Source organism: Chitinophaga sp. OAE865 (assembly GCF_040546735.1).
In the GTDB taxonomy this organism is placed as follows: domain Bacteria; phylum Bacteroidota; class Bacteroidia; order Chitinophagales; family Chitinophagaceae; genus Chitinophaga; species Chitinophaga polysaccharea_A.
In genome coordinates, this window is the sequence record NZ_JBEPOF010000001.1 from 7800643 (window position 1) to 7856648 (window position 56006).

The window sequence follows — 56006 nt, forward strand, 5'->3', positions numbered from 1 at the left end:
AATGTGTTTACGAAGACGGGTCAGATAAACGTCCATCACACGTGAAGCGAAAAAATCTTCCTGTCCCCAGATAACAGACAGGATATCATCTTTCTTTAGTTTTTTGTTTGAATTTTCGCATAGAAAGCGAAGCAACTCCGCTTCTTTTGGGGCCATACGAACATGGGAGTCGGCATCTTTATGCCTGATATGATATTGTGAATAGTCGAAGATCAGGTTGCTGATGGTGTATACAACACGGCGTTCGCTTTTCAGGAGGCGGCTGCGTTTCAGGTATACCTCCACCCTGCAGATCATTTCCTGCATATTGAAAGGCTTGGTGATATAATCATCTGCCCCTGCTTCAAAGCCCTGCAGCCTGTCCTGCTCCAGGTAACGGGAAGAAGTGAAGATGATGGGAATGTTTTCATCCATAGAACGGATATCGCCGGCAAGGGTAAACCCGTCTTTTTTGGGCATTACCACATCCAGTATGCACAGGTCAAATACATGTTTCTGGAATTTTTCCCAACCTTCCTGGCCGTTTTCGCAGAAGTTGACATTATAACCGGCGCGCTCGAGGTGTCTTTTTACCACCTTGGCAAAAAATACATCGTCCTCTACCAAAAGAATGCTTGATTGCATGTAACGTTGGTTTTAAGCGAATGAATAGATTTTAGTTGTACATGTACCTTTATATATAAGTGTAGCTGGTACCTTTATCCAAAAATAAATAACATAATCATAATGCAGGCCATCCATCCTATTCACTTCTGAGTGTATCATTCATTTCAACCATTCGGTTACATGGTATACCCCAAAGCCCATTATTTTCTGTTTGCACTCTTCTTACTAATAACCTGTTTATTCGCTTAACGGGTAATCCTAATTGATAATATTTTTAGGATTTCCTTCGAGGAAGGCTTTAACGTTCTCTACAGAGGTATGCATCAGTCTTTTCCGGGCTGCCTGTGTGGCCCAGGCAATATGCGGGGTAATAATGGTATTTGGCGCATTTATCAGAGGATTTGCGGCTGGCGGCGGTTCTGCGGACAATACATCCAGTGCTGCGCCGGCAATAATTCCTTTCTCCAGGGCATGGGCCAGGTCGGCCTCCCTGATCAGCGGGCCCCGGCTGGTATTTATCAGGAAAGCATTCTTCTTCATGGTACCCAGTAAGCCGGCGTTTACAAACTCTTTGTTGGCAGGGTTCAGCGGGCAATGCAGCGAAACAATATCCGCCTCCCGGAAACAGGTGGCCAGGTCTACAAAATCAACACCTGGCATAGCGTCTCTTTCAGGATGCTTATGATTGGCAATCACCTTCATCCCAAATGCCAGCGCAATACGGGCCACGGCCTGTCCTATCTGTCCCAGCCCCACAATCCCCAGCGTACTGCCGGCCAGCTCTGTAAGCGGTGTTTTCCAGTAACTGAAATCAATACTGCTGCTCCACTCCCCTGCCCTTACGCTCTCTGCATGCAAACCGGTATGGTGACATAATTCAAGGATCAGCGCAAAAGTCAGCTGGGCTACAGATGTTGTACTGTAAGCCGGCACATTTGTTACCGGGATGTTCTTTTTTCTTGCTTCCAGGATATCCACTATATTGAAGCCTGTAGCAGTTACGCCAATATACTCCAGTTGCTGCAGCTGCCGGATGGTTTCCCCGCTTACAATCGCTTTATTGGTCAGTATAATATGCGCATCCTTTGACCTTGCCGCTACTTCGTGCTCAGGCGTGCGGTCGTAGAATGTTACATTGCCTAATGCCTGTAACCCGCTCCAGTCGAGGTCCCCGGGGTTCAGGGTATGTCCGTCCAGTACTACGATGTTTTTCATGGTCTTCGTTTTATGAAACAAGATACATCATACATGAAATAATCATTAACTCCGCTCGCATCTCTTTTCGCATACAAAAAATCAGGTCACCTTTGCAGCGCCATAATAGCACGATACTCCAGCTAATTTAAGAAGCCGCCATTCCAGCAGATAAAACGCTGTTATGGTGGCTTCGCCTATTAAAGGAAAAGCCGGTCCCTGTTAAGGATACCGGCTTTTGTATGATTTAAGGATGCAACTATTCCTGCATCATCTCCATAATTACTTTTACTACATCTTCTGTATTGGGCTTGGAGAAATAATCCCCGTCGGAGCCGTATGCCGGCCTGTGCGCCTGTGCGCTCATAGTGCGCGGAGCAACGTCCAGCCAGCGGTAGCCGCCCTGCTTTTCAATTACTTCCTGGAACATATAGGCAGTACCGCCTCCAGGCACATCCTCATCTACAAAGAGGATCCGGTTTGTTTTCTGCAACGACTTCACAATACTGTGATGAATATCGAAAGGCAGTAAGGTTTGCACATCAATGAGCTCACAGGAGATACCTGTTTCTGTTAATGTTACCATTGCTTCTTCCACGATACGGGTCATTGAGCCGTAAGTAACGATGGTCACATCTGTTCCTTCATGCAATATTTCCGGAATGCCCAATGGCACTGTATACGTTTCAAGGTTAGCCGGCAATTTTTCTTTCAGGCGGTAACCGTTTAGAGATTCAATTACCAGTGCGGGCTCATTGGCCTGCAGCAGGGTGTTATACATACCGGCTGCCTGTACCATGTTACGCGGCACGCATACATGCATACCTCGAAGGGAATTGATGATCATGCCCATTGGCGATCCGCTGTGCCAGATGCCTTCCAGGCGATGGCCACGGGTGCGTACTATCAGCGGGCAATACATAATTCCTTTGGTGCGGTACTGCAGGGAAGCCACATCGTCGCTGAGTGGTTGCAGCCCGTACAACAGGTAATCAAGGTACTGGATTTCAGCAATGGGGCGCAGGCCGCGTAATGCGAGCCCTATACCTTGTCCTATGATGGTTAACTCGCGGATACCGGTATCGGCTATACGTGTTTTACCATGTTTCTGCTGTAATCCGGCAAAGCCCTGGTTTACGTCGCCAATTTTTCCCACGTCTTCACCGAAAGCAAATACGCGTTCATTATTGGTGAACAGCTGATCAAAATATTTATTCAGTATTTCGTACCCGTTTACGGTAATGCTGTTTGTGTCATATGCTGCAGGTACTACCGGTACATTCAGTGCAGAGTTAACGCCGGTAGCGTGAAGCAGCGTATTATACACTTCTTTTTCTGCTGCCAGGTAAGCATCATAATATTGTTGTAATGCCTGCACAGCGGGCGCTGATTTCAGGTGCCGGTGTTTCAGCAGGATCATAGCGCCAGCCTTCAGGATATCGCGGCGAAGCGGCTCACGGTTGTTCTGAAGATCGCGGATATACGTATTCACCGTATTGGCATCTGCGCCTGCAATGTCTGCAACAGGTGCAGCCAGTGTTACAAACAACTGCACCTGTTCTTTGATCGGTGTAATATATTTTTCCCAGGCTGCTTTACGGGCTTCCTGCGCTTTTACTTTTGCTTCTGCTTCAACGGCCAGCAGGGTTTCTTCATCGCACAAAGCATTTTCGATGATCCAGGAGCGCATCTTCACATTACAGTCGAACTCCCGCTCCCAGGCAAGACGTTCCTTGCTTTTATACCGTTCGTGTGAGCCGCTGGTAGAGTGGCCCTGGGGCTGTGTGATCTCTTCCACATGAAACAGCGCAGGAGTATGCGTTTCACGGATCTTCCGGATAGCCGCTTCAAATACTTCACACATGCCGGCATAATCCCAGCCTTTTACATTGTATATATCAAAGCCGTTGGATTCTTCGGTTTTACGGAAGCCTTCCAATGCTGCGCTGATAGATCCTTTGGTGGTCTGATATTTACGGGGTACGGAAATACCATAACCATCATCCCAAACAAAAACGGCGAGTGGAACCTGCAAAACACCAGCGGCATTCATGGTTTCCCAGAAATGTCCTTCCGACGTAGAGGCGTCACCGATAGTAGCGAAACAGATTTCGTTACCGTTGTTGGAGAGATGTTTATATTGATGTAAGGTTTCCACCTCACGAAACATTTTAGAGGCAAAGGCGAGGCCCAGTGCGCGGGGCATCTGCGCGGCTGTGGGGGCCATATCAGCTGCAGAGTTTTTCATTTGGGCCAGAGGAAGCCAGTTGCCATCCTGATCAAGATTAGGTGTGGCATAATGAGAGTTCATCTGTCGTCCGCCTGAAAATGGATCATTTTTCAGATCAGGATCTGCATATAACTGCGAGAAGAATTGTTCGGGAGTGGCAATACCAGTGGCAAATGCAACAGTTTGATCGCGGTAATAACCGGAACGGAAGTCCCCTGGCTGAAAGTATTTTGACATTGCTATCTGCGCCACTTCTTTTCCATCTCCAAAAATGCCAAACTTTGCTTTACCTGTAAGCACTTCCTTACGGGCCAGCAGACTAACTTCCCTGCTTTCGCAGGCCAACCTGTAATCATTAAGCACTTCCTTGCGGAACTCTTCGAATGACAACCGGCTTTCTAAATTCATAGCTAGTTCGTTATTTTCTATCATGCCTCATGGTTAAAGTACAAAAGTAAGGTTAATTATACAGTTGAAAAATGCTGTAGATCTTTCATTTAAAATAATCTGATTTTTTTTAATAAGATTTTAATAAATTGTAAGGTTTATAATGCTTTTTGGCTGTAAATTTGTTCTAACCAAGAAAGATATCAATATTTTTTAACCGGTCTCTTTAAAACCATCATATGAAAATGAAAAAATTTATCTTATCCCTGTTTGCTAGCATGCTGCTGACCACTGCTTTGTGGGCTCAAACCGCTACTACACAGAATCCAGCAGATACCAAAGTAAAATTTGCCAAAGAAACGGTTGATTTTGGTAAAACTGAGTTAAACAAGCCAGTTACCGTTGATTTTGAATTCACTAACATTTCCAAAGAACCGGTGCTGATTGAAGCAGCCCGCGCCAGTTGTGGTTGCACTACTCCAAAATGGACACAGGAACCTATTTTACCTGGTAAAAAAGGAAAAGTAACCGCGAGTTACAGTGCAAATGGTTTAGGTCAGCAGAATAAAACCATCTGGGTAAAGTTCAGAGGCGTGGATCAGGACAAAGAACTGCACCTGACAGGTACAGTTGGTTCCAACAATAAATAATTACCACACTTTAAACATACTAAGACCTTACAGCATAATGCTGTAAGGTTTTTTTGTTGCCCATCGTATCCCCTATCTTTGCACAGCAAAAGATCAAAACAATTTTATGCCTACCATTAGCCAGAGAGGTGAGCAAATGCCGCCTTCTCCCATCAGAAAGCTTGTACCATTCGCCGAAGCAGCCAAGAAAAAAGGGGTGAAAGTATACCACCTGAACATCGGCCAACCAGACATCGAAACCCCTAAACCCGTACTGGATGCGGTACGCCATTCCGAATTCAGGATCCTGGAATACAGTCACAGCGCAGGTTTTGAGAGTTACCGCCGTAAGCTGGTTACTTATTACAGCCGTTTTGATATTGCGGTGAACCATAACCAGATCATTGTTACCACCGGCGGTTCGGAAGCCATCATATTTGCCTTTATGGCCTGCCTGGATCCGGGCGACGAGGTGATTGTTCCGGAACCTTTTTACGCCAACTATAATGGTTTTGCCGTAGAAGCGGAAATAAAGATCAAAACCATTACTTCCAGTATTGAAACCGGCTTTGCACTACCGGCGATGGCTGATTTTGAAAAGGCCATTACCCCACGTACCAAAGCTATCATGATCTGTAATCCCAATAACCCCACCGGTTATCTTTACAGCCGGGAAGAACTGGAAGTATTGAAACAGCTTTGCCTGAAATACAACCTGTTCCTCTTCTCCGACGAGGCTTACCGGGAGTTTTGCTATACAGGAGAACATTTTTCGGCGATGAACCTGGAGGGTATGGAAAACAATGTGATCCTGTTGGATACCATTTCCAAAAGATACAGTGCATGCGGAGGCCGCATTGGGGCCTTTGTTACCAAAAACCAGCCGGTACTGGATGCCGTAATGAAATTTGCCCAGGCGCGCCTGAGCCCTCCTACTTTTGCGCAAATAGCCGGGGAAGCTGCGGTGGATCTGCCAACCGATTATTTTGATGGTATTAAGGCGGAATATCTTAGCCGCCGCGACATCCTGGTAAAAATGCTGAATGAGATCCCCGGGGTATTTTGTCCTAATCCGGGTGGTGCTTTCTATGCCATGGCCAGGCTGCCAATTGACGATTCAGACAAATTCTGCCAATGGATACTGGAATCTTTCTCATATGAAGGGCAAACGGTAATGATGTCGCCGGCAACCGGCTTTTATGCTACGCCAGGATCAGGGAAGAATGAAGTGCGGCTGGCTTATGTATTAAATACAACAGACATTCGTCACGCAATGGTCTGCCTGGAAAAGGCTTTGGAAATATATCCGGGTAGAATTTCCAAATAATTTTGCTCAAATAATTAAAGATAAAATCCGGGCAGTAAGTCTTTAAGTACATTATAATAAATTCTATATATGTTTTTTTAAGAAAAAAGCAATTATTTAACACTCACTACTTGGATTTTTGATATTTTGTTTCGTATATTTGATGTAGAAATAACAACAACGACAAAAATTATTTAATTATAAAAATATTTACAGATACGATAGATCGCAAAATCTAAACTTGTTTAAGAAAAATTTAACCTGCATTATTTCTTATAACGTTTATTTGGTCCGACCTTTGAATTATAAAAGCAAGAAGATTTATCAGTCTTCTGTAAAACTCAAAGATTAACTAAAACGTTTTAGCAAAATATCGTATTTTTGTATCAGTTTTTCATAACGTGGAATTTATAAAGGCAAACGGCTCTGATCACAGAGCCGTATTTTTTTGCCCTATCCCCTCGTTCAACGTTGAAAAATCAGTTGTATTTATAAATATTCTTAAAATATTCCCTTTCGCGTTTACCTTTTTTCTATAATATTGTTATGTAATAAAACGGGCGGGGTTACCAGCGCTTTGGCAATGGTAGTATCCGTTTGTTTTCATAACGTGGAATTTTAAAATGCAAACGGTCCCGATTCCTCGGGACCGTCTTTCATTTAAGCAGATATATGGCGGCCTTTTCAGGCCGGTATGTTAAGCTTTGTTTGCTTTGATCATCTCAAAGAAATCATCGAACAGGTAGCGGCTATCGAAAGGCCCGGGAGTTGATTCCGGGTGATACTGTACACTGAACGCAGGTTTATTCCTGATACGGATTCCTTCTACGGAGTGATCATTCAGGTTTACATGGGTTACTTCCACGTTCTCGCTGGCTGCAACCGCTTTTGCATCTACTGCAAAACCATGGTTCTGGGTAGTGATCTCACACAAACCTGTTTTCAGGTTCTTCACCGGGTGGTTTAAACCGCGGTGGCCGTGGTGCATTTTGTAAGTAGGTATATCATTGGCGAGTGCCAGCAGCTGATGCCCGAGGCAGATACCAAACATTGGTCTTTCTGCAGCCAGGATCTTCTTTACAGTATCAACGGCATAAGTCAGCGGAGCCGGATCACCAGGGCCGTTAGAGATAAAGTAAGCATGTGGCTTAAATTCCTCGCAAACTTCAAAAGTTGTGTCCGTTGGGAATACCTGCAGGTAGGCACCCTTTTCTGACAGGCATTTCAGCATATTCCTTTTCACTCCGTTATCGAGTACAGCAATACGGATCTCCGCAGCCGGATCACCCACATTGTAAGCTTCAGGGGTGGTCACGTCCTTACAGAGGGCAAGTCCTTCCATGGAAGGAACCTTTGCCAGTTCCGCTTTCAGCTGATCAATATCCAGGATGGAGGAAGAAATAATGCAATTCATAGCACCCTTGCTGCGAATGTGGGAAACGAGCGCACGGGTATCTACATCATAAATGGCTACCAGGTCATTATCGGTCAGGAACGTTTCCAGTGACCCATCGGCCATTTTCCTGGAATAGTTGTGCGCGATATTTTTAGCGATCAAACCGTTGATCTTTACACTGCTGCTCTCTACGTCATCCTTCTTGGTGCCGTAGTTCCCGATGTAGCAGTTGTTCATTATAAGTACCTGTCCTTTATAAGAAGGGTCCGTAAACACTTCCTGGTAACCCGTCATACCGGTATTGAAAGCTAATTCACCGGCGGCTGTGCCAATTTTTCCAAAAGCTTTTCCCTGAAAAACCGTACCGTCTTCTAACAGCAGTATGGCAGGTTGGATGGTTCTTGTCTGAGGCATTTCTGGTATCTGTCTTGTTTTATATTTTAAAAAAAACCTTCAAGGGTACAAAATGCCCTGAAGGTTCGGATAAAAAACCGTGCAAAGTTATGAAATGCAACAGTTAAATACAGATTTTTTTTACCGGAAAGGAAATGTTATTTAATTTTCACGGATTTGAGCACCCGTTGTGCCACCTGGCGGCCCACGGGATCGTCTTCACGGTAATTGATCTGGATCTGCCAGCGGTTGCTTCCCTTGATCATTACCAGGTTACAAAATGCCAGGCGGATACCGCCTTTATACAGGTAATTCCCCTCCTCCAGCACTCCCTGCATACCGGAAATGAGCACTGGTACAGATTTACAGTCCATTTCTGTAGCCGTTTCCTTTAGCTGCATACTTTTATGCGAAGCTGCTACTGCTTCTTCCAGGCTGTTGGCCACATTACTGATATAACTGAACATATTTACAGCAATGCGAATGCCTCCTCCATCTTCATTGCTATAGGTTTTCGCATATTCTATCACTTTTGCGTCCTCTTCCTCCAGCGGCTGATCATGTACCCACAGTTTTACAGGCGTGCTGATTTCCAGGGCCTGGCGCCCTATAGTGGCAGTATGCCAGGTGCTGTACAAACTGGATGGCGATACCTTAGGATACAGGAAAGTAAACATCGCCCTTTTTCCAAACAAGCTACCTGTAACAGCAACCAATATAAAAACAAGGGAAAAGAAAAGAATGATCTTTCCCTTATTGGCTGTTTGCAACTGGTGCTTTATCCAATACAGCGGGCCTGTGTTTGTTTTTTCTTTCAGGGAGACGCCAACTGAGTGGCAGTACTCCGGGAATGTAGCCATTGGATGCTGCTTTTGCCAGCTGGTAAAGCTATGCGGGAGCTTCTTGCCACAGGTATCACAAAAAGTAAGGTATTCAGATGTAAGCGGGTTAGGATGACCACAATTATCACAATGCAGGTATTTCATAGGGATACTCATTAAAGCTGGTGTAATATTACGAAATATATGCATTTATTAGTGCATAAAAAAGGACAAAGCCAGGCTTTGTCCTTTTCGTATCGTTTGATATAAGATTACTCAGCAGATTTTTCTTCTGTAGCAGTATCAGCAGCTTTAGTTTCAGTTGCTTCTTCTGCTTTCTTCTTAGCACCACCGGCACGACGGGTTTTCTTAGCAGCAGCTTTTTCTTCTGTTTTACCGTAGATTTCGTTAAAGTCTACCAGTTCAATCAGAGCAACTTCTGCGTTATCGCCCACACGTTTACCCAGTTTAATGATACGGGTGTAACCACCAGGACGGGTAGCTATTTTTTCGCTGATCGTTCCGAACAGTTCCTTGATAGCTTCTTTATCCTGCAGGTAGCTGAACACAATTCTACGGTTGTGGGTAGAATCGGTTTTGCCTCTTGTCAGCAGCGGCTCAACATACACACGGAGAGCTTTCGCTTTAGCGAGTGTAGTGGTGATACGTTTGTGGCTGATCAGTTCGCAAGCCAGATTGGACATCAGGGCTTTACGATGAGAAGCCGTTCTGCTTAATTTGTTTAATTTAACTCCGTGACGCATGACATTTTTGTTTTAACCCTTACACCGTGTCAGGAATTGTAAGGTACTTGTTAATTATAAAGTAGTTAAGCCAAAGCGATGCGGGTGCAACGGCTTTGGCTTAACAGATAAAATACTATTCTTCTTCAAGTTTCAGTTTAGACAGATCCATACCAAAGTGCAGACCTCTTTCGCCTAATACCTGTTCAATTTCGCTGAGTGATTTCTGGCCGAAGTTTCTGAACTTCATCAGTTCTTCCTGTTCGTATTGTACCAGTTCGCTGAGGGAATTGATTTTGGCAGCTTTCAGACAGTTGAAAGCACGTACGCTCAGATCAAGATCTTCGAGTGGTGTTTTCAGTATCTTACGCAGTTGCAGTGTTTGTTCATCTACAACATCTTCTTTTTCAGTGTCTTTGGTATCAAAGCTGATGTTTTCATCAGTGATGATCATCAGGTGCTGAATCAGGATGCGGGATGCTTGTTTTACAGCTTCTTCCGGGTGGATGGTACCGTCTGTGATCACCTCCATAACGAGTTTCTCATAGTCAGTTTTTTGTTCCACACGGGTGTTTTCTATACTGTACTTTACGTTTTTGATAGGCGTAAAGATAGAGTCGATCGCAATGTAGCCAAATACTGCATCTTTGGGTTTATTTTCCTCAGCTGGAACATAACCACGGCCTTTACCGATAGTCAGTTCGATATCCAGCTTGGCAGAAGGGTCCAGGGTGCAGATCAACAGTTCCGGATTCATAATCTGGAAAGCGCTGGTGGCTTTTTCAATCATATCAGCGCGGAACTCTGTTTTACCTTTAATGGACAGTGTGATCTTTTCGTTCGTTACATCACTCTCAGAAATCCTCTTGAAGCGAACTTGTTTCAGGTTCAGGATGATTTCAGTAACGTCTTCAGTAACACCTTTCAGTGTAGCGAACTCGTGATCGGCTCCTTCAATTTTAATACCCACAATGGCATAGCCCTCCAAAGAAGACAACAGTACGCGACGTAACGCATTACCGACAGTCACAGCATAACCTGGTTCTAATGGACGGAATTCGAATTGAGCTTCAAAGTCGGTAGACTTCTGCAATACGATCTTATCAGGTTTCTGGAAATTTAAAATTGCCATTGATATGATAGATTTATTTGTTAAATATGAGGTTAGTCCATGACCTTTTGGCCATGGACTAATTATTTATTACTTAGAGTACAATTCTACGATCAGTTGTTCCTTGATGTTTTCCGGAACGCTCTCTCTCTCAGGATAAGCAATGAATACACCTTTCATTTCTTTCTCGTTCCAATCCAACCAGCTGAATTTAGGATTTTTTCCACGGATAACGCTGGTCAGTGCAGAATTGTTTGCGGTTTTATTCTTCAGGCTGATAACGTCTCCTGGTTTCAGTTGGAAAGAAGGAGTGTTAACAACGATACCGTTAACAGTAACGTGTTTGTGAGAAACCAGCTGACGGGCAGCAGGACGTGAAGGAGCGATACCCAGACGGAAAACGGTGTTATCCAGACGGGCTTCGAGTAATTTGATCAATACTTCACCGGCAACACCTTTTCTGCGGGTAGCTTCATCAAACAGGTTACGGAACTGGCGCTCCAGCAAACCATAAGTGTATTTTGCTTTCTGTTTTTCTCTCAGCTGCAGTGCGTATTCGCCTAATTGTTTGCGTTTACGGTTAGCACCATGCTGACCCGGAGGGTTACTGTTCTTACTTAAATACTTGCCATTACCGAGAATGGGCTCACCAAAAATTCTGGAAATTTTGGTTTTTGGTCCTGTGTACCTTGCCATGTTTTAAATATACTTTAGATTTTTTAGTTAATGATGCATGCTCTTCAAAAAATCTGAAAACCTGATCATGCACCCATTTATTAATTATATTACAAAGTCCAGATACCAAACTTCTAATGAAATCTGGTATCTGGATGCTGTAAATATATATTACTATACTCTTCTCTTCTTAGGAGGACGGCAACCGTTGTGAGGTAAAGGCGTAACGTCTTTAATCATGTTCACTTCGATACCGGAGTTAGCGATAGCGCGGATAGCACTTTCACGACCAGCACCAGGGCCTTTTACAAATACATCTGCTCTTTTCAGACCTGAGTCCATTGCAACTTTAGCAGCATCCTGTGCAGCCAGCTGAGCAGCGTACGGAGTGTTCTTCTTAGAACCTCTGAAACCCATCTTACCAGCAGAAGACCAGGAAATAACCTGACCATGCTTGTTGGTGATGCTCACAATGATGTTGTTAAAGCTAGCAGAGATATGAACATCTCCGTAGTTATCTACCTTTACTACTCTCTTTTTATTAGCAGCAGTTTTTGTATTATTTGCTTTTGCCATAATGATTTAAATTCCAAATATGAAATTCCGCATCCCAAATTACACGACTCAAGGTCATTGAAACCCCTCAGATTCGGACTTGGGATCTCAACCTGGGATTTTATTTATTATTTCTTAGTTGCTTTTTTCTTACCAGCCACTGTCTTACGTTTACCTTTACGGGTACGGCTGTTGGTACGTGTACGCTGACCTCTTACCGGTAAGCCTTTCCTGTGACGTAAACCGCGGTAGCAAGCGATATCCAGCAAACGCTTGATATTCATTTGCACTTCGGAACGCAGTTGACCCTCTACCTTAAACTCACCGTTAATAATGTTACGGATGGCAGCCTGCTCATCATCATTCCATTCACGCACTTTTTTGTTTACATCAATTTCCGCCTTGTTCAGGATATATTGGGCGGTAGAACGGCCTATACCAAAGATATAGGTGAGGCCAATTTCTCCTCTTTTATTTTTAGGAAGATCTATACCGGCTATACGTGCCATATTTCTATTTTAGATTTTATGATTCTGATTAAAAAATCAAATTCCGTTAGGGGAACCGATTAACCCTGGCGTTGTTTAAAACGAGGATTCTTTTTGTTGATCACCAACAAAACACCTTTTCTACGAACTATTTTACAATCCGCACTTCTTTTTTTGATTGCAGCTCTTACCTTCATGATTAATACTTTATAAAAGGTTATGATATTTGTTAAATTATTGTTCCGGTCTCCTCTACGCTTTCCCGCTTATTTGTATCTGAAAATTATACGGCCTCTTGACAAATCGTATGGGCTCATCTCCACGCCAACCTTATCTCCTGGCAGAATGCGTATATAGTGCATTCTCATTTTTCCAGAAATGGTGGCCAGGATCTCATGCCCGTTTTCCAATTTTACACGGAACATAGCGTTCGACAAGGCTTCTAATATAATTCCATCCTGTTTAATGAGTGCCTGTTTTGCCATAAAAATTTTTAGGACTGCAAAGATAGCATTTATCTTTTGAAATAGAAAAATTTACCCGGATTATTATTATAATTGCCATTTTTTTTGCCAAAACCTGTCGTTTTACCCCTAAAAACCCCTGCTATATTAGATAATTCCAAAGCCAATTACTAGTAATTTGAATTCAATTCGGGGTTATTCTTCTCCTCTTTTTCTATGTCCACGTAGGTCGACAATACATCTGCCCTTCCTTTTCCGACAGCAACAGTGTGCTCAAAGTGAACCGACGGGCTTCCATCGCGGGTAGCAACCGTCCAGCCATCTTCGAGGTATTCCACGTCCTTGGAGCGGAGATTGATCATAGGTTCAATTGCTATAACCAGTCCTTCCTTCATTACAGGGCCGCTACCTCTTTTACCGTAGTTAGGTACCTGGGGATCCTCATGGAGGTTCCGGCCCAGGCCATGCCCTACGAGCTCCCTTACAACGCCATAACCACGCTCTTTCTCGGTATACTCCTGGATGGCATAGGAGATGTCACCTATCCTGTTGCCAACAACCGCCTTCTCTATACCTTTGTACAGGGAAGCTTTGGTGGCCGTCATCAGGCGGAGTACGTTTTCAGGTACATTACCGATGGCGAAGGTATAGGCGCTGTCTGAATGAAATCCATTCATATACACTCCCACATCCACTGTGAGGATATCGCCGTCTTTCAGCACGTATTTATTGGGAATGCCGTGCACTACTTCTTCATTTACGGAGATGCAGCAGGCATTCGGAAATCCTTTATAATTCTTGAAGGAGGGAGTTCCACCATTTTCAACGATAAACTTATCTGCAACTGCGTCCACCTCCAATGTGCTCATACCTGGTTTCAGGGTTCTGGCCACTTCAGCCAGGGCTGCACTCAGAAGCAGGGCACTTTTACGTATCAACTCTATTTCTTCCTTCGTCTTATAGTGAATCATAACAACCCTTTTCATTCATGGTTAGTATCTAAGCCGGCTTGCAGGCCAGCGAAGGACTAACTGTTCTTTATTCAAAAATAATATAGCCACTAAAGCGGAAGGCTTCTGTGGCTATTTTATTGTTCTTGTAACATTTTTGTGTTCAATTACTTATGCATTAGCCGGGGCAGTTCTGCCTTTGATACGGCCGGTGCTCATAAGACCATCATAGTGACGCATCAGGAGCTGGCTTTCAATCTGTTGCAGTGTGTCCAGGATAACTCCCACCATGATCAGCAGGGAGGTACCTCCGAAGAAGGTAGCAAAGTTACTGTTCACCTTGAAGGCAGCAGCCAAACCAGGCATAATACCCACAATTGCCAGGAAGAAAGCTCCGGGCAGGGTGATACGGTCCATTACAGCACCAATATAATCGGCAGTAGCTTTACCAGGTTTAATACCAGGAATGAATCCGTTATTACGTTTCATTTCATCCGCCATTTGGGTTGGATTGAAAATCAACGCAGTATAAAAATAAGTGAATACAATAACGAGTACTGCGTAAATCAGGTTATACCAGCCATTAGTATGATCGCTGAAGATGCGGATAAAGCCGGATGCACTTTCTGAAGAAGTAGCAAAGCCTATTGCAGTTGCAGGGATGAACATGATAGCCTGGGCGAAGATGATAGGCATTACACCGGCAGCATTCACTTTAAGGGGAATGAACTGGCGTACACCACCATACTGTTTGTTACCTACAATACGTTTGGCATAATTCACCGGTATTTTCCTGGTACCCTGAACAAGCAGGATAAGGCCTACGGTGATTAAGATAAAGATGGCAATTTCAATAAGGAACAGGATCGGTCCACCCGCCTCACCTGCAACTTTACTGGAAAATTCTGCGACTAAAGCCTGTGGCAAACGGGCAAGGATACCCATCATGATAATGATAGAAGTACCATTACCAATTCCTTTGTCTGTGATCTTTTCACCGAGCCACATTACGAACAGGGTACCTGCAGTAAGTAAAACGGTAGTAGAAAGCCAGAAGAAAAAGGTACCATATTCGGCAATAATAGCGCCACCTGACTGATTACGCAGATAAGCAACGTAAGCACTCGCCTGGAAACCTGTTACGATAACTGTGAGGTAACGGGTGAACTGGTTAATTTTTTTGCGGCCGCTTTCACCTTCTTTCTGCATTTTCTGGAATTGCGGAACAGCTATGGTTAATAACTGAATAGCAATGGACGCAGAGATGTATGGCATGATACCCAATGCGAATATGGAAGCCCTAGAAAACGATCCGCCGGCAAACATATTAACCAAACCCAGGATACCCTGATTAGAATTTTTCTCAAAGTCGGTGAGCGCATTTGCATCAATGCCGGGCAAAGCGATATAGGATCCTACGCGGTAGATGAGGACCAGGAGCAGGGTGGTCAGGATGCGGTTACGCAAATCCTCAATACTCCAGATATTCTTAATCGTTTCGATAAATTTCTTCACAGGAAGATAAAGGTTTAATAGCGCTATTAAATATGAAAAGACGCACTACTCCGTAGGCGTCTCCTCAGTCGTAAAGTCTTATACCAGTTCTACTGATCCACCTGCTGTTTCGATGGCCTGTTTAGCTTTTTCGCTGATTGCGTTAACTTTAACAGACACTTTGGTTTTGAGTTCGCCGTTAGCGAGGATCTTAACTTTAGCGGTTCTGTTAATCAGACCGTTCATGAACAGGTTTTCCAGATTAAACTCCTGAAGGCCATATTTTTCAACTAAATGATCCAGCTGACCCAGGTTGAAGATTGTGTATTCTTCACGGTTGTTATTCTTGAAACCGCGTTTTGGCATACGGCGTTGGATTGGCATCTGGCCACCTTCGAAGCCTTTCTTGCTGGCATAACCAGCACGTTGCTGGATACCTTTGTTACCTTTTGTAGAGGTACCACCTTTACCGGAAGCCTCACCACGTCCGAGACGTTTCTCTTTATGTACAGCGCCTTGTGCAGGCTGTAATGAATGCAGATTCATAGTTTAATTGTTTTTACTTGCGCGGAAATTAACCGCTCGCTTTATATTAAAATAAAAATGGTAAAGTCACAAATGTAAAGGTAAGATTATCAACAGACAATCCCACAGCAGTGTTACTTAATTAAGCGTTAACTGTTTCTACCGTTACAAGGTGATTAACCTTACGGACCATACCCAGGATCTGAGGAGTAGCTTCTACTTCAACAGTAGCATGCATTTTAGTCAGGCCCAGTGCCTTCAAGGTCAGTTTCTGCCTTTCAGGACGGTCTATACCACTTTTCACTTGAGTGATCTTAATCTTTGCCATAAATCCCTATCCGCTAAAAGCGGAGTAATTTAATTGTTAATGAATTATTTTCAAAATTTCCCCGTTGATACCCGCTTTCCGGCGGGTTAGTATCAACCGTTGAAAACTTTCTTCAGGGAAACGCCTCTTGTTTTAGCGATGCCGATTGGTTCGCGTAACATGCCTAAAGCTTTGAAGGTAGCTTTCACCACGTTGTGTGGATTAGCGGAACCCAGAGATTTAGCCAGAACGTCGGTTACACCAACGCTTTCCAGTACTGCACGCATGGAACCTCCTGCGATCACACCGGTACCGTGAGCGGCTGGTTTGATCAATACTTTGGCGGCGCCTTCTTTAGCAAACTGATCGTGAGGGATGGTACCGTGCATAACAGGAACCTTGATCAGATTCTTCTTAGCATCGTCTATACCTTTGGTGATAGCCTGCTGTACTTCTTTGGCTTTACCAAGACCGTGACCAACAACACCGTTTTCATTACCTACTACTACCAGCGCGGAGAAACTGAATGTACGACCGCCTTTGGTGGTTTTAGTAACACGGTTGATCGCCACTACTTTCTCTTTCAGCTCCAGATCACCAGCCTTTACTTTATTGAATGAATTCTTTGCCATTTTATTTTATAAGAATTACTTGTTCAGAATTATAAGATTCGGACTCCGTGATTAAAACTGAAGACCGCCTTCTCTTGCTCCGTCAGCTACGCTTTTCACGCGGCCATGATATAAATAACCACTTCTGTCAAAAACGCAGGTGGTAAGACCCAGTGCCAGTGCTTTTGCAGCCAGTGCTTTTCCTACCAGTGCAGATTTTTCAATTTTGGTACCTGCCTGTGCTTTGATATCCTTATCACGGGAAGAAGCTGCAGCCAGGGTAGTGCCATTGGTATCATCGATCAACTGCACATAGATATCGCTGTTGCTGCGAAATACAGATAATCTTGGTTGCTTTGCAGTACCGGAAATTTTCTTACGGATGCGGTAGCGGATTTTCTGTCTCCTGTTAACTTTTGTGCTCATTTTGAGTTTTATTTTATAACCCCGATGCTGCCGGGGTATCTGTTAAAATCAGCTAACCAGCTATAGTAGCTGATTAGCCAATTAAATATTTTACTTACCGGCTGATTTACCAGCTTTCTTACGTACCACTTCATCGCTGTAGCGAACACCTTTACCTTTGTACGGCTCTGGTTTACGCAGACTGCGGATTTTAGCGGCTACCTGGCCCAGCAACTGGTTGTCGATACCTTCCAGCATGATCTTAGGGTTCTGACCTTTTTCAGTAAGGGTAGAAACCTTCAGTTCTTTCGGAATTTCGAAAACGATATTGTGAGAGTAACCTAAAGCGAGATCCAGTAACTGACCGCTGTTTGCTGCTTTATAACCAACACCCACCAGTTCCAGTTGTTTTTTGAATCCTTCAGTAACACCCTGAACCATGTTGGCCAGTAAAGCGCGGTATAAACCGTGGAGTGCTTTGTGGCGGATCTGTTCGGTTGGGCGGATAACTGTTAAAACGCCGTCCTTCACCTCAATTTTCATATCCCTGTCGATGCTTCTTTTCAGTTCACCTTTAGGGCCTTTTACGGTTACTTCATTGGTAGGAGAAACAGTAACTGTAACTCCGCTGGCCAATTTGATAGGACTTTTACCTATACGAGACATAACTTTAATTTAAAGTTGTTTGATATTGATGTACCGGTTATCCGTGTTCAGCGCCGTATAGAGAGCTTAATTGTCAGATAACTTAAGTGAATGACCAGCTGGATAACCAGCCAGTCATTCAATATATTAATAGACGAAGCAAACTACTTCGCCACCTACGTTTTGAGCTTTTGCTTCCTTATCGGTCATTACACCTTTGGAAGTAGAGATAATCGCTACGCCTAAACCGTTCTTCACGCGCTTAAACTCTTCTGGTTTAGCGTACTGACGCAGACCTGGGCGGCTGATGCGTTGTAATTCCTTGATAGCGGGTTCTTTGGTGATCGGATCGTACTTCAAAGCGATTTTGATTACGCCTTGTTTAGTATCTTCTTCGAATTTGTACTTCAGGATATAACCTTTATCGTACAGAATTTCTGTAATGCGTTTTTTCAGCTTGGAAGCCGGAATTTCCACAATCCTGTGGGTGGCCATTTGCGCGTTCCGGATGCGTGTCAGGAAGTCTGCTATTGGATCAGTAACCATTGTTGTAATAGTTTGATAAATGTTTACAATGCGATATCCAATCGTAATAAGATGGGAATCAAATAACTTTTCTGGATTTATTCATCCGGTAATCCGGACTGATAAATACCTTGAATTACCAGCTGGCTTTTCTAACGCCAGGGATTTTACCTGCGAGTGCCAGGTCACGGAACATGTTCCTGCAGAGGCCGAAGTGACGCATATATCCTTTAGGACGACCGGTCAGCTGGCATCTGTTTTTCAGACGAACAGGAGAAGCGTTTTTAGGAAGTTGATCCAGTGCAGCGTAGTCACCGGCAGCTTTCAGGGCAGCGCGTTTTTCTGCAAACTTAGCTACCATAGCTTCTCTTTTCCTTTGTCTGGCTTTTACGGATTCTTTTGCCATAATTATATTATCGTTTCGATTTACTGATTATCTTTTTTCATATTCCTGAAAGGCATGCCCATTTCCTTCAGCAGCTCGTAAGCTTCTTCGTTGGTATTGGCAGTGGTAACGAAGGTGATATCCATACCGGACATTTTCGTTACTTTATCGATATCGATTTCAGGGAAGATGATCTGTTCAGTGATACCCATTGTGTAGTTACCACGACCGTCAAATGCTTTTTCGTTCACGCCTTTGAAGTCACGTACACGTGGGAGGGATACCGCGATTAAACGATCCAGGAAGTCGTACATATTAGTGCTGCGTAAAGTTACACGTGCACCGATCGGCATGTTCTTCCTGAGTTTGAAGTTGGAGATATCCTTTTTAGACAGGGTAGCGATAGCTTTCTGACCAGCGATGCGGGTCATTTCGTCTACAGCAATGTCTACCAGTTTCTTATCGCCTACTGCACCATTGATACCCTGGTTCAGGCAAATCTTTACCAGGCGAGGAACCTGCATTACACTTTTGTAGTTGAATTTCTTCATCAGTGCAGATTTAACTTCCTCGTGGTATTTGGTCTGCAGTCTCGGAGTATATTTTGTGTTTGACATTATTTAATTACCTCCCCTGATTTTTTAGCGATACGAATTAATTTACCGTTTTCTCTCTGCCTGTTAACTCTGGTCGGTTTACCAGCTTTAGCATCCCACAGCATCACATTAGAGATGGCGATAGGAGCTTCCTGCTTAACAATACCACCTTTGGTATTCTGGGCAGTTGGCTTCGTGTGTTTGGTAATAATGTTAACGCCTTCTACAAGAATGCGGGCTTTAACAGGATCCACTTCCAGCACTTTACGCGCTTTGGTTCTGTCCTTGTCATCACCGGCAATTACCGCAACCAGGTCGCCTTTCTTAATGTTAAATTTAGGCTTAAATCTAGTTTTCATTACTTTGATTTATTTATAAACGCCAAGCGAAACAATAGTTTCGCTTGATTAATGTTTTTTCTCGTTTTGCAAACGGGCTGCAAAGATAAGAAATATTTTGGGATTTCGGGATTTTGGCTTTTTTTGATAAAAATCATAAAATTCCAAAATCCCTGTACCGCTATATTTATTATAATACCTCAGGAGCGAGGGAGATAATTTTCATATATCCCTTGTCTCTCAGCTCACGTGCAACCGGACCGAAAATACGGGTACCGCGAGGTTCGTCTGAGTTATTGAGCAGTACAACCGCGTTATCATCGAAACGGATATAAGAACCGTCTTTACGACGTAATTTGTTCTTAGTTCTTACGATTACAGCTTTGGTCACCATACCTTTCTTCACACCACCGCCTGGCATTGCATCCTTAACGGTTACTACAATTTTATCGCCTACGGCTGCGTAGTCCTGACCGGAGTTACCTAATACGCGGATGCACAATACTTCTTTGGCACCGCTGTTATCAGCTACACTCAGTCTTGATTCTTGTTGTATCATCGAAATGAGATTTGATATTGTTTAGTCAGCGGCTGGCACCGGGATTGCCGGCAGCAGCTTGAAACAAATAAATAATTATTTTACTTTAGCGATTACTTCTACCAGTCTCCAGCATTTGTTCTTGCTCAGAGGGCGTGTTTCCGCGATTCTAACGGTATCGCCGATACTGCACTCGTTCTTGTCGTCATGCGCCATGAACTTGGTAGTTTTTTTCACGAATTTACCATAGATCGGGTGTTTCACCTTACGCTCCACCTTTACGGTAATGGTTTTATCCATTTTGTTGCTGGCAACCACACCAATCCTGGTTTTTCTTAATTTTCTTTCGGTCGTCATTGTTGAAAGTTATTTAACCCTCCGGTGAGGAGGTCATAAATTGTGTTATACTAATGCTATGTCAGCAGCCCCGGGCGTACCGGGACTGAAGATTTAGAAGCCCAGTTGTCTTTTACGCAGTTCGGTGTTCATCCGAGCGATATCGCGTCTTACGGCGCGGATGCTCATTGGATTTTCGATTGGCGTAATTGCGTGACCAAAGGTCATTTTTTTCAAGCGGAGTTCTTCTGCAGAGATTTTCTCTTTCAGATCCTGTTCGCTCAGGCCTTTCAGTTCCAGCTTTTCTTTTGCCATTGTATTGAGTTTGATTCGGTTAGCTGCAGGAGCAGTGTTACCGGATTTTAGTTATTGTGTACCTGTAATTAAGCTACGTAGTCGCGGCTGGTTACAAATTTTACTTTGATGGGCAGTTTTTGTGCTGCGAGTTCCATTGCTTCTTTTGCTACCTGTAAGGGAACGCCATCAGCTTCAAATAAAATTCTACCTGGCTTTACAACTGCTGCCCAATGGTCAGGAGCACCTTTACCTTTACCCATCCTCACTTCCAAAGGCTTAGCAGTGATAGGTTTGTCAGGGAATATGCGGATCCATACGTTACCTTCACGTTTCATGTGCCTTGTCAGCGCAACACGTGCAGCTTCGATCTGCCTGTCGGTGATCCACTTAGGTTCTAATGCTTTAAGACCGAAAGTACCAAAGGAGAGGGTAGCGCCTCTTTTAGCGTTCCCTTTGATGCGGCCTTTGTGCATCTTCCTGTGTTTCGTTCTTTTTGGCTGTAACATCGTCTATGTTGTTAATGTTAATAGTAATTGTTAATGTCTGCTTAACCGCCAGATATTATCTGCGGCCACCGCCACGGTGTTCTCCACCGCCTCTTCTTTCGCCACCACCGCGGTTGTCTCTGCGTTCACCGTGATGTTCTCTTCTTTCACCACCATGACCAGTGCCACGGTTATCGCCTTCCTTACCGGTTAAAACGTTCGGGTTGAGATCGCGTTTACCCAGTACTTCACCTTTACAGATCCATACTTTGATACCGATTTTACCATAAACGGTTAATGCGAACAGGGAAGCGTAGTCGATATCCATACGGAAAGTATGTAAAGGCACGCGACCTTGTTTCATTTCTTCGGAGCGGGCAATCTCAGCACCACCTAAACGGCCGCTGATCTTAACCTTGATACCTTCAGCACCCATTCTCAGAGCGGTAGCAATCGCCATTTTGATAGCACGTTTGTAGTTGATACGGCTTTCAATCTGTTTTGCGATTGTTTCAGCAACGATGTTAGCATCCATTTCAGGACGACGGATCTCCAGGATGTTGATCTGTACATCTTCTTTGCCTGTCAGCTTCTTCAGCTCTTCTTTGATGCGATCAACTTCGTTACCGCCTTTACCAATGATGATACCAGGCTTAGAAGTATGAACAGTGATGATTAACTTACCTAAAGTTCTTTCGATCACAACTCTTGAAATGCCACCTTTGTTGATACGGGCATTCAGATAAGTTCTGATCTTGTTATCTTCGATCAGTTTGGTCGCAAAATCTTTTTTGCTGCCATACCAATTAGAGTCCCATCCTCTGATGATACCTAACCTGTTACCAATAGGATTTGTTTTCTGACCCATGTTCTGGTTATTTGTCTATTAGTTTAATAGTTTTGTTTCTGTTTCGTTTCCGGTTTGCACTGAATTACTGTGCTTTACCATCCACTACAATCGTTACGTGGTTACTTCTCTTGCGGATACGGTAACCCCTTCCCTGCGGAGCCGGGCGCATTCTTTTCAGTGTGCGGCCGCCATCAACAAAAACGGTTTTTACGATCAGGTTAGCATCTTCTACCCTTGCACCTTCGTTCTTCACTTTCCAGTTTGCGATAGCGGATATCAGCAACTTCTCTAAAGGTACGCTTGGGTGTTTCGGATGGAATTTCAAAATATTCAAAGCCTTTTCCACATCCAGTCCACGGATTAAGTCCGCGAGCAAACGCATTTTGCGGGGAGATGTAGGATTATTATTCAGCTTAGCTACTGCTTCCATTGTGATTAATTTCTTTTATTATTTAATGTCTGATGTCTGGTGTTTGATGTTCCGGTTTGAAACGAATACTTCAAACCTCAAACCTCAGACTATAATTTACATTTTCTTGTTAACGTGTCCTCTGAAGTTACGTGTAGGTGCAAATTCGCCCAGTTTATGACCAACCATAAATTCCGTTACATAAACAGGAATAAATTTGTTGCCATTGTGAACGGCGAAAGTGTGACCAACGAAATCAGGCGTGATAGTAGAACGACGGCTCCAGGTCTTGATAACAGAACGCTTGGTACCGGTATTCATCTTTTCAACTTTTGTTTCTAATTTCAGGTCTACGTAAGGACCTTTTTTTATGGAACGAGCCATGTCTTACTGATTTATGATTTTTCAAACCCGGGATCCGGTATTGCTACCGGAGCCCTGATTCAGAAATATTATAATTTTTTACCGTTTTTCCTGCTAATGATCAGCTTATCAGAACTCTTATGCGGCTTTCTGGTTTTCAGACCTTTCGCATATTTACCAGTTCTTGATCTTGGATGGCCTCCGGAAGATTTACCTTCACCACCACCCATCGGGTGATCCACAGGGTTCATAGCCACACCACGGTTGCGGGGGCGGATACCTCTCCAACGGTTAGCACCTGCTTTACCGATAGATTGCAGGGCGTGATCGGAGTTAGAAACAGTACCTACGGTTGCTTTACAAGTATTTAATACTTTGCGGAGCTCGCCGGAAGGCATTTTCAGTACGGCATATTTTTCTTCCTTGTTGGACAGCTGTGCATAAGCGCCGGCGCTTCTTGCGATTGCACCACCTTTACCAGGCTGCAGCTCGATGTTATGTACAACAGTACCCAGTGGCATGTTTTTCAGCGGTAAAGCGTTACCTACTTCAGGAGCTACATCGGCGCCGCTGATAACGGTACCACCTACCTGTAAGCCCTGTGGAGCAATAATGTAACGTTTTTCACCATCTGCATAACTTACCAGGGCGATGAATGCACTACGGTTAGGATCGTATTCGATCGTTTTTAACAGTAGCAGGAACATTCTCCTTATCACGTTTGAAATCAATTACACGGTATTGTTTCTTGTGACCACCACCTATGTAGCGCATAGACATTCTGCCTTGCGCATTTCTACCGCCGGTCCTTTTGATAGGCTCCAGCAGGCTTTTTTCAGGGGTATCCGATGTCAGCTCAGCGTAAGCGTTGCCTATTTTCCAGCGGGTACCGGCCGTCATTGGTTTGAACTTCTTCAGTGCCATTACTTCCTAAAAAGTTAAATGTTGTTATTAAATATAAATAGTGATCTGTATATACATCCACATCCCGGCTGTTCAGGCCGGAACGGCACTACATGTTAGCATACAGATCTATAGTTTCACCAGCTGCAACGGTAATGATCGCCTTTTTGTAAGACGGTTTTTTACCTGCAATGAAACCGGCTTTAGTAAAGCGGAATTTAGCTTTACCTGGCATTACAGCAGTATTTACATCTGCTACGGTTACACCGTAAAACTCTTCCACTGCTTTCTTGATCTCCAGTTTGTTGGCTTTTTTGTCAACAATGAAATAGTAGCGGTTGAATTTTTCAGTTGCTTTGTTAACCTTTTCGGATACCACCGGTTTGATTAAAACGTCAGAAAGTTTCATCTTCTTTATAGCATTAAGCTGTTGGCATTACCCTCCAGCTGTTATTGAATTGGTTTTGACATCCTTAAGCTTCTGCAGGCTCTTCAGTGAAGATTTTTGCAGCGCTTTCTGTGAACACGATATAGTTGCTGTTCATGATGTCGTAAGTATTGATATCACTCAGAACAGTACCGTCTACAGTTGGGATGTTTCTTAAAGACAGGTAAACATTGTCATTGTGCTCAGGCGTGATGAACATAGTCTTTCTGCCTTCAACATTGATGTTCAGATTCTTCAGGAAACCAACGAATTGTTTGGTTTTTGGTGTTTCAAGCTGCAGATCTTCAACGATAATGATGCTGTTTTCTTTAGCTTTTACTGACAGGGCGGAGATCTTTGCGAGATCTTTCACTTTCCTGTTCAGTTTGAAACCCCAACCGTGCGGTTTTGGTCCGAAGATGGTACCACCACCTTTATACAATGGGTTACGGATGTTACCTTTACGGGCGCCACCGGTACCTTTTTGTTTGTGCAGTTTACGGGAAGCACCTTTTACTTCAGCTCTGGTTTTTACCTTATGGGTACCCTGACGCTGAGCAGCCAGGTATTGTTTAACAGCCAGGTAGATTACGTGGTTGTTAGGCTCAACACCAAAGATCTCCTCAGGAAGCTCAATAGACCTTCCGGTTTTCTTACCTTCTATATTTAAAATATCGATTTGCATATTACTTCTGGATTAAAACGATTGAACCAATGTGGCCGGGAACGGAACCACTTACCAGGATATAATTCTTTTCAGGGAATATTTTCACGATCTTCAGACCTTTCACTTTCACTCTTTCATTACCTGTCTGGCCGGCCATACGCATACCCTTGAAAACGCGGGAAGGATAAGAGGATCCACCAACAGAACCAGGAGCCCTGCTTCTATCGTGCTGACCGTGGGTAGCTTCACCCACACCGCTGAATCCGTGGCGTTTTACAACACCCTGGAAACCTTTACCTTTGGAAGTGCCTACAACGTCAATTGTTTCACCTTCTGCGAAGATTTCGCAGGTGATAGATTCACCGAGGGCTTTCTGTACATCCGGGTTGCGGAATTCTTTTACGAAACGTTTGGGAGAGGTGCTTGCTTTCGCGAAGTGACTGCTTTCTGCTTTAGTGGTGTGTTTTTCTTTCTTTTCACCGAAAGAAACCTGAATTGCATTGTAACCATCTGTTTCCAGGCTTTTTACCTGGGTTACAACGTTGGGACCCGCTTCGATAATGGTAACAGCTGTTTGTTTACCATTAGACTCGAAGATGCTGGTCATACCAATCTTTTTGCCAATAATACCTTTCATTTTTTATATGATTTTACCCAGCGCCTGGGGGATTTCGTGCTATCCCCAGGATGGGGCGGTTTAAATACATTTATTGGGCGGCCGCCCAGAAGGCGCGACCTATGTTTGTTTGTTAAAATTGTTATCCCGCTGGTAATCAACAAGATAACCATAAATCAATAAAAGGCCGGCCTTTCGCCCGCCTCGCTGTTGTCCTATGCTTTAATTTCAACTTCCACTCCGGAAGGCAGATCGAGCTTGCTCAGCGCGTCTACAGTTCTGGAAGAAGACGTGTATATATCCAGTAAACGTTTGTGTGTACACAGTTGGAACTGCTCGCGCGCTTTCTTATTTACGTGCGGAGAACGTAATACTGTAAATATTTTCTTCTCGGTAGGTAAAGGAATTGGACCTGTTACCACGGCACCCGTGTTACGCACGGTTTTAACGATCTTCTCAGCAGACTTGTCTACCAGGTTATGATCGTAGGACTTCAGCTTGATTCTTATTCTCTGAGACATATGCAATGAACTTCTTCTTGTTTTTTCCCAATACAATTTGGGAGGGCAAAGGTAACCCGTTTTTTCTATTTGGCAAATAATTCTCAGGAAAAAATAAAAGAAACCGGGCAAGGGGCTGGCTCCGGGGGCGATAGAAGTGCAGTAAAAATGATATTATCCAGTATTAAGGCTTCAGAAATCATTCATTGTGTGTAGATTAAGCCTTAAGGTAACTTCACATGCTCGTTTCGACAAATATAGGAAAACAAATTTCAAAACCAAAAAAAGGAGAATTTCTTTACAATTTTTTCCGGGAGACGGGAAAACGGAGAAACTATTTCAAAGGAGATCCCAAACAGGTGGATCCTAATATCGGATTCCCTGCCTGCTGGCAGGGACCGGGAAATTAAAGTATTGTATTTCAATGCGCCACGATCCATACCATTTCAGACCCGGAACTAAGACATTGTATTCCGGGGACTTCCTTACCGGGGGATATTCAAAACAGGTAAAAAATACAGGTGGGAAAGTGATATGCAAAAAGAAGGGCAAACCTAAAAGAGAAAGGGTTGTTCCCGCTTACCTGGAACAACCCATCTCCGAATAATTAAAGTGGTTTGATGATCTGTGGTCAAACGACCCAACAACCATTAAAGTGGCAAACCACCTAATAATGACTTAATTAATCCTAAGACTAATGCCAGCAGTTGATTCAGTACATCCATGGAAAAAGGTTTTTATAAGATACTGCCTACTCTATTACCTGGTTTTCGGCATCCCCAGTTGTTATTCAGTTAACACGACTAAATTAAAAGCTATCAATCAATATTCAGTCGTTCATTTTGTTCATTTCAAACAGTTAACAGGTATCCGTTCATTCAGCTGCCATAGCGTCTTTACAGCGATATCAGGTTTAAATAAAGAGGCTGTTCCGGTGTGGAACAGCCTCCAGGATGATGTGTGTAAGGGAAATAGTTTCATCAAGTATGGAACAATCCCTTACTGACAGGAGTCCTTATTACAGGCCACCCAGCAGAGATTTCAGCAGAGCAACCAGTGTTGCCAGCAGTTGAGTCAGTACATTCATAAGATAGTTCTTACTACGGGTGACACCTACTCTCTTTCTTTGGTTTTCGGCAATCCCAGGTACACTTCCTTTTTAAGTGTGCATCGAAATTAACAGCTATTCATATAATTACGTTCGTTCATTTTGTTCAGTTCGGCATCCTGATGTACCGCTGTTCAATGAGCCATCATGGCGCACTCTTAAATGATAAAAGCCCCGGCAAATACCGGGGCTTTCATCATTTAACATTGATGGCTGCTCAATGTTATAAAAGCTGTTTGGGAATTACCGGCAAGCGGATATGTATTCACCACATATGCAGTTACGCTCATGCTTCAATACCCCGTTGTACTGGTATAGGACTCATAGTACAGGTTAAATGCCACCGAGTGCAGATACCAGCAATACCCAGCAGCCTTTTTCAGAAATGTGTTTAGTGCATCAGGGATTATAAATGCGCCTACTCCTTCATATGTTTTTCGGCAATCCCATTGAGACTAAAGATTACAGTGCGCCCACTACAGTGCTCAGGAACCTAAGCACTGCCAGGAGAATAGTGTTTAACATACCGGGAATATTTACGGATGTGGTGCTTACTCTATATTGGGTTTTCAGCATCCCCCTGTCTGTGCCCTCACAGACGGCTACTAAAATAAGTGGTTCCGGCAAAAAAGCTCCTGTTCAATTAGTTCATTCCTACTCCGGCTGTTCATTTTATTCAGCAACTGTAGCAGGTAGGATTCCTTATAACAGCAATGGCGGCAATATATTATTGCCGCCATTGCTGAACTTGTTTTTATATTAAAATTACTTTCCGGTTTCTTCCCTGTAGATCTGTTTAGCTTTTGCCGATGGCAGATAGATCTGGAAACCTACACCCAGGCTAAGCCGGTTAGCAGTAGTTGAATTACCACCACCTACGGTAAGGTCATACTTAAACAATCCTTCCAAACCTATATTAGGCGTGATAAAATAAGAAATACCGGGGCCAATGCCAACATTAAAACCATTGGTAGAAGCACCACTCGCGGGGTTTGTACCGGCAAATCCGGCATTTGCTTCCACGAAGAACCGCGTTCTCTTGGAAAACTCCAGCTTTCTGACGTTTTTATCTTCCACAAAATAACGGGCAAAAGCGCCAACACCATAAGTAGTATTGGATGCTCTCACATCGGTCGTTTTATTCTTTGTGGTGTTTGCGCCAAAATTAACATAACCACCAATAGCAAGACCGTCCTTGATAAACCAACCTATCTTCGGTGACAGATTAAAATTAAAAGCAGTGCTCTCTTTTTGGAAAGTAACATTAAGATTGGTCAGATCGGCGCCTACCATAATATTTCCTTTCTGAATTTGGGCGTTAGCAGCAGAACTAAACAATACAGCCGCAAGTGCAAGGGTTAAGAGACGAATTCTTTTCATAGTCTGATTTTTAGTTTTAACAATTTACATGTTGAATGAATAAGAAATTAGCAGGTAAACGCTTTCCGTTTACAATTAAACTGCTGATATCAGCCGTAAAAAATAAAGGCAGGGGATAATGGGGAGTAGCTTCACATCGTCAAACAAACATCATCACGTGTTAACAACAACTCTTGTAGCGCAAAACTACTGAAAATGAATCTAATAAATACTCATTCTTCAAAAAAAATTTAAAAACTCCTGGATCAGATCCCTTCATTTATTCTCTCTACATGAATACTTATCCTTATTCATTATTACTATAACATTTGAATTCCAATGTTGTTGCATAAAAACAGGAATCATCGCAAAAGAATAAGGAGATCATCAACTGTAACAGATCAGGAGCGGTTTTTCAGCAGATCTGCATGCGTGCAGAAAATTCCCTGATGCTGTAAGAAACTTAGGAATCCATCCATTTTCTGCCGCATCTTTTCTCCCGAAACCCGTTTGATATAAACGGGTAATCCGTAAGCGTTAATATCACTTAATTCCCATGGATGGAAATAAAAAGAGAGATAAGCGTCCTTTTTCAGTATCCTTTTACTGAAGTGGCGGGTTATCCACAGGGGCATATTTTTTACGCTCAGCCAGAACAGCGGATATCTTAGTAATGGAGATACAGAAGAAGGAATGATCCAGGTATCCTGCTCTTTAAACACGGTTCTTGGCAGGTGCCGGTTATTGTACCTGCCCGGAAGCCAGGTAGGGTTCACAGAGGCATCATACAGGTAGCCGGCCGCTTTGAGCGCCTGCATATTTACCTTGCGGAGGCGTGGCATACGGAAACCTTCTACCGGCTGACCGCTGATCTCCTGCAGGGCCAGGCGGGAACCTTCCAGGTCGGCTTCCGTGAAAGAGCTGTGGTAATAGGCATGAGAAGCTATTTCATGCTTTGCCGCCATCTGCCTGATCAATTCAGGATAGTGCTGCGCCCAGTAAGCGGTGACGAAAAAAGTAGCGCGTACGTTATATTTCTCAAATAAAGCCAATGTTGCCTGCAGACCATTCCTGGAAACTTCCAGTTTCTCCTGGAGGGGCACCTGCTGACCAAATTCTTCCGGGATATCAAATTCTTCCACATCCACACTGATCAATATCCTGTTGCTATGTTCCATAAAGTTAAGCGGCAGATGAGCTGAAAATAATCCTGCAGTAATTCATTACCTCCTTCATTAAAAGTTTGGTTCTGAAAGATGAAAACTGGATACCCGGCCGGCAAGATACTGCAACTGCGCCTATCTTGAGATGGGAACGCTTACCTGCCTGGTACAAAAATTCGCTATCATAAAGAAAACCATCAATACGGGTAGAGAGCAGGATATTTCTTCCATAAACATTAAAACCCTTCAGCCCGGCCTGGGCGTCCTCCACTTTAAGGTTCAGTACCCGCCGGTTCAGCAGGCGACTGATCCTGGTTATAATGCGGCGTTTACGGGGTAATTTATGAAGATAGGCCTCTCCCCTTTCACCGGCTACCACATCCATGCCCCGGAGCAAACCATCATATGCTTCTTTTACAGCATTTACACCAAACGGAAAATCCAAATCAGTGTATACCTGGAACGCATGTTGAGAGCGCTTTACACCCTCCCTCACCGCAAATCCCTTCCCACGGTTGCGGGTATAACTGACAATGATGATTCCAGGGATAGCCACTTCCAGCCAGGCAATATGCTGACGGGTAAAATTTTTTACGGAACCATCATTCACAAGAATAAGCTGAACAGGCGTATCGCCCATAAGAGTTGTTATCTCGTGGTAATGCCTGATAAGTGATTCCACCCAGGGACCCGCAGGATTCCAGCAGGGCAGAATCAAATCCAGACCGGGAGCTAACGAGACCATTTCTCCCGATGTATGTACCACAGTTGTAGGAGGTGCTTGTAATAACTCTAATGACATAATTCAAAGGCTATCAGTAAATAATACCGGTTGGGATAGTTTATAATCCACTATACCTATGACGTCAAAAGGGAAATCTCCCCCTATCAGGCAGCCCAATAATAAAAAAGGTCCTGTAAAACAGGACCTCTGGCAGTTAGCAAAAAGTAAATTGCAGTTGTAGGTTATTGCTATTGTAAAATATCGAATATTCTTTTCATGGCAATAGCATTTTCATGTCAGTCAGAGTTCTGAAAAGCAAAAAGGTTGTTCCGCTTTCGCAGAACAACCTTTCTGGTATAAAAAGCTAAGATTAAGCGTTTACTTTGCCTTTCACTTTTGCAATCACTTCTTCTGACACGTTGTTTGGTGCAGGAGCATAGTGAGAGAACTCCATGATGGAGCTTGCGCGGCCGGAAGACAGGGAACGCAGCTGAGTTACGTAACCGAACATTTCGCTCAGTGGCACTTTAGCCTTGATAACCTGTACACCGTTTTTAGAGTCCATACCTTCCAGCATACCACGACGACGGTTGAGGTCACCTGTAACATCACCCATGTATTGGTCAGGAGTCTGTACTTCTACTTTCATGATCGGCTCCAGCAATACTGGTTTAGCTTTGCGGGCAGCTTCACGGAAAGCTTGTTTGGCGCACAATTCGAATGACATGGCGTCGGAATCCACCTGGTGGAATGAACCATCGAACAGGCGAACCTTTAAGCTGGTCAGCGGGAAGTTTGCGAGCACACCCTGGTTGAGTGACTGTTCAAAACCTTTCTGTACAGCAGGGATGAACTCTTTAGGGATAGCACCACCAAAGATGTCGTTGATGAACTGCAGGGATTTACCTTCGTTCTCTTTCAGCCATTCAGCATCAGCAGGTCCGATTTCTATCTGGATATCGGCAAATTTACCACGACCACCGGTTTGTTTCTTGAATACCTCGCGGTGTTCAACTTTGGTAGTGAGGGCTTCTTTGTAAGCAACCTGAGGAGCTCCCTGGTTTACTTCTACCTTGAATTCGCGACGCATACGGTCAACGATGATTTCAAGGTGCAACTCACCCATACCGCTCAATACGGTCTGACCTGTTTCTTCGTCGGTTTTTGCTTTCAGGGTAGGATCTTCTTCTACCAGTTTAGCAATGGCCATACCCATCTTATCAACGTCTGCCTGAGTTTTAGGCTCAATGGCAATGTGGATAACCGGTTCAGGGAAGGTCATAGATTCCAGGATAATCGGTGCTTTTTCATCGCACAGGGTATCACCGGTTTTAATATCTTTAAAACCAACAGCAGCACCGATATCACCAGCTTCGATGAAATCGATAGGGTTCTGCTTGTTAGCGTGCATCTGCATGATACGGCTGATACGCTCGTTTTTGCCGGTACGGGTGTTCAGTACATAAGAACCTGCATCCAGGTGACCGGAATAAACCCGGAAGAACGCCAGACGACCTACGAAAGGATCGGTTGCAATTTTGAACGCCAGTGCAGCCAGTGGTTCTTTAGCAGAAGGTTTACGTTCCAGTTCTTCACCGCTATCGGGATCAGTACCTTTTACAGCTTCAACATCCAGCGGAGAAGGCAGGTAACGGCAAACCGCATCCAGCATTTTCTGTACGCCTTTGTTTTTGAAGGAGGAACCGCACATCATCGGGATGATAGCGATATCGATAGTAGCCTTACGGATAGCTTCGTGGATCTCATCTTCAGAAATTGAATTAGGATCTTCGAAGAATTTCTCCATCAGGGTATCATCGTATTCAGCAACCGCTTCCACGAGCTTAGCTCTCCATTCTTCTGCTTCAGCCACCATATCTTCCGGGATAGGAACTTCCTGGTAGGTAGCACCTTTACCTTCTTCGTCCCAGATAATACCTTTCATGGTGATCAGATCTACCACACCTTTGAAGGTGTCTTCAGCTCCGATCGGCAGGGTTAAAGGCACAGGGTTAGCACCCAGCATTTCTTTAACCTGTTTTACCACGTTCAGGAAGTCTGCGCCGGAACGGTCCATTTTATTAACGAAACCGATACGTGGTACACGGTAGCGGTTAGCCTGGCGCCAAACGGTTTCAGACTGAGGTTCAACACCGGATACAGCGCAGAATAATGCTACCAGACCATCCAATACACGGAGAGAACGTTCTACCTCTACGGTAAAGTCCACGTGACCCGGGGTATCGATGATATTGAATTTATATTGTTTGGTATCAGGTAAGGCTTTACCTTGTAAGGTTGGAAAATTCCAGAAACAAGTGGTTGCCGCAGATGTGATGGTAATACCTCTCTCCTGCTCCTGTGCCATCCAGTCCATTGTAGCAGCACCCTCGTGCACCTCTCCAATTTTGTGGGATTTACCTGTATAATACAGGATACGTTCTGTGGTAGTGGTTTTACCCGCATCGATGTGCGCCGCAATACCAAAGTTCCTTTGAAATTTTAAGTCTGCCATAATATTAAAGTGACTAAATAATGCAATTTGGGGGGCAAAGGTAATTTATTTTTAACAATAAATAAAATGACCTTCTTTTCCAAATTGTTATTTCTCAAAAACAGATGATAGCCTTATTCATATTGTATTTAATAATTATAAATAGTTCTGCGAAAACCAGTTTTTAGACGGTAGCGACCACTTTTTTATCAATTTCCACCAAAAGTTTAAATTAACGTTTTCCAGGTGTTATAATTCTGTCATATTTGTGAAGCATTGTAAACCGGATATACCTGAAGACTGAGCATTAAAAATACAGCGAAGACCAAGATTTGAAAAATCGGTTTCCCTTAAATAAAATCGTCATGAAATAGAAAGATACTCCGCGCGCTTGTATAACAGGCAGATAAGTTACTTACTATTGTACCCTTCCTGTCCGGCGCTGTAGCAGTCCTGAACCTTTTACTTATAACCATACATATATGAGATCAATTGTACTCAGATGCACGCTCGCACTGTTGCTGCCCGTGTGCGCCTATATTTCATCCCATGCCCAGGTAGTGCTTAAGCGCCAGGTGGTTGCCAACGCAGGCGGTTCCGCGGTGGTTCAGAACATTCAGTTCCAGTATACAGTAGGTGAGCCTGTCATTTTACCGATAACAGATGGCAGGGTATTGCTGACACAGGGATTTCAGCAACCGGAAGATTTTATAAAGCTGACACCGGGGGTAAACCCTGTAAAGAGCTATATACTGTTCCCTAATCCGGCTATCACCAACACCAGGGTTGTATTTGACCTGCTGGCAAAAGTAAATGTAACCCTTGAACTGATCAACCCCGCCGGACAGGTGATACATCATCAATTCCTGGAAATGGGCCCGGGCAAAAGCACCGTGGTACTGCCTGTAAATCATTTTGCCTCCGGTATTTACACTGTTATGCTGAATGTAAACGGCAATGTATTCTTTGAGAAACTTATTGTGCAATAACAAGATCACCCTTTAACAGATGATATTATGAAATACAGTTATACACTCGTGCTTTTTGCCGGGATACTGGCTACAGGTATGCGGGTAACGGCACAAAAGGCCACTCAGAAACCTCCAAATATCGGCGCCAGCTTCCTGCTGGTTAATCCCGACACCAGGAGCAGCGGCACCGGAGATGCTGCCACCGGTTTATCAGCAGACGCCAACTCCCTGTTCTCAAATGCCGCAAAAATAGTATTTGCGGGCGACTGGGGCGTGAGCGCCAATTATTCGCCCTGGATGTGGGAGCTGAACAATAATAAGTCAAACATGGCTTATGTATCTGGTTACAAAACCTGGAATGGAACCGAAGGTATAGGACTTTCCATGAAGTACTTTAATTATGGCTCCGTTACATTCCGGGATGATAACGGCACAGTGCTGCAGGATTATAATCCCAAGGAATTTGCCATAGACGGTACCTATGCCAGAAAACTGGGCAACCACACATCGCTGGCGCTCAGCATGCGGTATGTGCGCAGCCAGCTTGGACAAGGCTCCTATAATAATATCCAGCAGAAACCGGCATCAGCTGTTGCGGGTGATATCAGCTATTATTACCAGAACAGTGTAGACAAGCTGGATTTCGGCAACCGCTATTGTTTTGGAGTAAGTATCACCAATATAGGCACAAAGCTGCAATACTCAGATGATAACAACAGAAAGAGCTTTCTGCCGATGAACCTCCGTATCGGTGGCGGCTATACGTTTGTACACACCTATGAACACGAATTCACTCTTTCTGTAGACATCAATAAGCTACTGGTACCTACCCCTCCCTTGTATGCACTGGATTCCAATGGCATAGAAACCAGCCAGATCCTGAAAGGTAAAGATCCTGACCGCGGTATTGTGGATGCCATGTTCTCGTCTTTCGGCGATGCTCCCGGTGGTTTTCATGAAGAACTAAGAGAGTTCACCATCGGATCAGGGATTGAATATGCCTACAGACAGGCATTTTTTGTACGGGCAGGATATTTCTATGAACATCCCAACAAGGGCTACCGGCAACATTTTTCAGCAGGACTGGGCGTTCGCGTATCCAATCTTGCGCTGGATATCGCTTACCAGTTGCCCACAGGCGAGAGCCTGATCCAGAAAAGAACCCTGAAGTTCTCGCTGGTCTATAACATAGGAGGAAACCGGGACGAAGCCATACAACCATAAACTAATCCATTATTCAGCCACTTATCTGCTAAAATACCCAACATGAAAAACGAATCTATAACACCCAATATGAAGCCACTGATCATACTTGCATTTCTTTTGTTTGCAGGGTTCATTCCCGGCGCTTTTGCACAGGAATCTGTTAAGCCGGAAAATACCGGCGGTAATACCGGAAGGGTAAGGGACGCGTTATTCCCCACATTCCAGAAAGACATTGCTGAGCTGAACAAAAGATCGGCTCCGCCTGCAATGGATCGTGCGGATGTTTCAAAAGACGCAAAAACACGTCTTTTTACAAACTACCAGGCACAGCATAATAACGCTGCGCTCCGGTCGCGTACCTCCCAAAACAAGACAAGACCCCTTCCATCTGACAGTGCCGCGGTGGCACGACCGGATAACCAGACCGGTAAACAAGTTATTCCTCCTATACCTAACCAGGACGGCGGAGCATCACCTAAACCCAAAAAGAATTAAGCGCATCGTAAACTATTACAAAAATGATTATTATGAAAAAGATATGCTACCTGACCTTCCTGCTGTTGATGGTATCATTTCAAATTGTACGGGCACAAAGTGGGTTAACCGGAACCAACTACCAGGCAATAGCCCGCAATACGAATGGAACGATACTCAGCAACCAATCCTTAACGGTGCGTTTTTCTATTTTGGGCGGTTCTGCTGCAGGACCTGTACAATACCAGGAAACGCATAATACTACCACCAATACCCTGGGCCTATTTACTTTACAAATAGGTAAAGGAACTCCTTTAAGCGGTACTTACAGTGGTGTTCCATGGGCTAATGCCAATCAGTACTTAAAAGTAGAAGTATCTATAAATGGCGGTAATTTTAATGAATTGGGAACCTCTCAATTAATGAGCGTCCCCTACGCATTGTATGCCGCCAATGGTAATCCTGGTCCTGCCGGACCAGCAGGTGCTACAGGTCCTGCCGGCCCTAAGGGCGATCCCGGTGCGGTGGGCCCCGTAGGACCAGTTGGACCAGTTGGACCTGCCGGCGCTAAAGGAGATCCTGGTGTAGCAGGACCAGCAGGCCCCGCTGGACCGGTTGGACCCATAGGACCTGCCGGCGCCAAAGGTGATCCCGGTGTAGCCGGACCAGCAGGCCCCGTTGGCCCAGTTGGACCTGTAGGACCAGCAGGTGCTAAGGGTGATCCCGGTGTAGCCGGACCAGCAGGTCCCATTGGCCCAGTTGGACCTGTAGGACCAGCTGGCGCTAAGGGTGATCCCGGTGTAGCCGGACCAGCAGGACCGGTTGGACCCATAGGACCGGCCGGACCTGTAGGCCCCATTGGCCCAGCGGGCCCCCAGGGACCTGCAGGTGATATTAACGGTGTTGCAGCTGGTGGCGATCTTTCAGGTACCTATCCCAATCCCCTGATAGGAGATGGAAAAGTAACACTGGCAAAAATTGCGGCAGGCGTAATTCCTACTACCCTTCCTCCCAACGGCCCTGCCGGAGGGGACCTTTCAGGCACTTACCCCAACCCGGTTGTAAAGGGATTGCAGGGCCAGCCGGTAAGCAATGTGGCTCCTGCGGCAGGCCAGATCCTTAAGTTTGATGGTGCACAATGGGCTGCGGGCGCACCTCCGGGAGGTGGCCTTACCTTACCCTTTGTTGCCACAGAAAATAACGCCTCCACGCTTTTCAGCATTACCAATAATGGCGACGGCACCTCCATCGAAGGGGTAAATAATACCCCCACCTCCAATATTGCAGCCATAAGGGGTATTGTTAGCTCCACCTCACCAGGTGGCTTTTCCAGCGCGGTAAGAGGTATCAATAACGGTACCGGTGGTTTAGGCGTTGGTGTTTATGGATCCCAGAACGGATCTGGCTGGGGCGTGTATGGTACTACCCCCAACGGGCTTGGCGTGTATGGCAACGCCTCCGCCAATGGAACCGGCGTATATGCCAACAGTAATACAGGCACCGGGTTAACTGCTACCAGCAACAATGGTATCCCGGCGAGTATTTCAATTTTTAACAATGCCAATAACAATAATGCCCTGGTTGTTAATTCAGTAGGAAATGGCACGGTGGTGAATGTAACTACAACCGGCAATGGAGCCGGCGTACGTAGCAGCACCGCTGCCGGATTTGGTGTTCATGGCATCACCAGCGCCCAGACATCAGCCGGTGTTGTAGGCGATAATAACGGCGGCGGCGAAGCTGTAGTGGGCAGAACCACCAGCGATATTGCAGGAGCCGTTGTGGGCCGGAATGATGGCGGTGGTTACGGTGTACGTGGATTTATTGCGACCAACACCAGTAATACGGGAATAGGTGTTTTAGGCCAGGTAGGTTTAAACAACAGTACAGGCAGGGCCGGTCGTTTTGAGAACTTCAACAACACCAATACTGAAGCAAACGTACTGGAAGTGGAAAGCAACAGTAATGGTAATATCCCGGATAATACGCGGGGTAATGCTTCTTCATTCCTGTTAAACAATACCAACAGTGTTGGAGCTGCCGTAAGAGCTGAGGTAAATACCATTTTTGGCAACTTCGGAGCGGCTGGAGTATTTGGGGTTTCTTCTGGCACCGGCGGCCGTGCCGGCTTGTTCTATGCTTCCAATCCTTCAGGTAATGGCGCGTCACTGATAGCGCTCACAGATGGTAATGGTAACGCTATTACCGCCAATGCCGGCAAAGACGGTAATGGGGTGGAAACCAATATAGATGGAGCAGGTAACGCCCTGTATGCCTGGGTTCCTACTTTTTCTACAGGCCGGGCGGGCAGATTTGAGATTTTTAACGAAAACAACACCAATGATGTCATGACTGTTAAAACAGTGGGTAATGGCATTGCCGGTAATTTTAAAGTAGACAAAACAACAGCTACTTCTCCAGCTGTTAAGGGGGAAGTAAACTCCATGTTTGCCAATTTTGGAACAGCAGGTATATACGGGGTTTCTTCCGGTACCGGTGGATATGCCGGTTTATTTTACTCCTCTAATCCCGCAGGAAACGGCCCGGCAATACTCGCCCTTACGGAAGGTGGCGGAAATGGCTTAACAGCCAATGCCGGCGGCACCGGGGATGGTGTTGAAGCCTCCTGTGATGGAAGCGGAAATGCTATTTCCGGCTTTGTACCCAACTTCGGAACAGGTAAAGCAGGCAGGTTTGCCAACTTTAATAATGCCAACAGCCAACCTGTGGTACATATTACCACTACAGGTACCGGCAATGGTATGCTTATTAATCACCAGGGACCATCCGGAAGTGTTGCGGTATTCCAGAGTGCCAGTGTGAATGTAGCCCGCATTAATAAAGCAGGCAGGGGCTTCTTTAACGGCGGCACCCAGAACAGTGGTGCGGATGTGGCCGAATCATTTGCAGTAGCCGGCGAGCGCAACACTTATGAAGCCGGGGATGTACTGGTGATCTCTACACATACAGACCGTATGGTGGAAAAATCTTCCGGTGCTTACTCAACGCTGGTTGCAGGTGTATTTGCTACCAAGCCGGGGTTACTGTTAACCGAGAAGGATATTGACGCAGACCTGGATACCGAAGTACCAATGGGTGTAATAGGAGTGATTCCAACAAAAGTATGTAATGAGAATGGGGTTATCCACCGCGGTGATCTGCTGGTTACATCCAGTAAAGCCGGTTATGCAATGAAAGCCGATATAAATAAAGTGAAACCGGGCCAGGTGCTCGGCAAAGCGCTGCAGGAGTTTGATGGTACAGAAGGTAAGATCAAGGTGTTGGTGAATGTAAAATAAGTGTTCCTGGATATAGCGAAAGGCGGGCATCTGCGGATGTCCGCCTTTTTTATATAGAACCTGCTTCGGAAGTTTCCTGCAATTTATAAGCCTGGATTATTTGCATTTTGCTACGCTGTTCTGCAAGCCTTCAAAGGAAGTTGCAACAAGGAAAGTAATGCCAGGAGGAGCTTGCCGGTATCTGCAGGTGTGGTTGGCAATGCCATGTATGCTATCGGCAACAACCTGAAGGCAAGCGGAACCTGCAAATTGTAAAAATGCCGCAACCTGTGGTAGGCTGGCAGGATCAGGTGGCCGGAACTGCAACGGTTCGGTTGGATTAGCCTTATCACTACCTATCAACACAAAAAGGCAAACAGCTCCGGAAGGAACTGTTTGCCAAATATATTGAGTTGCCTGTGAGGGCTATAACTAGATTCTGAAGTGAGAGAAAGCTTTGTTAGCTTCAGCCATACGGTGAGTATCTTCCTTCTTCTTGAATGCTGCGCCTTCACCTTTACTTGCTGCTACGATTTCGTTTGCGAGCTTATCAGCCATGCTCTTACCGTTTCTTTCGCCGGCGTAGCGTACTAACCATTTGATGCTCAGGGATATTTTTCTATCCGGGCGAACTTCCGCAGGAATCTGGAAAGTAGCACCCCCAATACGGCGGCTTCTAACTTCCACACCAGGAGTAACGTTAGCTAATGCTTTTCTCCAAACCTCATAACCGTTTTCACCGGTCATGGTGCTTACTTTATCCACAGCATCGTAGAAAATTTTATAGGCAACGCTCTTCTTTCCTTGTTCCATTACGTTATTAACAAAGCGGGTTACCAGCTTGTCATTGAACCGAGGATCCGGAGCCAGAGGCAATTTCTTTGCAGCTTGCTTTCTCATTTATTGAAAATTACGACTATTTATAATTATTATTTTTTAGCCTTTTCCTTTTTAGTACCATATTTGGAACGGCTCTGCTTTCTGTCTTTCACACCTGCAGTATCCAGGGAACCGCGAACGATGTGGTAACGAACACCTGGTAAATCTTTTACCCTTCCACCACGGATCAGTACGATAGAGTGCTCCTGCAAGTTGTGACCTTCACCAGGGATATAGGCAATCACCTCAACTTTGTTGGTTAAACGCACCTTCGCTACTTTACGCAGAGCGGAGTTCGGTTTCTTAGGCGTGGTAGTGTATACACGAGTACAAACGCCACGACGCTGAGGGCAGCTATCTAATGCCCTGGACTTAGACTTAGCCCGGATAATTTCTCTTCCTTTTCTTACTAATTGTTGTATAGTAGGCATTCTTTACCTAGTTTTTTATGTCGGTTTACAATGACATCCAAATTCCCCACAAAGGGATTTTGGGACGGCAAAGGTAAAACTATATGTGTGAATAACAAAATTGTTTCGAAAATATTTTTGCCGGAATGATCTCCTGGTATAAACAGGGAAAGGTCTTATTATTCTGGTAGCAGCTCAGGATTACCAAAAACCGGACTGCAAAGGTATGATATCCCTTAGAAACTACCATAAAAAAACAGGACCTTTTTATTGGCCCTGTTCTTATATTGACAATAATATATAAAGTACTTATTTCCTGTCTATTAGATAGTTCCAATGCCGGGTATCGGTAGCACGGCCGGTACGGATATCATCCAACTGCCGGATTACTTCCGCGCCAACTTCATATTTGGTGGTATCCAGTTTAATCTGGGTCTCGAGATAATCCAACTGTTCTACATAAGCAACGCTGGAAGCAGTGCCGGTACCAAATACTTCCCTGAGCGTACCATTATTATAGGCGGTTACCACTTCATCAATGGAAATGGGTCTTTCTTCCACTTTAAGTCCCATATCTGCCAGCACATCCATCACGCTGGCGCGGGTTACCCCCTCCAGGATGGTTCCCTGGGTAAGGTCTGGTGTAATAGCTGTATTCCCGATAATGGCAAAAACGTTCATAGTACCGCATTCCTGCAGGTATTTATGCTCATAGCCATCTACCCAGAGGATCTGGTCGTAGCCCTTCTTTTTTGCCTGCATGGTGGGATACATGGTACCGCCGTAGTTACCTGCGGCTTTGGCGTATCCAACGCCACCAGGGAAAGCCCGTACATATTTATCCTGTACAAGTAATTTAATGGGCTTATTAAAATAGGCACCGGAAGGTGAATTGATAATAACAAACTTATAAGTATCAGATGGACGTACGCCAATAAATTCGTCCGCAGCAATCATAAAAGGACGAAGATAAAGGGAACAGCCCTTACCGGCAGGCACCCAGTTGCGGTCCAGGTCGATCAGCAAATCCGTTCCCCCGATAAACAGCCACTCGGGTACCTGGGGCATTCCCATTCTTTCCGCAGAGGCGTTAAAGCGTTTATAATTATCGTATGGACGGAAGATCATAGGATGGCCTTCCGGGTCTTTGTAAGCCTTGATCCCTTCAAAAATGGCCTGCCCGTAATGCCAGGCAGCGTTTGAAGGACTTACAGACAGGTGCTGAAAAGGCAGGATCTCCGCATTTTTCCATTCTTTGCCGTCGAAATCGGCCACCAGCATATGGTCGGCATACATTCTACCAAATACCAGGTTATTGAAATCAACCTCACTCAACCTGCTTTGCGTAGTTTTGGTGACTTTGATCTTCTGAAGTGCCTCTTCCTTAACTGTTGATTTATCTACCATCATGGTTAATCAATTTTATCTCGATATTTTTACATTTTAATCGCTGTGCCACCGGCCCATTACGGAACCGGCAGTGCAAATAAACTGATTTTTCCCCAGAGGGGCTTTTCATATTAAAATAAACAATAATAAATATGTCGCTTGAGCAAACCCAACTTGATCCGTACTTCCTGGCTAAAATCTTTACCCAGCCAATCATTCCCGGGAAAAGCACGCCGGCTGCAGCCGCGGAAAAAGTGGCGCCCAAAGTCAAATATTTAGGAGAAAATCAAAAAAACATTGCGCTCTTCATACAAAATGGAAATGAAGCATACTTAAACGAGGAATTATTCAACCTCCTCACTAATATATTAAATGCCTGTAAACTGGGCATGCAGGATGTATCGCTTATTAACATGATCCATTACCCCTCTCTCACCTTTGCCGACTGGCAGGCTGCCGTGAAGATAGAACGGAGCGTTGTATTTGGGATTGCACCGGAGCAGCTTGGATTAAATGATATTCCCCCCTACCAGCTGGTAACGGTAAATGGTACCACGCTACTGTTTTCCGACGAATTATCGCTGATAGGCAGTGATAAAATATTGAAAGCCAGGCTATGGGCCGGATTAAAACAATTATTAGGCATCTAAATTTCTTTCCGTATTATATGAAGTTGATATTCGCTACCAATAACCAGAATAAAGTAAAAGAGTTCCGGTCGTTACTGGGAGATCAGTTCGAGATCATTACCCTCCTGGAAGCCGGCATCGATATAGATATCCCCGAACCACACGATACACTGGAAGCCAATGCCACAGAAAAGTCTGTTACCATTCACCGGATGACCAGGGAAAACTGCTTCGCGGAAGATACCGGCCTTGAAATAGCCGCCCTCAACGGAGCACCGGGCGTTCTGTCTGCCCGCTACGCGGGGGAACAGAAAGAGGCGGCCGACAATATCGCGAAGGTATTACGCGAACTGGAAGGGGAAACAAACCGCACCGCACAGTTCCGTACCGTTATTTCCCTGATACTGGATGGAAAGGAGTACCAGTTTGAGGGCGTGAGTAAAGGCCATATCACCACGGCCGTTAAAGGAGAAAAGGGATTTGGGTATGACCCGGTCTTTATCCCCGAAGGAGAAACACGCGCTTTCGCGGAAATGGATCTTTCCGAAAAGAACAGGTATAGTCACCGGGCAAGGGCCTTCGAAAAATTTGTGGCTTTCCTTAAACAAACAACAAACGTTTAACATCTTTCTAAAAAATAACAATGGCAAGGATCAAGATAGATTTACCGGCAGCATTTCCATTCAGTTTTCAAATGCCCGTACGGATCCAGGATATTAATTATGGCAACCACGTAGGCAATGACGCCATCCTTTCTATTATACATGAAGCCCGGATCCGGTTCCTCGGCGCTCTCGGCTATAAAGAGCTGGATCAGGAAACCGGCAGCGGTTTTATCATGGCTGATGTGGCAATTGCTTATAAAGGAGAAGGTTTTTATGGAGATATATTTGAAATAGCTGTTGCAGCGGGTGAATTTAACGCCCTGGGCTTTGAATTATTTTATCTTATCACTGCTAACCGTAACGGACAAACGATTACGATCGCGGAAGCTAAAACCGGTATGATATGTTTTGATTACAAAACACACAAAATAGTGAAACTGCCGGCGGACATGAAAGCACGCCTGGAAAAAGGAAAATAAAAACAACAGATCATGGATATAACAACAACGCCCACTGCTGTGGAACAGGTGATTACGGCACGCCGTACAGTGAAACCCACCAGTATGAACGGCCGGAAGATTGCGGATGAAACTGTGCAGCAGTTGCTGCAGCTTGCCGACTGGGCCCCTACACACGGGTATACAGAGCCCTGGTATTTCGTGGTGTTCAGCGGGGATAAAGTAGCACAGTTTTGTAACGATCATGCGGAGATGTATAAGCAATTTACCCCTGCCGACAAATACATTCCGGGCAACTATGATAAACTGAAAACACAGGGTAACCTGGCATCGCATATACTGGCTATTTGTATGAAACGGGGCAACAACCCGAAGATCCCGGCACTGGAAGAAATTGCCGCGGTATCATGCGCCGTGGAAAATATATGGCTGGGCGCTACCGCCCTGGGTATTGCCGCTTACTGGGGTTCCGGCGGTATGACCTACCATTCTGCCATGCAGGATTATTTTGGTTTGGGAGAAGAAGACCTGGTACTGGGCTTCTTTTATATGGGTTATACAGATGAACCTGCCCAACCCGGAAGAAGAATGAAACCTTTTGATCAGAAATTTAAGTGGATGTGATTTTCCGGAAGATGAAGACCAGGCCGGTTTCCATCTTCCGGAAAATTATTTTAACAGATAACCATTCGCTTCCTCTGCAAAGCTGCTGATCTGCGAGGCCACCCAATGTTCGTCTTTATGTAATACTTCCGCCATGATCCTGGCTACGGCAGGGGCTATACGCAGGGCTTCCCTGGCATCCAGGAAAAGCAGCCGGGTGCGACGGGCCAGAAAATCCTCAATATTGCGGGCCATTTCTTCTTTCACCGCCCATACCACCTGCGCTTTAATAATGTGATAATCACGGCTCAGCTCTTCCTGCAAATGCGGGCTGTCGCGCCACCATCTGGTGCAGGTGGAGCACATCGCTGCCATAAAAATACCAGGGATCTTCCCAGTTAACATTATCAGACGCACCATGGATTTTCAGGTGATGGGTAGCGGAAACAGTAGCCTTCCATTTCAGTACTTCTTCCAGCTTTTGTATAACATCTTCCGCCATCCGGCGATAGGTGGTCCATTTACCGCCGATAATGGTAACAAGATTTGATTTTGAAACGATGATCTTATGACTGCGGGAGATCTCTTTTGTTTTATGCCCCTCCGCCTTAGCGGCAGCCAGCGGACGAAGCCCTGCCCAAACACTGCGGACATCGGAACGTTGCGGCGCCCTTGATAAATACTGACCTGCGGTGCGGAGGATAAAAGCAATTTCCTCTTCCAAGGCTCGGGGCTCCAGGCTAATGTGATTAATGGGAGTATCGGTAGTACCCATCACCACTTTGTTGTGCCAGGGCACAATAAACAGCACCCTCCCATCGCTGGTAGACGGGATCATCAGGGCATTATGCCCCGGCAGGAAATCGCTGTCGAGCACCAGGTGCACTCCCTGGCTGGCAGCAATGGATTTAGGTGCAGCGGGGTTATCCATTTCCAGCACATCATCTGCAAACACGCCGGTAGCGTTGATCACTGCGCGGGTATTGAGATAAATTTCCTCTCCTCCATCCAGGGTATCCTTCACCGTTAGTCCACTGATATTTCCCAGCTCATCTTTCCGCAAACCGGTTACCTTCATATAGTTCAATACAGTGCCTCCGTTATCTGAAATGGATTGGGCCAGGTTAATGGCCAGTCGTGCATCATCAAACTGCCCGTCGTGATACAGCACACCTCCGGCGAGTTTATCCTGTTTAAGCGTAGAAAGACGCTCCAGTGTGGCTGTCCGCGAAATATGCACTGATTTGCCAAGACTGAGTCGCCCGGCCAGCCAATCGTACATTTTGAGGCCGATAGTGTACTTCAGGTTCTCCCAGAAGTTAAAAGTAGGAATAACAAAAGCCAGGTTACGTACCAGGTGGGGCGCATTGGCAGCCAGCAATCCCCTTTCCACGCTGGCTTCCCTCACCAGCGACACATCGCCCTGCGCGAGGTAACGTACGCCTCCATGTACCAGCTTTGTGCTTTTACTGGAAGTGGATTTTGCAAAATCCACCTGCTCCAGCAGCAGGGTCCTGTAACCTCTTGTTACCGCTTCCAGGGCTGCGCCGAGGCCGGTAGCCCCTCCTCCGATCACTATAATATCCCAGGGGCCGGGGTCTTTTCTTAATGAGGCAACGAGCGTTTCTCTGTTCATAAGCCAGTTTTCATTGGACTTGCCAATCATATACAAAATACTGCGGATTCCGGTACCCGACAAATAAAGCAACCGGGTTCCAGAAAACTTAACGGCCAGGAGGGTTAAAAGTTTTAAATTCAGGAACATTTAGGCATTAAAAATGTTCCTCCTTAGAGATTATTCAATTTTACAGATTCATATGCTGACCAGGATACACATTAATTATACATGGTTTTTGCAAATGCTGCTATTAACGGTGCTGACCACCGGAAGTTATAATGTTGATGCGCAGGGCCGGAAACGTAAACCGAAAAGTGATACCATTCACCTGGTAGCCGTAGACAGTGCTACTATCAGCAAAAATATCCAGGCATTATCGAAGGATACGAACAGGGTAAGAAAGTCGGATACTTCTGTGTCGATCCTGATCAACCGTATTGAGGGTTACACCCTTACGCTGAACGACCTTATGAGCTCCCTGCGTCGCGGGTTCGATACCTCACGGATCGTTGCCGGCCTGCCGCTGACAGACACTTCCCTTGCGCTGATCAGGTATAATATTGCCAGTTTGGGCCGTACGCCCAACATCAACGATATATATACCAACAAGGTAATGCTGGAGCAGCTGCAGCGAAAGCTCACCTCCTGGCAAGGCGCACTTTTTTCCTATTATGAGAAGCTGGTAAACATCAATGACACCATACGGCTTATCCGGGGAGATACGGCCATGCGGAACATCCCGTCTGAAGATGACCTGTATGGATTTTACCTTGGGCAGGTGACCAACCTGGTGCTTAAATTCCGTTCGGTAGACAGTGCCAACAAGGCCAGTTTGATTAAGATTGGCCTGCTGCAAAACCAGGTGGCTAACCGGTATATTGAGGCCTCCAACCTTTATGAGGATATGGACTACCGCCTGCAGCAATTTGCCTCCAACATGTTTGTACGGGACTACAGGTATTTGTGGAAGCCTCACCGCGATAGTATCAATCCGCTTGAATTTTTCCCGGTGCTGAAAAACTCACTGCATAAAAGCACCAAGGTACTGGGCATTTTCTTTTCTATACAATGGCCTGTCTTTTTTGTATGGCTGTTACTGGCAGTATTATTTTCCTGGTGGGTATACAATAATATTAAACGCATACGGCATAATCATACAGAGCAGGAAGGGGAAACCATCCTGCAGCATGCGCGGTACCTGTACCGCTACCCGGTAGCATGTACCATTGTATTGATTGCTACATTGTCGTCAGTACTATCCGTGCGTTATCCCATTCTTTTTACAGAGATCACCTGGGGTTTAAATGTGATAGCACTGAGTTTTATCTTCCGCACACATCTCCCTAAAACATTATTCAAAAGCTGGCTATTACTGATCGGGCTATTATTCATTTACAGTTTGAATAACCTGCTGATTGAAATCACCTATGCAGAACAATGGGGATTATTGATCGGCGCTGTTCTTTCGTTACTGCTGGGGAACCGGCTGCTGAAGGAGTCGTCGCTCACCACCTTTGCACAACCGAAATTTACCCGGCCGGTATTGATGCTGTTCATGCTTACCAGTGCCTTTTCCCTGATCATGGTTATTTTAGCGAGGGTAGGCACAGCAAAAATAATGGGGTCTACAGCAGTGGTGAGCGCAGTGATGGCCCTGAGCTTATTTATACTCGTGAAAATACTGATGGAAGCCGTATACCTGCAGGTAGAGGCCAATAAAGATTCCAGTACTTTCATTTCCTTTATGGACTACCAGGAGGTGCAGAAAAAGCTGAAAACATTCCTGACCATTCTGGCCTTTGTTGGCTGGCTGGTAATTATATCGCGCAGTGTTTATTTGTATGATATCATATACGAAGTAATTGAAGACGTTCTTTCTTCCCGGCATAAGCTAGGCAATTCAGATTTTACTTTCAGCAGCATCATTATTTTTATATTGGTGATATGGGTGGCTACTGTGGCATCCCAGCTAATTGCCTATATGTTTGGCAACACAGGACAGAGTGCCGGTTCGAACAAAAAAACAAAATTCGGTTCCGCCCTGTTGCTGCTCCGCCTGGCTGTATTAGCCGGGGGCGTGTTGCTGGCCTTTGCCGCCTCCGGGATCCCGATGGACAAGATCACCATTGTGATCGGCGCCCTTGGTGTGGGCATTGGCTTTGGTTTGCAGAACATAGTGAACAACCTGGTATCCGGTATTATTCTCGCTTTTGAAAAACCAATAGAAGTAGGTGACGTGATAGAACTGGGTCCCCGTTCAGGCGTTGTAAAAGAAATAGGGATCCGTTCCAGTAAGATCAGCGCTTATGATGGCTCCGAAGTGATTGTTCCCAATGGCGACCTCATCTCCCAACAACTGATCAACTGGACCAGGACTAACCGGAATAAACGGATAACATTAGCGATTGGTGTTAATTATGGCAGCAATATTGACCAGGTCACCCAAATTATCAGCTCTGCCTTTACCGATCGTAAGGATGTACTTACTGTTCCGGCGCCTTTTATACAACTGACCGACTTCGGGGATAACGCGGTGAATTTCAAGGTGTACTTCTGGGTAGGCGACCTCGATAATGCGGGAAGGCTTCAAAACGAGGTAATGTCTTTTATTTATACGGCCCTTAACCAGGCGGGTATTGAAATCCCTTATCCACAGCGGGACTTACATATCCGTTCTGTAGATGAGTCTATATTAAAAAAATGGGATAAGCCGGCTCCGGGCGGTACTGTTTAAAAAAAAATTGCAAAAAACGTTCGATTCATTTTGAATTTTCATTTTTAAGCCGTTATCTTTGCACTCCCGTTTTGGCGCAGCAGTCGCTACTGATAGTGGTTACAGCGATGCAAACGGAGAATAAGGCGAGGTAGCTCAGGTGGTTAGAGCGTTGGATTCATAACCCAAAGGTCTCGGGTTCAACTCCCGATCTCGCTACAGAATAGGGATTTTCAATGTTAAATTGAAGGTCCCTTTTTTTATTTGCGCTATAACTAACTGAAAGAGCGTGAATTAAAACTAAAAATTGGTTAATATTCGAGGTTCGATATTGGTGTTTATTTACGTTGTAATAAATACCTTCTGGAAATAGTATTTTTTGTATCCTTCTTTTTTCTTCCAAACTGTTGGAACGCCATGCTGAACCGAGTTTGTTGACTTTCGCAACCGCTACAGGTATTAATATTTCGAGGTTAGATATTTTCGGAGTTACTCTATTCAATTCTTTATTCACATCGGCAATTTGACCCATTAAATGTTCGTGAGTTAGCTCATAGGTTTCTTTATCAATCTCTCCCATGCCATATCTTATTTTTAATTCCTTCAATTTACGTTCCAGTGTAACAAACTGCGATTTCAAATTAGCATCTTCTTTTATTTCACTATCATTGTATCCACTAAATAGCTTTAATAGTTGAAGCTGTATAACCGGGACTATATCTTCAGTGATCTGGAAATTATCCAATAAATCCGTAAATAGATCGTTGGCACCACGACGTAACACAAACTTTGTTGTGGCAGCATTTAAACTTACGCCACGACATTTAAGGCAGCGATAATAGTGTAAGTTCTTTTTACGATTAACATATCCTACCAAATAGCCCTTACATTCATCACATTTGAGTAAGCGATTAAGGGGCCGATTTTCTTCATCTTTATTATGGTGGTAACGTGATGGATTTTTCTCAAGCATTTCCTGAACTGTTACAAAATCTTCCTGGCTTACAATTGGAGGCCAATTTCCTTTAATTGGTTCTCCGGCCAATTTATTAATCAAGGTTCCACAGTAAAAAGGGTTTCGCCAAATTGCACTTATTTTTTGAGACAACAATTTCAGCCCTCTTGCTTCCAGTCTGTGTAAAATTTGGGCATCGCTGTAAAGACCAGATAATTTCCATTTCCAAGCCTCCTTTAACAGCTCTCCATCCTTATTGATTTCGATTCTCTGATGCTTACTGATAAATCGCTCGTCGCGTACCCGAGGACCATAATGGTCATATCCTACAGGGCTGGCGCCAAATCGTTTTCCACTTTTTAAATGCGCCTTCATTGCAGGAATGATAATTTCTTTCCGCTCCAGGTTCTCTTTGAAGGCATGAAACAGACTCTCATATATCGCTGCCTTGCCCCGTTCTGTGGTCGTGGAAATGCCTGAACATACTTCAATCAGATGAACACCCAGATCCTCAACAAGTGTATTCACCAACCCAATGGCATTTCCTCCGCTTCTTGAAAACCGGCTCATTTTATAGACCAATATTGCATACGGCTTTTTACGACTGGTGGTGACCCGTTCTATTAAACGGGAGAATTCTTTCGGGGTAAAATCAGATTTCGCCGATTCATATGTGCCCCCAAATTCTTCGGTAATTGTGTAACCCAACTGGTCTGCATAATAACGGGATGCTTCTTGCTGCCGCTCTACGCTAGAATTCTTTTCGAATTGTTCTTTAGAGCTAACACGGGTGTAGGACCACACCTCATGATTGCTTTTTATTGGGGCATCATTTTGCGGAATGTATTTAGCGAAGTAGTTAATATTATTCATTGCTGTTGTTTTCTGATAGACAACTATTATACAAAAAAAGTGATATCTCATATACAAATGAGATTATTTCGAGTTTTTGACTGTGGGGTAAATTCTTTTGGTGCTCAAAAGTGTCTATTTCTTCAATGGTAACTTTGAGATCCTTTTTATCAAGAGTTCCTCTTTTTATCCCACTTTCTAAACCTTCTCCGGTTTTATTCTTTTTCTCCATCTCCTGCTGCGCTTCTGTTTAGTGAATTTTCTTTTAGAATTTCACTTGAAGCTATTTACAGGGAAAGCACGCAACCTACCAGAGGCTTTGATTGGCTGTCATTGGCTTTAAATGACAACTATGCCACTACCACTCAAACAGGGCATTTATAGTATATAAGGTAAAAAATATTTCCGAATGTGGGTCTATAGACATACATTTATTTTATGAAATTCGACCAACTTCCGTCTTGATGGAAAAAATAGATAAGAAAATAATAGCGCCAATTGGCCTACGCCTTAAAGAAGCGCGAAAGGAACAGAAAATAACCTTTCGTGCACTTTCAGCTATTTCCTCTGTGGATACGAAACATATTCAAAAGATTGAAAAAGGAGAAACGGCATTTAGCCTTATTTCATTATTTAAAATTTGCGCTGCTCTTAAAATTTCACCTAGCAAAATAATTGAGATGGAGAATCCATTTGAAGAATAAATTTGTGTCTACTCTTCTCGGGCAGGGATGATATTCTGCTACAGCAAAAAATGATTATGTTATTTCTTCCCATGTATCAGGCACATCTACGATCACCGGAGCTTGTCCTTCATAATAAACATTTATTATTCCGAGAAATTGAGGTGGTGTAAAATTTCCAAGTCCTTCCATTGCGAGCTTGAAGGCATCTTCACGATAATCTAAATCGTGTCCCCAAAAATATCGTGATGTTATTTGCATGGATAACGGTAAGGCTATTCTGAGGACTTTCCAGTTATCTATCGGCCTTATCTGTGGTAATTTCTGAATGACTGTATTGCTTGGAGAAACCCACATGCTACTTTCCCAGATTGATCCGCCAGGAAACTTTAGTGGCCAATCCTGCTGCTTGTGAAGATAAAGTAGTAAATATGAATAAGGTGCATTTGAATGAATAACCTTTAATTGAGTTGTTGATATTGACTCAAAGTTATCCTTGTCACAATCTCGCTTGGCTTCAAGAAAGGCAACACCCTGAAGTCTTTCGCCGCTTGAAAATTGAATGTTTACAATAAGCGATATATCCCCCAATGCAGATTCAGACCGACCTTTATTCTTAAATGAAAACCATTCAATTATTTTCGAGAAATTATCATAGTGGACAATTCGTTTACTGAAAGTATTTCTTAACTCACGCATCAATGAGTATGTAATATGGTTTTCATCCCATTCATAAGGATAGCTTTGGCTTGTAATTTTGGAAAATATATTTTCTAACTCTTCTACAAGTGATTTCATGGATTACCCTTTAGGTGGTTTAGAACCGATTAAGTGAAAGTTGAACGTCTTTGGATCATCTTTGAAAGGTAGTTCCAAACTCTTACGCATTTTTAAAAGCAATGTCCTTAATTTCTGATCGTGAGCCTCTAAGCTTCTATTGGGATTGGAATGTTTTATTTCAGAATGGAATTCCATCAAGGCAGAAATCACCTCTTGCGGTGCTACCAATGCAATTGTATTGACTGCTCTTGAAAAGTTCAAGTTAGCCTGATCTTTGTCCACATCGTCAATGGCGAGATCTGAAATTGCTGATAACAATTCTTGGTAATGGCTCAGCTTTCGCTGTTGTAATACATCTCTTCTTTCAGCTATTTTGGTCAGAACAAAAGACAAGGCTGCTGCAATTATACTGGCAGCGGCCGTAATAATCGCAACAAGAACGGCGGGGTCCATAAAATGTTTTTTTTAGAACAAATAATTTGAGATTATAGGGATACTTGTTACAATATTATAGAATAATGGGAAGAAAAGCAAATATATAAATCAGTATTTATAAGTATTCGGTCCCAAGATTCACTACCCAAAAAGAATAATAGGATTTTGAGCCCCGAATTGTTTAAGTGCCGAAGTAGAAAAATAATTTAGCAAGGTATTCCCTTTACTATATTTCTGCATTTTTTTTTAATGCCCCACTTTTTTTCGATTTATGATTTCTTCAACTATGCAGTTTGTAGGAACAAGCCGACGGCTTGTTCGTTAGATTGTCGGTCGAACTTGTTGGTCACAAGACGCAACAAGGGCATTGACGGCTATCGTATCTGTATTTAGAAGACTGGCTAAGTCTGGGTGCATTGGTCGTCACGAAATAAATCGTCTGGATGCTCTGATAAGATTGTATATCATATAAGATGACCATATTCTCATTAATAAATCTAAAAGAATTAAATATCCAGAAAGAGAAGTTTCAAGCCTCCTTAATGGATTAATATAAATAAAAAACTTTTCAAAGGCTTCTTTAAAGCCTGCTGCAGTTGGCTCACAAAGTGATATATGTAATGGGTTAAAACCATTACATAACAATGCTAATACAAAAAGAATGTAATGTCCAAATAATAACCAGAATAAAGGTTTTATAAAACTTTGCCCGTAATCGCTAAACGTTTTGCTCCAAAGTAAAATCATCTTATCCCAAAATTGATTTTCCCATGGCTTCCCCCATGTCAAAGTTCTACTGTGAAAATTTAATTCTTCTGAATAAAATTTATGTTCCTGAATTTTGTCGCTATGCTTTGACATGGAAATTTTTAGTTGTCTGTAAGCTTCCTTTATTGCGACAATCTCGCTAGGAGTTGTTTTGCGACCTGACTTTAATGAGTCTTCAAATGTGCCATATCCCGGTCCAAATAACGCTCTTACATTGTTACTCCATTTGCAACCTATGAAAAGCGCATCAGTAATAAAGCTATCGATGACTATAAGTTCTTTATATTGAGAAAATAAAGCTCTATAAAATTCAGCTTTGTCCAAATTGCTATTTACTATTTGAAAATATCTTGTATCACTATTAGGGTCTTTGGGTTCAATTCCATAGAAGTTTAAAATTCCTTCGTTTTTAAAATCTGTTATAGAAATGTTGTTGCATTTTAGTTTTGCGAAACTGATTCTCTTTCCTTTGTTTATTCCATACAATGAAATCTCATCGAAACTTTGTTCGCTAACAATAATATCACCAGTTTCATCTTCTCTAGCAAAGATTACCAGCTTACTTATATTGTCTCCGACAAGATGTTCTCCAATATGTAAACTCTCAAATTTTGCTCCTGATACCCATATGTCGTCAATGTCATAACCAGAGATGCTTACTTTACCAAAAGTACAGCCGGTTAGATGGATGGATTTAACATGAACATGCTTTATTATGACATCCTTAAAATTCCCACTATCAAAATAAATACAGTCTGAGATTGTGCAGCCCTCAAAAGTCAAGGATTCATTACATGTCAACCCGCTTATAAAAAATAATTTGTCAGACTTAATTGTGCAACCATGAAAAGTAAGAGGCAAGTTAACTGTTACGCTATCATCTAAGATAAGTCGTTCATCCTCAATAGTGTATCCATCTATAAGAATACTGCGTTCTCCATACTCTTCCTTTATAAATTCATTTGGTGGTTTTTTCAATATAGCCCTAAGCTCTTTTTCGGAAAGAACCTTGTCTTTACTATTAGATGTTGAATTTTCAGATTGAGCCATTCTGTATAGTTGCTATAGGTGTTGGCGGTCGCTTTGCATTGCCACTAACGCGCAATTTTTATTACTCACATCTTCGATGTTCATTTCGTTAAGTTGTCGATCAGAAGACACGACAACGGCTTAGCCTGGAAATTTTATAGTTCACCTTTGGGGCCGTCTAACCATGGAGGTGTGCCACCAGTAGCATTTTTGTATTCTTCCAAATCCATATCTATTTTCTCAAGCAATACTGCGGTAACCTGTTTGCCGGGGTTCTCTTTCCTTGCTTTTTCTACTGCTTTACCTTTTACTATATTCGGATCATACCCAGATCCACTAACTGTTTCAATAGAATGATCCTTCCCGTCCACAATAACCCTGAATTTGGCTATGTAATAATTTTTCATTTAAGATAAATTTAATTGAATGCTTACGCGCTGCTGGAATTTCATTGACCCCTGCAGTTTACTTTTTTCCCTTTCTCAACTTCTCATTCTCTTTCCTCAACTCAGCAATCTCCTCTTTCAATCCTTTATTCGCTTGCTCCAGTATTTCAACTATCTTATCAATCGGATTAAAAGAAGGGTAATAATTCATCGCCGAAGCAATAGCGTTATCTTTAAAATCAGTAAATGTATTTGCAACGATGCTTATAGCCGCTTCTTCATCAAAGTTCTTTATCGCTTCAACCGGTATTTTCAAAGCTCTTGCCACTTCATCTAAAATTCCGTCCTCAATTTCTTCCTTCGCTTCTAACCGGGAAATTTTTATCTGCGTCCAATCATCACCCATTATAGAGGCCAGCAAATCTTGCTTTATTCCCAGCATTTGCCGAAACCGAGTTATATTTTCCCTTGATGAATTTTCTTTTCCATACGGACAAAGATAACGTTTTAAGTAAGTGATTAAAAAATACAAAAATCAAACTAAGATAATCATTTTCAGATTATTATAAACAAAAAGCTGGACGTTACTTTGAATCCATAGTTGGTACTAAAAATCAATCTGTTCCAGACTTAGATTGTCGGTCGAACCCTGGAGATTTTTCCGTTGTAAAAAATCCGCCACAATTGCCGTTAAACAGTACAGCTTACTTTATTCGATATTGATAAAAGGCACCTTCAAAAAAAAGGCGCCTTTTTCATTTGCCTTAGCCTACCGGTTTGCCATCTTACCCAGTTATACGAAACAGACAACTCCCATACCCGTGCCCCATGACAGCTCAAAGGCCCGCGTTCAGGCGCCTGGTCGCTCAGGCTACCATCTTTCACATCAGGCTATAGCCATCCCTCTTGCGGGCGGATGATTCGCCGTGCCCACTATTGGACATGTCGTCAACATGCGTATCATTACAATGTTTTGAGTATATTCGAGGGAATATACTTTATGAATGAATCGATTTTATTTTAACTCCCTTCGGGCCGAAATTGAAGCTCGTATTGTAAAGGATCACCAAGAAATAGCCCCACACCGTCACCGAAAATACGGCAAGCAAATGACTTATATTTTTTCCAAAGATGGGTATTGGGTAGTGGCGATTGTAATATTTGTGGCTTTGGGCCTTTTTTCTGTTCGAATGCCATTTTTGGATGTAATACCTTTTTCCGAAGGGACGGCAGCGATTCTAGTAGATCAACGGACCTCAAATATAGCTACGATCATTTCCATGACCCTTGCCGTTGTTGGTCTTTTACTCAGTAACCTGGCGTTTAAGGAAGGTAGAGTATACCGCTTTTTGTTTATAAGGTCTTATATGTATCCAATTATATACTACATTTTGAGTGTAATTGGTTGCTTGATCATCATTTCCACACTACGTAATACTCTTTCGCCAGACTGGTTCAACAGGCTTGTTTTATCCGCCACATACCTGGTGGTGGCCATTCCATTTATGATTGGTTATCTTTTTAGGAAGATCATAATTTTTGCCAGTTCAGACTTGCTCATGGAACAGTTTAAAGAACAGTACCTGCGTGAGGTGAAAAGCGGTTTATATTTGGAATTGCTTTCCCATCACAGCAAGAATGCTTTTCTTGATGTAATGAAGCAAGAGGGACTTGAGGAGTATCGTAGCGATTGGGGCCCTTCTGTTCGCGGTATCCTGTTTTCGGAGGGGCATATGGATTTTAAGAAGGATCTGCTGGTAACAGATGTTAGCCTTAGCATACTGAAAAGTTTATTAAAAAAGTACCCGAGTGCTGAAAAGCGGTATTTCATAGGACCTATGACGATTAACGAAGTAACGGATGAGTA

Annotated in this window: 65 protein-coding genes and 1 tRNA gene (2 of these 66 only partly in view); 14 read left to right on the plus strand and 52 right to left on the minus strand. The window is 43.9% G+C overall.

Annotation, left to right across the window (positions count from 1 at the left end):
* The 3 genes from ABIE50_RS31095 to ABIE50_RS31105 all read right to left on the minus strand — a co-directional run.
* A protein-coding gene (locus ABIE50_RS31095; protein ID WP_142685995.1) for a response regulator transcription factor crosses the window boundary here: on the minus strand, positions 1–624 show its 5' portion. It extends 99 nt beyond the left edge of the window; 624 of the gene's 723 nt are visible here — the first part of the coding sequence; it begins with the start codon at positions 622–624; its stop codon lies beyond the left edge, outside the window.
* Positions 625–864: 240 nt separating this feature from the next.
* A complete protein-coding gene (locus ABIE50_RS31100; protein ID WP_209862970.1) occupies positions 865–1821 on the minus strand; it encodes a D-2-hydroxyacid dehydrogenase in 957 nt (318 codons plus the stop codon).
* A gap of 238 nt (positions 1822–2059) precedes the next feature.
* The gene (locus ABIE50_RS31105; protein ID WP_354028259.1) at positions 2060–4438 is read right to left on the minus strand and encodes an alpha-ketoacid dehydrogenase subunit alpha/beta; all 2379 of its coding nucleotides are present in this window, start codon (positions 4436–4438) and stop codon (positions 2060–2062) included.
* Between the two features lie 218 nt (positions 4439–4656).
* Between ABIE50_RS31105 and ABIE50_RS31110 the strand changes: the two genes are divergently transcribed.
* Positions 4657–5067 (plus strand): DUF1573 domain-containing protein, encoded by a 411-nt coding sequence (locus ABIE50_RS31110; protein ID WP_354028260.1) that lies wholly within the window; start codon positions 4657–4659, stop codon positions 5065–5067.
* A 106-nt stretch (positions 5068–5173) separates the two neighbouring features.
* The gene (locus ABIE50_RS31115; protein WP_209862976.1) at positions 5174–6373 is read left to right on the plus strand and encodes a pyridoxal phosphate-dependent aminotransferase; all 1200 of its coding nucleotides are present in this window, start codon (positions 5174–5176) and stop codon (positions 6371–6373) included.
* Between the two features lie 676 nt (positions 6374–7049).
* Here the strand turns inward: ABIE50_RS31115 and carA are convergent.
* From carA to fusA, 37 genes are all read right to left on the minus strand, one after another.
* A complete protein-coding gene (gene carA, locus ABIE50_RS31120) occupies positions 7050–8162 on the minus strand; it encodes a glutamine-hydrolyzing carbamoyl-phosphate synthase small subunit (protein ID WP_209862979.1) in 1113 nt (370 codons plus the stop codon).
* Between the two features lie 137 nt (positions 8163–8299).
* On the minus strand, positions 8300–9127 hold the full coding sequence (locus ABIE50_RS31125) for a zinc ribbon domain-containing protein (RefSeq protein ID WP_209862983.1): 828 nt from the start codon (positions 9125–9127) through the stop codon (positions 8300–8302).
* Between the two features lie 107 nt (positions 9128–9234).
* A complete protein-coding gene (rplQ, locus tag ABIE50_RS31130; RefSeq protein WP_142685988.1) occupies positions 9235–9726 on the minus strand; it encodes a 50S ribosomal protein L17 in 492 nt (163 codons plus the stop codon).
* A 115-nt stretch (positions 9727–9841) separates the two neighbouring features.
* Entirely contained in the window at positions 9842–10837 is a 996-nt protein-coding gene (locus tag ABIE50_RS31135) for a DNA-directed RNA polymerase subunit alpha (RefSeq protein WP_079470750.1), read from the minus strand.
* 69 nt (positions 10838–10906) lie between these two features.
* Positions 10907–11512, minus strand: coding sequence for a 30S ribosomal protein S4 (gene rpsD / locus ABIE50_RS31140; protein WP_079470751.1), 606 nt, complete (start codon positions 11510–11512; stop codon positions 10907–10909).
* 153 nt (positions 11513–11665) lie between these two features.
* Positions 11666–12067, minus strand: coding sequence for a 30S ribosomal protein S11 (gene rpsK, locus ABIE50_RS31145; protein ID WP_079470752.1), 402 nt, complete (start codon positions 12065–12067; stop codon positions 11666–11668).
* A gap of 107 nt (positions 12068–12174) precedes the next feature.
* A complete protein-coding gene (gene rpsM, locus ABIE50_RS31150) occupies positions 12175–12555 on the minus strand; it encodes a 30S ribosomal protein S13 (protein ID WP_079470753.1) in 381 nt (126 codons plus the stop codon).
* A 59-nt stretch (positions 12556–12614) separates the two neighbouring features.
* Positions 12615–12731 carry a 50S ribosomal protein L36 gene (gene rpmJ, locus ABIE50_RS31155; RefSeq protein ID WP_073083232.1) on the minus strand — a complete coding sequence of 39 codons (117 nt, stop codon included), beginning with the start codon at positions 12729–12731 and terminating at the stop codon, positions 12615–12617.
* Between the two features lie 69 nt (positions 12732–12800).
* Complete coding sequence (gene infA / locus ABIE50_RS31160; protein WP_012789309.1) at positions 12801–13019, minus strand: translation initiation factor IF-1; 219 nt, start codon at positions 13017–13019, stop codon at positions 12801–12803.
* Positions 13020–13168: 149 nt separating this feature from the next.
* Positions 13169–13969: a type I methionyl aminopeptidase gene (map, locus tag ABIE50_RS31165; RefSeq protein WP_142685987.1), complete on the minus strand. Its 801-nt coding sequence runs from the start codon at positions 13967–13969 to the stop codon at positions 13169–13171.
* Positions 13970–14119: 150 nt separating this feature from the next.
* Positions 14120–15463: a preprotein translocase subunit SecY gene (secY, locus tag ABIE50_RS31170; protein ID WP_079470755.1), complete on the minus strand. Its 1344-nt coding sequence runs from the start codon at positions 15461–15463 to the stop codon at positions 14120–14122.
* 78 nt (positions 15464–15541) lie between these two features.
* Positions 15542–15988: a 50S ribosomal protein L15 gene (gene rplO, locus ABIE50_RS31175; protein WP_142685986.1), complete on the minus strand. Its 447-nt coding sequence runs from the start codon at positions 15986–15988 to the stop codon at positions 15542–15544.
* 121 nt (positions 15989–16109) lie between these two features.
* The gene (gene rpmD / locus ABIE50_RS31180) at positions 16110–16295 is read right to left on the minus strand and encodes a 50S ribosomal protein L30 (protein ID WP_079470757.1); all 186 of its coding nucleotides are present in this window, start codon (positions 16293–16295) and stop codon (positions 16110–16112) included.
* A gap of 92 nt (positions 16296–16387) precedes the next feature.
* Positions 16388–16906, minus strand: a complete 519-nt coding sequence (rpsE, locus tag ABIE50_RS31185; protein ID WP_142685985.1) for a 30S ribosomal protein S5 — start codon at positions 16904–16906, stop codon at positions 16388–16390.
* Between the two features lie 51 nt (positions 16907–16957).
* Positions 16958–17311, minus strand: a complete 354-nt coding sequence (rplR, locus tag ABIE50_RS31190; RefSeq protein WP_142685984.1) for a 50S ribosomal protein L18 — start codon at positions 17309–17311, stop codon at positions 16958–16960.
* A 90-nt stretch (positions 17312–17401) separates the two neighbouring features.
* Positions 17402–17956 (minus strand): 50S ribosomal protein L6, encoded by a 555-nt coding sequence (gene rplF, locus ABIE50_RS31195; protein WP_142685983.1) that lies wholly within the window; start codon positions 17954–17956, stop codon positions 17402–17404.
* Between the two features lie 126 nt (positions 17957–18082).
* A complete protein-coding gene (rpsH, locus tag ABIE50_RS31200) occupies positions 18083–18481 on the minus strand; it encodes a 30S ribosomal protein S8 (protein WP_142685982.1) in 399 nt (132 codons plus the stop codon).
* Between the two features lie 115 nt (positions 18482–18596).
* Positions 18597–18866, minus strand: coding sequence for a 30S ribosomal protein S14 (gene rpsN, locus ABIE50_RS31205; RefSeq protein WP_142685981.1), 270 nt, complete (start codon positions 18864–18866; stop codon positions 18597–18599).
* A gap of 20 nt (positions 18867–18886) precedes the next feature.
* On the minus strand, positions 18887–19462 hold the full coding sequence (gene rplE / locus ABIE50_RS31210; protein WP_142685980.1) for a 50S ribosomal protein L5: 576 nt from the start codon (positions 19460–19462) through the stop codon (positions 18887–18889).
* Positions 19462–19800: a 50S ribosomal protein L24 gene (rplX, locus tag ABIE50_RS31215; RefSeq protein WP_142685979.1), complete on the minus strand. Its 339-nt coding sequence runs from the start codon at positions 19798–19800 to the stop codon at positions 19462–19464. The genes rplE and rplX overlap by 1 nt, the downstream gene beginning before the upstream one ends.
* A 169-nt stretch (positions 19801–19969) precedes the next feature.
* Positions 19970–20338 (minus strand): 50S ribosomal protein L14, encoded by a 369-nt coding sequence (gene rplN / locus ABIE50_RS31220; RefSeq protein ID WP_142685978.1) that lies wholly within the window; start codon positions 20336–20338, stop codon positions 19970–19972.
* 75 nt (positions 20339–20413) lie between these two features.
* Positions 20414–20674 (minus strand): 30S ribosomal protein S17, encoded by a 261-nt coding sequence (gene rpsQ / locus ABIE50_RS31225; protein ID WP_106527849.1) that lies wholly within the window; start codon positions 20672–20674, stop codon positions 20414–20416.
* Between the two features lie 93 nt (positions 20675–20767).
* Positions 20768–20968 carry a 50S ribosomal protein L29 gene (gene rpmC / locus ABIE50_RS31230; RefSeq protein ID WP_079470767.1) on the minus strand — a complete coding sequence of 67 codons (201 nt, stop codon included), beginning with the start codon at positions 20966–20968 and terminating at the stop codon, positions 20768–20770.
* A gap of 68 nt (positions 20969–21036) precedes the next feature.
* The gene (gene rplP / locus ABIE50_RS31235; RefSeq protein WP_142685977.1) at positions 21037–21456 is read right to left on the minus strand and encodes a 50S ribosomal protein L16; all 420 of its coding nucleotides are present in this window, start codon (positions 21454–21456) and stop codon (positions 21037–21039) included.
* Between the two features lie 55 nt (positions 21457–21511).
* Complete coding sequence (rpsC, locus tag ABIE50_RS31240) at positions 21512–22303, minus strand: 30S ribosomal protein S3 (RefSeq protein ID WP_089903224.1); 792 nt, start codon at positions 22301–22303, stop codon at positions 21512–21514.
* A gap of 64 nt (positions 22304–22367) precedes the next feature.
* The gene (gene rplV / locus ABIE50_RS31245) at positions 22368–22715 is read right to left on the minus strand and encodes a 50S ribosomal protein L22 (protein ID WP_079470770.1); all 348 of its coding nucleotides are present in this window, start codon (positions 22713–22715) and stop codon (positions 22368–22370) included.
* A 96-nt stretch (positions 22716–22811) separates the two neighbouring features.
* Complete coding sequence (rpsS, locus tag ABIE50_RS31250; RefSeq protein WP_079470771.1) at positions 22812–23078, minus strand: 30S ribosomal protein S19; 267 nt, start codon at positions 23076–23078, stop codon at positions 22812–22814.
* Positions 23079–23146: 68 nt separating this feature from the next.
* Positions 23147–23764 carry a 50S ribosomal protein L2 gene (rplB, locus tag ABIE50_RS31255; RefSeq protein ID WP_502913953.1) on the minus strand — a complete coding sequence of 206 codons (618 nt, stop codon included), beginning with the start codon at positions 23762–23764 and terminating at the stop codon, positions 23147–23149.
* Positions 23724–23981, minus strand: a complete 258-nt coding sequence (locus ABIE50_RS32245) for a hypothetical protein (RefSeq protein ID WP_502913954.1) — start codon at positions 23979–23981, stop codon at positions 23724–23726. The genes rplB and ABIE50_RS32245 overlap by 41 nt, the downstream gene beginning before the upstream one ends.
* A gap of 88 nt (positions 23982–24069) precedes the next feature.
* The gene (gene rplW / locus ABIE50_RS31260) at positions 24070–24369 is read right to left on the minus strand and encodes a 50S ribosomal protein L23 (protein ID WP_089903230.1); all 300 of its coding nucleotides are present in this window, start codon (positions 24367–24369) and stop codon (positions 24070–24072) included.
* A 64-nt stretch (positions 24370–24433) separates the two neighbouring features.
* Positions 24434–25072, minus strand: coding sequence for a 50S ribosomal protein L4 (gene rplD / locus ABIE50_RS31265; RefSeq protein WP_142685975.1), 639 nt, complete (start codon positions 25070–25072; stop codon positions 24434–24436).
* Position 25073: 1 nt separating this feature from the next.
* Positions 25074–25691, minus strand: coding sequence for a 50S ribosomal protein L3 (rplC, locus tag ABIE50_RS31270; RefSeq protein ID WP_142685974.1), 618 nt, complete (start codon positions 25689–25691; stop codon positions 25074–25076).
* Between the two features lie 194 nt (positions 25692–25885).
* The gene (gene rpsJ / locus ABIE50_RS31275) at positions 25886–26191 is read right to left on the minus strand and encodes a 30S ribosomal protein S10 (RefSeq protein ID WP_012789286.1); all 306 of its coding nucleotides are present in this window, start codon (positions 26189–26191) and stop codon (positions 25886–25888) included.
* Between the two features lie 1852 nt (positions 26192–28043).
* On the minus strand, positions 28044–28658 hold the full coding sequence (locus ABIE50_RS31280; protein WP_209862986.1) for an outer membrane beta-barrel protein: 615 nt from the start codon (positions 28656–28658) through the stop codon (positions 28044–28046).
* 380 nt (positions 28659–29038) lie between these two features.
* Positions 29039–29815: a polysaccharide deacetylase family protein gene (locus ABIE50_RS31285; protein ID WP_209862988.1), complete on the minus strand. Its 777-nt coding sequence runs from the start codon at positions 29813–29815 to the stop codon at positions 29039–29041.
* Positions 29816–29819: 4 nt separating this feature from the next.
* The gene (locus tag ABIE50_RS31290) at positions 29820–30602 is read right to left on the minus strand and encodes a glycosyltransferase (protein WP_354028261.1); all 783 of its coding nucleotides are present in this window, start codon (positions 30600–30602) and stop codon (positions 29820–29822) included.
* Positions 30603–30894: 292 nt separating this feature from the next.
* Positions 30895–33039 (minus strand): elongation factor G, encoded by a 2145-nt coding sequence (fusA, locus tag ABIE50_RS31295; protein ID WP_209862994.1) that lies wholly within the window; start codon positions 33037–33039, stop codon positions 30895–30897.
* Positions 33040–33500: 461 nt separating this feature from the next.
* On the opposite strand from fusA, the gene ABIE50_RS31300 reads away from it, so the two are divergent.
* From ABIE50_RS31300 to ABIE50_RS31315, 4 genes are read left to right on the plus strand one after another with little or no spacing between them, the layout of a single operon-like run.
* The gene (locus ABIE50_RS31300) at positions 33501–34007 is read left to right on the plus strand and encodes a T9SS type A sorting domain-containing protein (RefSeq protein ID WP_142685969.1); all 507 of its coding nucleotides are present in this window, start codon (positions 33501–33503) and stop codon (positions 34005–34007) included.
* 27 nt (positions 34008–34034) lie between these two features.
* On the plus strand, positions 34035–35213 hold the full coding sequence (gene porV, locus ABIE50_RS31305) for a type IX secretion system outer membrane channel protein PorV (protein WP_209862996.1): 1179 nt from the start codon (positions 34035–34037) through the stop codon (positions 35211–35213).
* 42 nt (positions 35214–35255) lie between these two features.
* Positions 35256–35690: a hypothetical protein gene (locus tag ABIE50_RS31310; RefSeq protein WP_209862999.1), complete on the plus strand. Its 435-nt coding sequence runs from the start codon at positions 35256–35258 to the stop codon at positions 35688–35690.
* Between the two features lie 32 nt (positions 35691–35722).
* Positions 35723–38968 (plus strand): DUF8740 domain-containing protein, encoded by a 3246-nt coding sequence (locus ABIE50_RS31315; protein WP_209863001.1) that lies wholly within the window; start codon positions 35723–35725, stop codon positions 38966–38968.
* A 411-nt stretch (positions 38969–39379) separates the two neighbouring features.
* On the opposite strand, the gene rpsG is transcribed toward ABIE50_RS31315, so the two are convergent.
* The 3 genes from rpsG to ABIE50_RS31330 all read right to left on the minus strand — a co-directional run bounded on the left by rpsG (position 39380) and on the right by ABIE50_RS31330 (position 41646).
* On the minus strand, positions 39380–39847 hold the full coding sequence (rpsG, locus tag ABIE50_RS31320; protein WP_142685965.1) for a 30S ribosomal protein S7: 468 nt from the start codon (positions 39845–39847) through the stop codon (positions 39380–39382).
* A 29-nt stretch (positions 39848–39876) separates the two neighbouring features.
* Positions 39877–40257, minus strand: coding sequence for a 30S ribosomal protein S12 (gene rpsL / locus ABIE50_RS31325; protein WP_012789278.1), 381 nt, complete (start codon positions 40255–40257; stop codon positions 39877–39879).
* Positions 40258–40545: 288 nt separating this feature from the next.
* A complete protein-coding gene (locus ABIE50_RS31330; RefSeq protein WP_209863004.1) occupies positions 40546–41646 on the minus strand; it encodes a branched-chain amino acid aminotransferase in 1101 nt (366 codons plus the stop codon).
* A 131-nt stretch (positions 41647–41777) separates the two neighbouring features.
* Here ABIE50_RS31330 and ABIE50_RS31335 point away from each other — a divergent pair, with 131 nt between their 5' ends.
* The 4 genes from ABIE50_RS31335 to ABIE50_RS31350 are packed head-to-tail and all read left to right on the plus strand — an operon-like array spanning position 41778 to position 43941.
* Positions 41778–42275, plus strand: a complete 498-nt coding sequence (locus ABIE50_RS31335; protein WP_209863007.1) for a hypothetical protein — start codon at positions 41778–41780, stop codon at positions 42273–42275.
* A gap of 17 nt (positions 42276–42292) precedes the next feature.
* Entirely contained in the window at positions 42293–42877 is a 585-nt protein-coding gene (gene rdgB / locus ABIE50_RS31340) for an RdgB/HAM1 family non-canonical purine NTP pyrophosphatase (RefSeq protein ID WP_209863010.1), read from the plus strand.
* Positions 42878–42897: 20 nt separating this feature from the next.
* Positions 42898–43338, plus strand: coding sequence for an acyl-CoA thioesterase (locus ABIE50_RS31345; protein ID WP_209863013.1), 441 nt, complete (start codon positions 42898–42900; stop codon positions 43336–43338).
* Positions 43339–43350: 12 nt separating this feature from the next.
* Positions 43351–43941, plus strand: a complete 591-nt coding sequence (locus ABIE50_RS31350; RefSeq protein WP_209863016.1) for a nitroreductase family protein — start codon at positions 43351–43353, stop codon at positions 43939–43941.
* A gap of 45 nt (positions 43942–43986) precedes the next feature.
* Here ABIE50_RS31350 and ABIE50_RS31355 read toward each other — a convergent pair whose 3' ends face one another.
* Together ABIE50_RS31355 and ABIE50_RS31360 are read right to left on the minus strand one after the other, a co-directional pair.
* A complete protein-coding gene (locus ABIE50_RS31355; protein ID WP_354028262.1) occupies positions 43987–44295 on the minus strand; it encodes a glycerol-3-phosphate dehydrogenase C-terminal domain-containing protein in 309 nt (102 codons plus the stop codon).
* Positions 44222–45556 carry a glycerol-3-phosphate dehydrogenase/oxidase gene (locus ABIE50_RS31360; protein WP_354028263.1) on the minus strand — a complete coding sequence of 445 codons (1335 nt, stop codon included), beginning with the start codon at positions 45554–45556 and terminating at the stop codon, positions 44222–44224. The genes ABIE50_RS31355 and ABIE50_RS31360 overlap by 74 nt, the downstream gene beginning before the upstream one ends.
* A gap of 223 nt (positions 45557–45779) precedes the next feature.
* Here ABIE50_RS31360 and ABIE50_RS31365 point away from each other — a divergent pair, with 223 nt between their 5' ends.
* Both ABIE50_RS31365 and ABIE50_RS31370 read left to right on the plus strand, forming a co-directional pair.
* The gene (locus ABIE50_RS31365; RefSeq protein WP_209863022.1) at positions 45780–48272 is read left to right on the plus strand and encodes a mechanosensitive ion channel family protein; all 2493 of its coding nucleotides are present in this window, start codon (positions 45780–45782) and stop codon (positions 48270–48272) included.
* A gap of 124 nt (positions 48273–48396) precedes the next feature.
* Positions 48397–48470 (plus strand) — tRNA-Met (locus ABIE50_RS31370).
* Here the strand turns inward: ABIE50_RS31370 and ABIE50_RS31375 are convergent.
* Complete coding sequence (locus tag ABIE50_RS31375) at positions 48430–50130, minus strand: recombinase family protein (RefSeq protein WP_354028302.1); 1701 nt, start codon at positions 50128–50130, stop codon at positions 48430–48432. The genes ABIE50_RS31370 and ABIE50_RS31375 overlap by 41 nt on opposite strands.
* Positions 50072–50290, minus strand: a complete 219-nt coding sequence (locus ABIE50_RS31380; protein ID WP_209863025.1) for a hypothetical protein — start codon at positions 50288–50290, stop codon at positions 50072–50074. Before ABIE50_RS31380 ends, ABIE50_RS31375 begins: the two co-directional genes overlap by 59 nt.
* Positions 50291–50522: 232 nt before the next feature.
* On the opposite strand from ABIE50_RS31380, the gene ABIE50_RS31385 reads away from it, so the two are divergent.
* A complete protein-coding gene (locus ABIE50_RS31385) occupies positions 50523–50762 on the plus strand; it encodes a helix-turn-helix domain-containing protein (RefSeq protein WP_209863028.1) in 240 nt (79 codons plus the stop codon).
* 54 nt (positions 50763–50816) lie between these two features.
* On the opposite strand, the gene ABIE50_RS31390 is transcribed toward ABIE50_RS31385, so the two are convergent.
* The 5 genes from ABIE50_RS31390 to ABIE50_RS31410 form a co-directional block, all read right to left on the minus strand.
* Complete coding sequence (locus ABIE50_RS31390; protein WP_209863031.1) at positions 50817–51539, minus strand: hypothetical protein; 723 nt, start codon at positions 51537–51539, stop codon at positions 50817–50819.
* Positions 51540–51542: 3 nt separating this feature from the next.
* Positions 51543–51974, minus strand: coding sequence for a hypothetical protein (locus ABIE50_RS31395; RefSeq protein WP_209863034.1), 432 nt, complete (start codon positions 51972–51974; stop codon positions 51543–51545).
* 405 nt (positions 51975–52379) lie between these two features.
* Positions 52380–53774: a hypothetical protein gene (locus ABIE50_RS31400; protein WP_209863037.1), complete on the minus strand. Its 1395-nt coding sequence runs from the start codon at positions 53772–53774 to the stop codon at positions 52380–52382.
* Positions 53775–53908: 134 nt separating this feature from the next.
* Complete coding sequence (locus ABIE50_RS31405) at positions 53909–54160, minus strand: hypothetical protein (protein WP_209863040.1); 252 nt, start codon at positions 54158–54160, stop codon at positions 53909–53911.
* A gap of 58 nt (positions 54161–54218) precedes the next feature.
* Positions 54219–54581: an XRE family transcriptional regulator gene (locus ABIE50_RS31410; protein WP_354028264.1), complete on the minus strand. Its 363-nt coding sequence runs from the start codon at positions 54579–54581 to the stop codon at positions 54219–54221.
* A 562-nt stretch (positions 54582–55143) separates the two neighbouring features.
* Here ABIE50_RS31410 and ABIE50_RS31415 point away from each other — a divergent pair.
* Positions 55144–56006 carry the 5' portion of a hypothetical protein gene (locus tag ABIE50_RS31415; RefSeq protein WP_209863043.1) on the plus strand. It continues 235 nt past the right edge of the window, so the window shows 863 of its 1098 coding nt (coding positions 1–863); it begins with the start codon at positions 55144–55146; its stop codon lies beyond the right edge, outside the window.

Coding starts and splice junctions, on each gene's coding strand:
- rplV (WP_079470770.1), bottom strand. CDS start 22,715: ATGGAAGCAGTAGCTAAGCTGAATAATAATCCTACATCTCCCCGCAAA.
- rpsH (WP_142685982.1), bottom strand. CDS start 18,481: ATGGTTACTGATCCAATAGCAGACTTCCTGACACGCATCCGGAACGCG.
- rpsC (WP_089903224.1), bottom strand. CDS start 22,303: ATGGGTCAGAAAACAAATCCTATTGGTAACAGGTTAGGTATCATCAGA.
- rpmD (WP_079470757.1), bottom strand. CDS start 16,295: ATGGCAAAGATTAAGATCACTCAAGTGAAAAGTGGTATAGACCGTCCT.
- rplE (WP_142685980.1), bottom strand. CDS start 19,462: ATGTCAAACACAAAATATACTCCGAGACTGCAGACCAAATACCACGAG.
- ABIE50_RS31350 (WP_209863016.1), top strand. CDS start 43,351: ATGGATATAACAACAACGCCCACTGCTGTGGAACAGGTGATTACGGCA.
- rpsE (WP_142685985.1), bottom strand. CDS start 16,906: ATGGCAAAGAATTCATTCAATAAAGTAAAGGCTGGTGATCTGGAGCTG.
- ABIE50_RS31135 (WP_079470750.1), bottom strand. CDS start 10,837: ATGGCAATTTTAAATTTCCAGAAACCTGATAAGATCGTATTGCAGAAG.
- ABIE50_RS31300 (WP_142685969.1), top strand. CDS start 33,501: ATGAGATCAATTGTACTCAGATGCACGCTCGCACTGTTGCTGCCCGTG.
- rplD (WP_142685975.1), bottom strand. CDS start 25,072: ATGCAAATCGATATTTTAAATATAGAAGGTAAGAAAACCGGAAGGTCT.
- ABIE50_RS31355 (WP_354028262.1), bottom strand. CDS start 44,295: ATGGCAGCGATGTGCTCCACCTGCACCAGATGGTGGCGCGACAGCCCG.
- rpsL (WP_012789278.1), bottom strand. CDS start 40,257: ATGCCTACTATACAACAATTAGTAAGAAAAGGAAGAGAAATTATCCGG.
- ABIE50_RS31335 (WP_209863007.1), top strand. CDS start 41,778: ATGTCGCTTGAGCAAACCCAACTTGATCCGTACTTCCTGGCTAAAATC.
- rplQ (WP_142685988.1), bottom strand. CDS start 9,726: ATGCGTCACGGAGTTAAATTAAACAAATTAAGCAGAACGGCTTCTCAT.
- rplF (WP_142685983.1), bottom strand. CDS start 17,956: ATGTCTCGTATAGGTAAAAGTCCTATCAAATTGGCCAGCGGAGTTACA.
- ABIE50_RS32245 (WP_502913954.1), bottom strand. CDS start 23,981: ATGGCACTGAAGAAGTTCAAACCAATGACGGCCGGTACCCGCTGGAAA.
- ABIE50_RS31110 (WP_354028260.1), top strand. CDS start 4,657: ATGAAAATGAAAAAATTTATCTTATCCCTGTTTGCTAGCATGCTGCTG.
- rplB (WP_502913953.1), bottom strand. CDS start 23,764: ATGTTCCTGCTACTGTTAAAAACGATCGAATACGATCCTAACCGTAGT.
- rpsK (WP_079470752.1), bottom strand. CDS start 12,067: ATGGCAAAAGCAAATAATACAAAAACTGCTGCTAATAAAAAGAGAGTA.
- ABIE50_RS31375 (WP_354028302.1), bottom strand. CDS start 50,130: ATGAGATATCACTTTTTTTGTATAATAGTTGTCTATCAGAAAACAACA.
- ABIE50_RS31100 (WP_209862970.1), bottom strand. CDS start 1,821: ATGAAAAACATCGTAGTACTGGACGGACATACCCTGAACCCCGGGGAC.
- carA (WP_209862979.1), bottom strand. CDS start 8,162: ATGCCTCAGACAAGAACCATCCAACCTGCCATACTGCTGTTAGAAGAC.
- ABIE50_RS31280 (WP_209862986.1), bottom strand. CDS start 28,658: ATGAAAAGAATTCGTCTCTTAACCCTTGCACTTGCGGCTGTATTGTTT.
- rplR (WP_142685984.1), bottom strand. CDS start 17,311: ATGAGCACAAAAGTTAACAGGAGACAGAAAATCCGCTACCGCATCCGT.
- ABIE50_RS31360 (WP_354028263.1), bottom strand. CDS start 45,556: ATGAACAGAGAAACGCTCGTTGCCTCATTAAGAAAAGACCCCGGCCCC.
- fusA (WP_209862994.1), bottom strand. CDS start 33,039: ATGGCAGACTTAAAATTTCAAAGGAACTTTGGTATTGCGGCGCACATC.
- ABIE50_RS31400 (WP_209863037.1), bottom strand. CDS start 53,774: ATGGCTCAATCTGAAAATTCAACATCTAATAGTAAAGACAAGGTTCTT.
- rplO (WP_142685986.1), bottom strand. CDS start 15,988: ATGAATCTGCATTCATTACAGCCTGCACAAGGCGCTGTACATAAAGAG.
- ABIE50_RS31105 (WP_354028259.1), bottom strand. CDS start 4,438: ATGAATTTAGAAAGCCGGTTGTCATTCGAAGAGTTCCGCAAGGAAGTG.
- rpsG (WP_142685965.1), bottom strand. CDS start 39,847: ATGAGAAAGCAAGCTGCAAAGAAATTGCCTCTGGCTCCGGATCCTCGG.
- rplP (WP_142685977.1), bottom strand. CDS start 21,456: ATGTTACAGCCAAAAAGAACGAAACACAGGAAGATGCACAAAGGCCGC.
- ABIE50_RS31345 (WP_209863013.1), top strand. CDS start 42,898: ATGGCAAGGATCAAGATAGATTTACCGGCAGCATTTCCATTCAGTTTT.
- porV (WP_209862996.1), top strand. CDS start 34,035: ATGAAATACAGTTATACACTCGTGCTTTTTGCCGGGATACTGGCTACA.
- rpsN (WP_142685981.1), bottom strand. CDS start 18,866: ATGGCAAAAGAATCCGTAAAAGCCAGACAAAGGAAAAGAGAAGCTATG.
- ABIE50_RS31385 (WP_209863028.1), top strand. CDS start 50,523: ATGGAAAAAATAGATAAGAAAATAATAGCGCCAATTGGCCTACGCCTT.
- ABIE50_RS31395 (WP_209863034.1), bottom strand. CDS start 51,974: ATGGACCCCGCCGTTCTTGTTGCGATTATTACGGCCGCTGCCAGTATA.
- rpmC (WP_079470767.1), bottom strand. CDS start 20,968: ATGGCAAAAGAAAAGCTGGAACTGAAAGGCCTGAGCGAACAGGATCTG.
- rpmJ (WP_073083232.1), bottom strand. CDS start 12,731: ATGAAGGTAAGAGCTGCAATCAAAAAAAGAAGTGCGGATTGTAAAATA.
- rpsQ (WP_106527849.1), bottom strand. CDS start 20,674: ATGACGACCGAAAGAAAATTAAGAAAAACCAGGATTGGTGTGGTTGCC.
- ABIE50_RS31315 (WP_209863001.1), top strand. CDS start 35,723: ATGAAAAAGATATGCTACCTGACCTTCCTGCTGTTGATGGTATCATTT.
- ABIE50_RS31365 (WP_209863022.1), top strand. CDS start 45,780: ATGCTGCTATTAACGGTGCTGACCACCGGAAGTTATAATGTTGATGCG.
- ABIE50_RS31290 (WP_354028261.1), bottom strand. CDS start 30,602: ATGTCATTAGAGTTATTACAAGCACCTCCTACAACTGTGGTACATACA.
- rdgB (WP_209863010.1), top strand. CDS start 42,293: ATGAAGTTGATATTCGCTACCAATAACCAGAATAAAGTAAAAGAGTTC.
- ABIE50_RS31405 (WP_209863040.1), bottom strand. CDS start 54,160: ATGAAAAATTATTACATAGCCAAATTCAGGGTTATTGTGGACGGGAAG.
- ABIE50_RS31410 (WP_354028264.1), bottom strand. CDS start 54,581: ATGCTGGGAATAAAGCAAGATTTGCTGGCCTCTATAATGGGTGATGAT.
- rpsM (WP_079470753.1), bottom strand. CDS start 12,555: ATGGCACGTATAGCCGGTATAGATCTTCCTAAAAATAAAAGAGGAGAA.
- rpsS (WP_079470771.1), bottom strand. CDS start 23,078: ATGGCTCGTTCCATAAAAAAAGGTCCTTACGTAGACCTGAAATTAGAA.
- ABIE50_RS31380 (WP_209863025.1), bottom strand. CDS start 50,290: ATGGAGAAAAAGAATAAAACCGGAGAAGGTTTAGAAAGTGGGATAAAA.
- rplX (WP_142685979.1), bottom strand. CDS start 19,800: ATGAAAACTAGATTTAAGCCTAAATTTAACATTAAGAAAGGCGACCTG.
- ABIE50_RS31115 (WP_209862976.1), top strand. CDS start 5,174: ATGCCTACCATTAGCCAGAGAGGTGAGCAAATGCCGCCTTCTCCCATC.
- rplC (WP_142685974.1), bottom strand. CDS start 25,691: ATGAAAGGTATTATTGGCAAAAAGATTGGTATGACCAGCATCTTCGAG.
- map (WP_142685987.1), bottom strand. CDS start 13,969: ATGATTCACTATAAGACGAAGGAAGAAATAGAGTTGATACGTAAAAGT.
- ABIE50_RS31285 (WP_209862988.1), bottom strand. CDS start 29,815: ATGGAACATAGCAACAGGATATTGATCAGTGTGGATGTGGAAGAATTT.
- ABIE50_RS31390 (WP_209863031.1), bottom strand. CDS start 51,539: ATGAAATCACTTGTAGAAGAGTTAGAAAATATATTTTCCAAAATTACA.
- infA (WP_012789309.1), bottom strand. CDS start 13,019: ATGGCAAAACAGGCACTCATTAAACAGGATGGAATTATATTAGAAGCC.
- ABIE50_RS31125 (WP_209862983.1), bottom strand. CDS start 9,127: ATGAAATACCTGCATTGTGATAATTGTGGTCATCCTAACCCGCTTACA.
- ABIE50_RS31310 (WP_209862999.1), top strand. CDS start 35,256: ATGAAAAACGAATCTATAACACCCAATATGAAGCCACTGATCATACTT.
- rpsJ (WP_012789286.1), bottom strand. CDS start 26,191: ATGTCTCAGAGAATAAGAATCAAGCTGAAGTCCTACGATCATAACCTG.
- rpsD (WP_079470751.1), bottom strand. CDS start 11,512: ATGGCAAGGTACACAGGACCAAAAACCAAAATTTCCAGAATTTTTGGT.
- rplN (WP_142685978.1), bottom strand. CDS start 20,338: ATGATACAACAAGAATCAAGACTGAGTGTAGCTGATAACAGCGGTGCC.
- rplW (WP_089903230.1), bottom strand. CDS start 24,369: ATGAAACTTTCTGACGTTTTAATCAAACCGGTGGTATCCGAAAAGGTT.
- ABIE50_RS31330 (WP_209863004.1), bottom strand. CDS start 41,646: ATGATGGTAGATAAATCAACAGTTAAGGAAGAGGCACTTCAGAAGATC.